Source organism: Nocardioides sp. NPDC058538, assembly GCF_042719275.1.
Lineage (GTDB): Bacteria > Actinomycetota > Actinomycetes > Propionibacteriales > Nocardioidaceae > Nocardioides.
Genome location: NZ_JBHXNY010000005.1, coordinates 112,783 through 169,751 on the forward strand (window position 1 = coordinate 112,783; position 56,969 = coordinate 169,751).

Sequence of the window (56,969 nt, forward strand, 5' to 3'; positions counted from 1 at the left end):
CCCCCATCGCCTTCGTCTTCCGCAAGGGCGACGGGCTCAGGGACCAGGCCGACGACGCGATCGACGAGATGATCGTCAACGGGGACTGGCTGCGGATCAAGACCGACTACTTCAGGGAGTACCCGCTCTCGGAGCTCTTCCGGGAGCAGGGCGTCGAGTAGGAAGTTCTACCCGCTAAAGTTCCGGTCATGAGCGCCGGACTGTTCGCACTCCTCGACGACGTAGCCGCCATCGCCAAGCTGGCGGCTGCGTCCGTCGACGACGTCGGCGCTGCCGCAGGCAAGGCCTCGGCCAAGGCCGCCGGTGTCGTCATCGACGACACCGCGGTGACGCCCCAGTACGTCCACGGCATCGCCGCAGAGCGCGAGGTGCCGATCATCAAGAAGATCGCCTTCGGCTCGCTGCGCAACAAGCTGCTGATCATCTTGCCGGTGGCGCTGATCCTGGCGCAGTGGGCGCCGTGGGCGATCACCCCGATCCTGATGCTCGGTGGCGCCTTCCTCGCCTATGAGGGCGCCGAGAAGGTGCTGGAGTGGGTCCGGCCGCACGAGCACGTCCACGAGAAGCCGGTCGTCGAGGAAGGGCCCGAGGCCGAGAAGACGATGATCGCGGGTGCCGTACGCACCGACCTGATCCTCTCCACCGAGATCATGGTGATCGCGCTCAACGAGGTCATCGACCAGGGCTTCTGGATGCGTCTCGGCGCCCTGGTGGCGGTCGCCTTCCTGATCACGATCGTGGTCTACGGCGTGGTCGCCCTGATCGTGAAGATGGACGACGCCGGCCTGTCGCTCTCCCAGCGCCCGGGCGCCTTCGCCCAGCGGCTCGGCCTGGGCATGGTCTCGGCGATGCCGAAGGTGCTCGCCGTGATCTCGGTCGTCGGCACCGTCGCGATGCTCTGGGTCGGTGGCCACCTGATCCTGGTCGGTGTCCACGACGTCAACGGCCTCGCCGCCGGCCACCCCGGTTGGGCATGGCCCTACGACACCGTGCACCACCTCGAGGAGGAGGTCCACCACGCCCTCGGTGCCGTCGGCGCAGCGGCGGCCTGGCTGGTCAACACCTTCTTCTCCGCGCTCGTCGGGCTCATCGTCGGCGCGATCGTGGTCGGCGTACTCCACCTGCTGCCGTTCAAGAAGAAGCACTGACGCATCTGCGCCTACCCGGCCCCGGCTGCTCGTGCCTCCCCGGCCTCGATCTCGGCCATCAGGTCGATGACGTAGCGGGCGAAGTCGATCTGGATGGTGTGGCGTGGGGCGGCGTAGTACTGCTCCAGGTGAGCCTGCTCGTCGGCCTTCAGGATGCGCTCCTGCTCCTCGACAGGTGGAAGCGCATAGCTCCCGGTGAGCAGGCGGGCCAGGAGCTTGGACTGCTGCTCGGCGAGGTTGACGATGGTGGGGGAGGACTGGGCGAGCCCCATGAAGTAGAGGTGGTCGGCGCCCGGCTTGATCATCCGCTTGAACAGCGGATAGCGGTGGTCGGCGTCGGGATGCAGCGAGACCTCGGCGGGATCGAAGAACGGGAACGACATGTCGTAGCCGGTCGCCGCGATCACCAGGTCCGCCTCGACCGACGAGCCGTCGACGAGGTGCACCGTCGATCCCTCGAACCGAGCGATCTCGGGAAGCATGTGGATGTCGCCCGAGCCGGCTCTGGTCAGGAAGTCGGCACTGACGGACGGATGCGCGGAGAGCGGCTCGTGGTCAGGCTCCGGGAGCCCGTACGTCGACATCGACCCGACCAGCCCGCGGATCAGCTCGCGAGAGGCTGCCAGCGCCTGTTCCTTGGGGATGTCGGGCGGTGCCATCACCTTGTCGGCCGGCTGCCCGTCGCGATACTTCGGCAGCACCCACACGCCCCGTCGCGCGGAGACGTACAGCTTCGACGCCATCCAGGGCGAGGACAGCTCTGAGGCGATGTCCATCGCCGAGTTGCCCATCCCGACCACGATCACCCGCTGGCCGCGGATCTCGACGGGCTCGAACGGGGAGACGTAGGAGTGGCTGTGGACGATCTCGCCGGCGAACTCGCCTTCCCAGGCAGGCAGCCGCGGTGACCAGTGGTGGCCGTTGGCTACCACCAGATCGGTGTAGGTGCGGGTCTCCCCGGTCGACAGGCTGACCTCCCAGGAGCCGTCCTCGCGCTGCGTGGCTCGTTCGATGCCGGTGTTGAATGTGATCTGCTCCCGCAGCCCGAAGTGGTCGGTGTAGTCGCAGAAGTACTGGTGGATCAGGGTGTGGTGCGGGAAGTGCGGGAACGACTCCGGCGCGGGGAAGTCCTCGAACTCCAGCCGGCTGGTCGAGGTGTCGATGTGCAACGACTCGTAGACCGAGGAGAGGCCGTTGGGGTTGCGGAAGTACCAGTTCCCGCCGACGTCGTCGGAGAGCTCGAACTGGTCATAGGCGACCCCGAACTCCTTGAGCCGCTTGGCCGTCGTGATCCCCGAGCAGCCGGCGCCGATGATGCAGACCTTGACCTCGCTCATCGGGCCACCTCCATGCCGGCCGCCTCCACGCACTCGAAGGCGGTGCGCACATAGGCGTCGGTGCGCTGCGAGGAGGTCATGTGCTGGGTCATCCGGTTCATCGCGTACGCCACCGTGACCCGACGTTCCAGGTCGTTGGCCACGATCGCGCCGCCGTACCCGGTCCACCAGCAGACGCGTCCCTCGGGCACCGCCGGCGCGGCGACCGGCTGCGGCAGGCCATAGCCGATTCCCCATCGCATCGGCGTCAGCAGTACCTGGTCGACACCGTCGGCCTGCACCTCGAAGATCCGCTCGATGGTGGTCGGTGACAGCAGACGTACGCCGTCGACCTCCCCGCCGTGGGAGACGACCGACTGGATCCGGGCGATCGAGCGGGCGTTGCCGTGCCCGTTGATCCCGGCCAACGAGACCGTTCGCATCGGGGCCGTGTTGAACTCGGCCGGATCCAGCTTCGGGTTGACCAGGGTCGGGATCATCAGGTTGCCCTCGGGCAGCGCGGCGACGTCGATCCCTCCGGGCGGGGGCGCCTCGAGGTCGGCGCAGCGGCCGAGCTCGCTCTCCGGGACACCCAGGTGGAAGTCTGCCCTCAGCGGCCCCGCGACCAGCTCGGCGAACACCTCCGAGAGCGGTTTCCCGGTGGCGGCACGGACCAGGCCGTCGACCAGATGTCCGTAGGAGACCATGTGGTACCCCGACCCGGAGCCCGGCTCGAACCAGGGTTCCTGTCGGGCGAGCATCTCGTTGGCGAGCGGCAGGTCCAGGAGCGTCTCGGTGGAGAGCCGCTCGGTCCAGCCGGACATGCCGGAGGTGTGAGAGAGCAGCTGGCGGACGAGAACCCGCTCGTCGGCGAACGAGGGCCAGTGGTCCGCGACCGGAGCGTCCAAGTCCAGGTGGCCACGGTCGGCGAGCACGAGCGCGGTCAGAGAAGCCATCGTCTTGGTCACCGACCAGACCCGGACGATGGTGTCCTCCTGCCACGCCTCGCCCGGCCGGGCCTCACCACCCCACAGATCAGCCACGACCTCGCCGTCACGGATCACCGCGACGGAGGCACCGAGGTCGGCTCCGGAGGAGAGGTTGCGCGCGAGCAGGTCGCGCAGGGGCGCGTACGCAGGGGCGCAGTCGCCCTGGACCGTGTGCGGGTCGGGTGTGGTTGCCGTCATGCCCGCCAATAATAGGAACTCGTTCTAGTTTTCGACAGGGCTACGGGCGAACTGTTGGTTGCGGATTACCGCTCCCGTCGACCAGCGCTTGTAGTCTGGAAGCAACCTGCGTGGGAGATCCCGCTGATGCGCAGATGCGCGACGCAGGCCCGCATTAACTTCGGTAAGGAATAACCATGGACTACAAGGTTGCCGACCTGAGCCTGGCCGAGTTCGGCCGCAAGGAGCTCTCCCTCGCCGAGCACGAGATGCCGGGCCTGATGGCCATGCGCGAGCGCTATGGCAAGGACCAGCCGCTCAAGGGCGCCCGCGTCGCCGGCTCGCTGCACATGACGATCCAGACCGGCGTCCTGATCGAGACGCTGACCGCGCTCGGCGCCGACGTGCGCTGGGCCACCTGCAACATCTTCTCCACCCAGGACCACGCCGCCGCTGCCGTCGTCGTCGGCAACGGCACCGCCGAGGACCCCCAGGGCACCCCCGTCTTCGCCTGGAAGGGCGAGACCCTGGCGGAGTACTGGGACGAGGCCGAGAAGGTCTTCGACTTCACCGACGCCGACGGCAACAAGGTCGGCCCCAACATGCTCCTCGACGACGGCGGCGACATCACGCTGCTCGTCCACAAGGGTGTCGAGTTCGAGAAGGCCGGCGCCGTTCCGGGCCAGGACTCCACCGACAACGAGGAGTTCAAGGAGGTCCTCCGGGTCCTCGACCGTTCGCTGACGAACGACCCGCAGCGCTGGACCAACATCGCCAACGGCATCAAGGGCGTCACCGAGGAGACCACCACCGGTGTCCTGCGCCTCTACGACCGGTTCAAGGAGGGCTCGCTCCTCTTCCCGGCGATCAACGTCAACGACTCGGTCACCAAGTCCAAGTTCGACAACAAGTACGGCTGCCGCCACTCGCTCATCGACGGCATCAACCGCGCCACCGACGTGATGATCGGCGGCAAGGTCGCGGTCGTGTGCGGCTACGGCGACGTCGGCAAGGGCTCCGCGGAGTCGCTGCGCGGCCAGGGTGCTCGCGTCATCGTCACCGAGATCGACCCGATCTGCGCGCTGCAGGCGGCGATGGACGGCTACGAGGTCCGCCGCCTGGAGTCGGTCGTCGAGACCGCCGACATCTTCATCACCACGACCGGAAACTTCGACATCATCCGGGTCGAGCACTTCGAGAAGATGAAGAACCAGGCCATCGTCGGCAACATCGGCCACTTCGACAACGAGATCGACATGGCCGGCCTCGCGAAGATCCCGGGCATCGTCAAGGACGAGATCAAGCCGCAGGTCCACCAGTGGATCTTCCCTGATGGGAAGAAGATCATCGTGCTCTCCGAGGGCCGCCTGCTCAACCTGGGCAACGCCACCGGTCACCCGAGCTTCGTGATGTCGAACTCCTTCACCAACCAGACGCTGGCCCAGATCGAGCTGTACACCAAGACGGACGAGTACCCGATCGGCGTCTACGTCCTGCCCAAGGCGCTCGACGAGGAGGTCGCCCGCCTCCACCTCGGCGCCCTCGGCGTCGAGCTCACCGAGCTCAACAAGGAGCAGGCCGACTACCTCGGCGTCCCGGTCGAGGGTCCCTACAAGTCGGACCACTACCGCTACTGATTCAAGCGACTCGGGCTCCGCGACGAAGGAGCGGAGGCCGAACGGAGACGAGGTTGAGCAAGCGTCGTCGCTGAGCTTGCGAAGTGACGTTCGCGCGTCGAAACCCACCGCCTGAGTCGGCGCATCTGTCCCACGAGGTTGGGGCAGATGCGCCGACTCGCGCGTTGTGGGGTGGCTCATGTGACGCGTCGCACGCACTGGGTGACAGAATCGGACACATGGCCGATCGCAGCGCTCCCGACCAACCCGCCAAGGGAAAGGTCCTCGTCGTCGATGATGATGCCTCGCTGAGCGAGATGCTCGCGATCGTGCTGAGACAAGAGGGGTTCGACTCACAGCTCGTCGCCCGTGGCGACATGGCGCTGCCGGCGTTCCACGACTACAAGCCCGACGTGGTGCTGCTCGACCTGATGCTTCCCGGGATGGACGGCATCGAGGTGTGCAAGCAGATCCGCAAGGAGTCGGGCGTGCCGATCGTCATGCTCACCGCGAAGGGCGACACGGTCGACGTCGTGGTCGGGCTCGAGTCCGGGGCCGACGACTACGTGGTCAAGCCGTTCAAGCCCAAGGAGCTGATCGCGAGGATCCGGGCGCGGGTCCGCAGGCACGGCGACGCCGTGCCCGAGGTGCTCGAGATCGGCGACCTCACCATCGACGTCGCCGGCCACCAGGTCACCCGTGGCGAAGAGCAGATCCAGCTCACGCCGCTGGAGTTCGACCTGCTGGAGTGCCTGGCCCGCAAGCCCCACCAGGTCTTCTCCCGCGAGGTGCTGCTGGAGCAGGTGTGGGGCTACCGTCACGCCGCCGACACGCGCCTGGTCAACGTGCACGTCCAGCGGCTGCGCTCTAAGGTCGAGCACGACCCGGAGAACCCCGAGATCGTCGTCACCGTCCGCGGCGTCGGCTACAAGGCAGGGCCCGTGTGACGCTCCAGCAGGTCGTCCGCACCACAGCCCGGACGCCCAAGAAGCTCCTGACCACCTGGCGCCGGTCGATCCAGACCCGCGTCGTGGTCTACACCGTGCTCCTCACCGCGGCCGCCGTCAGCCTGGTCGGGCTGATCCTGCTCGAGCAGATCGGAGACGAACTGGTCCAGGACCGGGTCGCCGCGGCGAAGGCGGAGGCATCCGAGGAGCTCTCCGCGGCCCGCTCGAGCATCGCGGAGACCTCGGGCGCCAACGGCGGCACGCCGCTGCAGCGCAACGATCTGGGCGACCCGATCATCCAGCGCAGCGTCTCGCGCGGCTACGGCGTCGTCATGGCCGGTCCGGTGACCTCGACCTCCGGCCGGATCAGCGACGACGGTGTCGAGTGGACACCCGGTGTGGACGTACGCAGCGTCCCGCGCACCCTCGAGGACCGCTTCCAGACGATCCGCGCCGAGCCGGCCTGGACCTACACCCGGATCTCCTACGACGACGGCGAGCGGTCCACGACGCCCGGCATCGTGATCGGGTCGCAGCTGGAGCTGCACGACGACACGTACAACATCTACTTCCTCTTCCCGATGGACCAGGAGCAGGAGACGCTCGGCGTCATCACCCGCGGGCTGCTGGCCGCCGGCGCGATCCTGATCCTGCTGATCGGCGTCGGCAGCTGGATCGTGACCCGCCACGTCGTCACACCCATCCGGATCGCCCGCAGGACCGCCGAGCGGCTCGCCGCCGGTCGCCTCGAGGAGCGGATGGTCGTCCACGGCGAGGACGACCTCACCGGCCTGGCTCTCTCGTTCAACCAGATGGCCAGCGGGCTGCAGAACCAGATCCGGCAGCTCGAGCACCTCTCTCGCGTCCAGCGACGGTTCAGCTCCGACGTCTCCCACGAGCTGCGTACGCCGCTCACCACCGTCCGCATGGCCAGCGACGTCCTCTACGAGGCCAGGGACACCTTCGACGCCCCGACGGCTCGGGCGGCCGAGCTGCTGCAGACCGAGCTGGACAGGTTCGAGACGCTCCTGAGCGACCTGCTCGAGATCAGTCGCTTCGACGCCGGCGCGGCCGTGCTCGACCTCTACGACACGGACCTGACCGCGCTGGCCCACGCCGTCGTCGACGCCTACACGCCGCTCGCCGACAAGCGCGACATCGAGCTGAAGGTCGTCGCTCCGAGCCATCCGTGCATTGCCCAGGTCGACCATCGCCGGGTCGAGCGGATCGTACGCAATCTGGTGGCCAACGCCACCGACCATGCTCTGGTGGGGCAGACCGTCACCATCCGGATCGACAGCGACGAGCACGCGGCGGCGCTGACCGTGCGCGACCACGGTGTCGGGCTGGCCCCGGGGGAGACCGCCCTCGTCTTCAACCGGTTCTGGCGTGCCGATCCCGCCCGGGACCGTTCCAGCGGCGGCACCGGCCTGGGCCTGTCGATCTCGCTCGAGGACGCCCACCTCCACGGAGGCTGGCTGCAGGCCTGGGGCCGCCCGGACCAGGGTGCGCAGTTCCGGCTCACGCTTCCGCGCTATGCCGGCGCGGCGCTGCGCCACAGCCCGCTCCCACTCGTCCCGGCGGATGCCCGTGACACCCTGGAGGCATCGTGAGACCCGTCTTCGCCGTCTTCCTGGCCGCGCTCGCACTCCTCGTCTCGGCGTGCACGGGCGTGCCCGACTCCGGCCCCGTCCAGAGCGTCGACCTGGCGGCGCCGGACGTGCAGGAGGAGGTCATCCCCTACAACCCCGGCGCCCCGCGCGCTGGGGCGTCCTCGGGCGAGATCGTCGACGGGTTCCTCGATGCCATGAAGGCCACCCCGATGAGCACCGCCTATGCCCGCCGCTACCTCACCAAGGACGCGGCGATGAACTGGGCGCCGGCCGGCCGCACCCTGGTCTACGGCGAGCTCGGCAGCCACGTCAGCTCCTCACCGCGGGTGTCGGTGGAGCTGGAGGACGCCGGCTGGCTCGACGAGCGGGGCGTGTGGCGCGGCAAGCTGGCCGCCTCGCAGGCGATCCTCGACTTCGAGCTGACCCGCGCCGAGGGCGAGTGGCGGATCAGCTCGGCGCCCAACGCTCTGGTGGTCGAGGAGGACTGGTTCCTGACCCACTTCGCCCGCAGCAACCTCTACTACGTCGAACCGACCGGGCACACCCTGGTGCCGGAGCCGATCTTCGCCCCCAAGGGCGCCTCCTACGCCACCACCCTGGTCTCCAGTCTGCTGAGCGGCCCGGGGGACGAGGCGCAGGGCGTGATCCGTAGCGCGCTCCCGCCCGAGGCGGACGAGCCCCGCTCGGTGGACGTACGCGACGGGGTGGCCGAGGTCGACCTCGCCGGTGACCTCGATGACCACAGCTCCGAGGACCTCCAGCTCATGGGCGCCCAGCTGGCCTGGACCTTGCGGCAGGACGTCAGCGTGGAACGTATCCGGCTCACGATCGACGGCGAACCGGTGGTGCTGCCGGGCTACGGGGACACGTTCGACGTCGACAGCGGCGGCGGCTACGACCCCAACGGCAACACCGCCAGGGTCGACCTCTACGCGCTCCGTGGCGGAGCGCTGGTGACCAGCACCGGCGAGAACGGCGACCCGTGGGTGCCGGTGCTCGGCGCCTGGGCGAAGTCCCACGGCGTCACCGATGTCGCCGTAGACGCCGACGGGTCTACCGCTGCCGCGATCACCGCCGACCGCACCGGCGTCGTCGTCGGCCAGCTGACCAGCGACGGCGAGCTCGCCAGGGCTCCGGTGAAGGGCACCCGGCTGCTGAGGCCCTCCTGGGACCTCGCCGGCCGGCTGTGGCTGGTCGACAAGGACTCGACCGGCGCCAGGGTGATGTACGTCGACGGCGACCGCCGCGTCCGCGTCGCGGTGCCCGGCGTGACGGGGGAGAACGTGACCCGGTTCCTGGTCTCCCGTGACGGCACCCGGTTCGTGGCGGTGATCGACGGCGAGTCCTCGGACCGGATCGTGGTCAGCCGACTGCGGGCCAGCTCGAAGGGCGAGATCACGACCGCGACGTCGGCCGTCCTGCTGCCGCACCCGGACTCCGGGGCGATGCGGGTCACCGACATCGCCTGGACCTCGCCGACCACGATCGTCGCGGTCCAGCAGATCAGCTCGACCGCGCTCTTCCAGTCGGTCTCGCTCGACGGTGCCCCCAGCGGCGAGCGCTACACCCTCAGCGACCGGGTCACCGGTGTCGTCGGCTCCCCGGTGGCCTCGGCCCGCCTCTATGCCGTCTCCAGCTGGACTCTCCTGGATCCCCTCGACCGGTTCGACCTGGAGCTGCCCTCCGACCTTTCCGACATCACCTATCAGGGCTGACTCTCCACAGCTTTATCCACAGGTACGCGGCCCCTGGTTGCCTCCGTGGCACGCACTTGGTCCACTCCATCCATGGACCTTGCAGACGCTTGGCACGACCTGGTCGTCGGCGGCCGCTGCGTCGGCTGCCGACGGCCCGGCAGGCTGCTCTGCCACGACTGCCGGGTCGACCTCCCGGACACGGCCCGGCCGAGCCCGCCGACCCCGGCGCCGCCGGGCATCGCCCCGGTCTTCGCTGCAGGGCCCTACGACGGCATCCTCAAGCAGCTCGTCATCGGTCTGAAGGAACACCAGCTCCTCGGCCTCCGCAGGCCTCTGGCCGGCCTGCTCGCGCTCTCCGTCCTCGAGGCGATGGCGACGACCGGCACCGGCCCGACCGTCCTCGTCCCGGTCCCGTCGCGCCCGGCCTCCGTACGCGAGCGCGGCCTCGACAGCACCGAGGCGATCACGCGCAGGGCTGCCGCGATGCTGAGGCGGCACGGGCTCGGCGTACGCCATCACCAGCTGCTCCGCACCAGACCCGGTGTCGCGGACCAGGCCGGTCTCGACTCGCGGCAGCGACAGGCCAACCTCGACGGTTCGATCACCTGTCCCGCGTCCGGCATCCGGACACTTGCCAGGAAGATCCCGCGAGCGACGCTCATCGTCTGCGACGACGTGATCACTACCGGCGCGACCGCGCGGGAGGCTCAACGAGCGCTCGAATCGGTCGGTCTCGGCGTGAAAGCGATCGCGACCGTAGCGGCCACCCAGCGTCGGTCTCGCGTTCAAATGTAGGAAACCGTCATGTAATTCTGTTGAAGGGCTTTCGTGGGGCAGATCGGCGAACTACCGTCACTACATGGAGTCCGCCTGGGTCCGTGGTTGCGTCGCAGAGAGGTCCGCATTGCGGGCATCCGAGCGGCAAGCCGATGCCAGTCGCAGGCGAAACGGTCCACGTAACCCTGCGCACCCAGATTCTGGGGCAAGGGGATCACGGTGCGGCTTAGAGATAAGTCCTGCCTTTGCCCTCCCGTCAGATACGGGAACCAGCAAGGAGAAGGTGGAGTGGCACCAAGCTGCTAAGCCTCTGCAGGCGATTGTGGGGTCGAAGACCAGGTCGGCCGGGCGGACTCCGTACCCCGGAGGTCGCATGCGCTGACCATCCGGGAATCCGCCAACCCCGAAACACCGGGAGGTACCGATGGAAGTTGTCGTCACGGCTCGCAACGCCGAGGTCTCAGACCGCTATCGCGCTCACGTAGCAGAGAAGCTCGCGAAGCTCGAGAAGCACGACCACCGCATCATCAGGATCAACGTGGAGGTCGACAACGAGCCCAACCCGCGCCAGAACAAGGGCGCCGTGCACGTCGAGCTCACCGCATACTCGAAGGGTCCGGTCATCCGGGCCGAGGCGTGTGCCGAGGACAAGATGGGGGCGCTGGACCTGGCTGTCGACAAGATGGCTTCTCAGATGCGCCGTGCCGCCGACCGCCGCAGAGTCCACCGCGGCCGTCGTACGCCGGTATCCGTCGGACAGGCACTGGCGGGCATCGAGCCTGACGGCCTGGCCAGGACGTCCGAGTCGGAGCAGCTCGAGGACGAGACCGTACGGGAGCACCAGGTCGGTCCGATCACGGTGACGGGGGAGGGGCCCTTGGTGGTCCGGGAGAAGACGCACACCGCGGAGCCGATGACGCTCGACCAGGCCCTCTACGAGATGGAGCTGGTCGGACACGACTTCTACCTCTACATCGACAAGGACTCGATGCGGCCGGCGGTCGTCTACCGCCGGCGGGGATACGACTACGGGGTGATCGCGCTCAACCGCGCAGACCTCGTCTGACGGCTGTGACGAGCAACCGCTCGTAAGCACGTCGGCCGGGACTTATCCATCCCTCAGGTGGATGAGTCCCGGCCATTCTCTTTGTCATCATCAGTTACGTGCCATGATGCATTCGTGTCATCTACATCTGGTGCCGATCGTGAGCCGGTCCGCGTCTTGGTTGTCGACGACCAGGAGCTCTTCCGAAGGGGCCTGGTCGCGCTGCTGGCGAGCGAGCCCGGCATCGAGGTCATCGGAGAGGCGACCAACGGCATCGAAGGCACCGAGCGCGCCGCGGCTTCCGCTCCGGACGTCGTGCTGCTGGACGTACGCATGCCGAAGCAGACCGGACTGGAGGCCTGCGTCGCCATCAAGGAGGCCGTCCCTTCGGCCAACATCATCATGCTGACCGTCTCCGACGAGGAGGCCGACCTCTACGACGCGGTCAAGGCCGGCGCGATGGGCTACCTCCTCAAGGACTCCTCGATCGACCAGGTCGCCCAGGCGATCCGGGTCGTCGCCGACGGCCAGTCCCTGATCAGCCCCTCCATGGCGGTCAAGCTGATGGAGGAGTTCAAGCAGATGTCCCGGCCGGACCGCTCCCCGGTCCCCGGCCCCAAGCTCACCGACCGCGAGCTCGAGGTCCTCGGCCTGGTCGCCAAGGGCCTCAACAACCGCGAGATCGCCAAGCGGTTGTTCATCTCGGAGAACACGGTCAAGAACCACGTACGCAACATCCTGGAGAAGCTCCAGGCTCACTCGCGCATGGAGGCGGTCATGTACGCCGTGCGCCAGAAGCTCCTCAACGTCGACTAGGTCGACTAGGCTGACGCCAGCGTCGCGTGCCGGTGACAGACCGTGTCAGGCATGGAGGCGCCGGACACGAAGGAGCACGACTGATGTTGTCGTCCCCTTCGCCCTCACGTGACTGAGGGCGAGAAGACCAGGCTGATCGCCTGGAGCAACGAGATGCGCGAGGTGCACGAGCGCCTGCGCAAGGCCCTGCAGGTGACGCAGGAGGCCATCGCCGCGGGAGATCCCGCCGAGCCCGCGGCTCGTGACCTGCTGCTGTTCTGTCATGGGTTCTGCGCGGCCCTGACCGGCCATCACGAGGGCGAGGACCGGGAGCTCTTCCCGGCGATCGCCCGGTCACACCCGGAGCTGCGCGAGACGATCCGCTATCTCGAGCAGGACCACTCCATGATCGGCCACCTCCTCGGCGGCCTCCAGGCCGCCGTCGACCGGGCCGCCACTCCCGAGACTCTCGGGAAGCACCTCGAAGGCATCGCCGCGATCATGGAGTCCCACTTCCGCTTCGAGGAGCGCAAGCTGCTCGGGGTGCTGGAGACCGTGGAGCTCGAGATCGACCCAGGTAGGGTCTTCGGGCCGCTCTGAGAAGCCGGTTCCGGACGGGACTTGTCCGGAACCGGCTCTAGAGTCGGACTCGTGCCTCGCTCTCAGACACTCAGCCGCTCCCAGGCCCGCCGGATCGCGCTGGCCGCGCAGGGGTTCGCCGACAAGCCCCACACGACTCCGACGATGCGTACGTTCCAGCGCACGCTGGAGCGCACCGGCGTCCTCCAGGTCGACTCGGTCAACGTCCTGCAGCGCGCGCACTACATGCCGCTCTACAGCCGGATGGGGGCGTACGACACCGGGCTCCTGCACCGTGCCAGCAAGGGCCTCGAGAACCGCAGGATGGTCGAGTACTGGGCCCACGTGCAGGCGTTCATGCCGGTCGAGCTGTGGCCGCACATGCAGTGGCGGATGGACCACTACCGCGCCCAGAAGGGCTCGAAGTGGTGGGGGAGCGTGCCGGACGGGATGAAGGAGAAGGTGCTGGCGCTGGTGGCCGAGCAGGGAGCGCTGACCGCGCGCGAGGCGGCCAAGGTGCTCGAGGACGCCGGTCCGCAGACCAAGGACCACTGGGGCTGGAACTGGTCCGACTCCCGCAAGACCCTCGACATCCTCTACATGTTCGGCGAGCTGGCGATCTCGCACCGCAACGACCAGTTCGAGGTCGCCTACGACCTGCCCGAGCGCGTCATCCCGCGGATCCACCTCGACACGCCGACGCCGTCGAAGGAGGAGACCCACCTCGAGCTCGTCCGCCGTGCCACCCGGTCCCACGGGGTCGGCACCGCCAAGGACATCGCCGACTACTTCCGGATGCGCGTCGACGACACGACCCGCGCACTGAACCAGCTCATCGACGCAGGTGAGGTGGAGCCGGTCGCGGTCGAGGGCATCCGCAAGCAGGCGTACCTCTTCACGGGGTCCCGCCTCCCGCGGCGCATCGAGGCCCGTGCGCTGCTGAGCCCGTTCGACCCGCTGGTCTGGGAGCGGGAGCGCACCGAGGCGCTCTTCGACTTCTTCTACCGGATCGAGATCTACACGCCGGCGCCCAAGCGGATCCACGGCTACTACGTGCTGCCGTTCCTCCTCGGCGAGCACATCGTCGGCCGCGTCGACCTGAAGGCCGACCGCAAGAGCGGAACGCTCCAGGTCAAGGGTGCTTATACGGAGGAGGGCGCGCCCGTGGAGACGGCCATCGAGCTGGCAGCAGAGCTCGAACGGCTCGCCGGCTGGCTCGGCCTGAGCGCCATTGAGGTCGATCCCAAGGGCGACCTGGCACCCCTGCTTGCGCCGTTGGTGTGAGTGGGCGACCGGGAGGTGGGTAGAGTGAGCGTGCTATCTGTCTGCCGCTAGTAGGAGCCCGCCACCGTGGCAATTCTCGACAAGATCCTTCGCCTCGGCGAAGGCAAGATCCTTCGCGAGCTCGAGGCCATCTCGAAGGCCGTCAACGCGATCGAGGACGAGTTCGTCGCGATGAGCGATGACGAGCTGCGCGGGATGACCGACGAGTTCAAGCAACGCCTGGAGAACGGCGAGGACCTCGACGACATCATGGCCGAGGCGTTCGCCACGGTCCGCGAGGTCACCAAGCGCGTCCTGGGCCAGCGTCACTACGACGTGCAGATCCAGGGCGGCGCGGCGCTCCACCTCGGCAACATCGCCGAGATGAAGACCGGTGAGGGCAAGACCCAGACCGCGGTTCTCCCGGCCTACCTCAACGCGCTGGCCGGCAAGGGCGTCCACGTCGTCACGGTCAACGACTACCTCGCCAAGTTCCAGGCCGAGATGATGGGCCGCATCTACGGCTTCCTCGGCCTCACCGTCGGCGTGATCCTGCCGCAGATGACCCCGGCGCAGCGCCGCGAGGCCTACAACTGCGACATCACCTACGGCACCAACAACGAGCTCGGCTTCGACTACCTGCGCGACAACATGGCCTCCTCCATGGCCGACCTGGTTCAGCGCAGCCACTTCTTCGCGATCGTCGACGAGGTCGACTCGATCCTCATCGACGAGGCCCGCACCCCGCTGATCATCTCGGGCCCGACCGAGGACGACGTGAAGTGGTACGACGAGTTCGCCACGATCGCCAAGACGCTGACCAAGGACGTCGACTACGAGGTCGATGAGAAGAAGCGCACCATCGCCGTTCTCGAGCGAGGCATCACCCGGGTCGAGGACCACCTCGGCATCGAGAACCTCTACGAGGCGGTCAACACCCCGCTGATCTCGTTCATGAACAACTCGATCAAGGCCAAGGAGCTCTTCCGCCGCGACAAGGAGTACGTCGTCGCCAACGACGAGGTCCTGATCGTCGACGAGCACACCGGCCGCATGCTCGCCGGTCGCCGCTACAACGACGGCCTGCACCAGGCGATCGAGGCCAAGGAGGGTGTGAAGGTCCGCGAGGAGTACCAGACCCTGGCGAGCATCACCCTGCAGAACTACTTCCGCCTCTACGAGAAGCTCTCCGGCATGACCGGTACGGCCATGACCGAGGAGTCGGAGTTCGACAAGATCTACAAGCTCGGCGTGGTCCCGATCCCGACCAACAAGCCGATGATCCGCAAGGACCAGCCCGACCTCGTCTACCGGACCGAGGAGGCGAAGTACGAGGCGGTCGCCGACGACCTGGTCGAGCGCCACAAGAAGGGCCAGCCGGTGCTGGTCGGCACCGTGTCGGTGGAGAAGTCCGAATACCTCGGCAACATCCTCAAGAAGCGCGGTGTCCCGCACACCGTCCTCAACGCGAAGTACCACGCCGACGAGGCCAAGATCGTCGCGCTGGCCGGCCACAAGGGCGCGGTCACCGTCGCCACCAACATGGCCGGTCGAGGCACCGACATCATGCTCGGTGGCTCCGTCGACTTCCTGGCCGACCAAGAGCTCCGCAAGCAGGGCTTGGAGCCCACCGGCGAGACCGCCGAAGCGTACGAGCAGGCCTGGGCGCCGACCGTCGAGCGGATCAAGGAGCAGGTCGCCGCAGAGCACGAGGAGGTCACCGAGCTGGGTGGTCTCTACGTCCTCGGCACCGAGCGCCACGAGTCCCGCCGCATCGACAACCAGCTGCGTGGTCGTTCCGGCCGTCAGGGCGACCCGGGCGAGTCCCGCTTCTACCTCTCGCTGGAGGACGACCTGATGCGCCTGTTCAAGGGCGAGTGGGTCGACCGCATCCTGACCACGCTGAAGATCCCCGACGACGTGCCGATCGAGGCCAAGTCGGTGACCAAGTCGATCGCCAACGCGCAGACCCAGGTCGAGGGCCAGAACTTCGAGTCCCGCAAGAACGTCCTCAAGTACGACGACGTCATGGACCGCCAGCGCAAGGTGATCTACGCCGAGCGCCGCGAGGTGCTCGAGGGCGCCGACCTCGAGGAGCAGATCCGCACCTTCATCGACGACGTCGTCGCCGGCGTCGTCACCGGCGCGACCCAGGAGTACGCCGAGGAGTGGGACCTCGACCAGCTGTGGACCGACCTCAAGCAGATGTGGCCGGTCTCGGTCGAGCCCGAGAAGCTGATCGCGGATGCCGGCGGCAGCAAGGACGACCTCGACCGCAACGAGCTGATCGAGATCCTGAAGAAGGACGCCCAGGAGGCGTACGACCGCCGCGAGGAGGAGATCGGCTCCGAGGGCATGCGCGAGGTCGAGCGCCAGGTCGTCCTCTCTGTGCTGGACCGCAAGTGGCGCGAGCACCTCTACGAGATGGACTACCTGCGCGAGGGCATCGGGCTGCGCGCGTACTCGCAGCGTGACCCGCTGGTGGAATACCAGCGCGAGGGCTACGACATGTTCACCGCGATGATGGACGGCATCAAGGAGGCCGCGGTCGGCTACCTGTTCAACCTGGAGGTCCAGGTCGAGCAGGCGGAGCCGGAGTTCCACTACCACCCCGACGGCACCCGTCACGCTGGTCCGATGCACGAGGGCGCGCTCACCGAGCCGCCGGTCGGCGTCGGTCAGGCCGGCGGTCTCCAGGACATCTCCGCCGCCCTGAAGTCGCAGCCCGCCGCCCCCGCGTCCAGCCCCGGCACGCCCCAGATCCACGCCAAGGGCCTGCAGAAGCCTGCCACCCCCAAGCACCTGGCTTTCTCCGGCCCGGACGAGCAGGGTCAGGCCGAGGCGCAGGGCACCGTCAGCAACGCCGACGACCCCTACGCCAAGATCGGCCGCAACGAGCAGTGCCCCTGCGGCTCGGGCAAGAAGTTCAAGCAGTGTCACGGCCGCCCCGGCGGCCCGACCGGCCTCACCACCCGCGTCAACGGCTGAGGACTCTCAGCGCCTGACCGTGGAGCGCTGTACGTACCAGGTACGTACAGCGCTCCATGGGCCTATTCGTACGGTCCGAAGTTGAGGACCGTGCAGATCCAGCTCTCGCCGCTCTGCTCGAAGCGGAGGGCCATCGCGCGGTGGCCCTGGCCGAACTTGATGTTGACGGTGGCCTCGACGATGGTCTCGGTGACCATGTGGAGATGCCAGCGATAGACGCGAGGGCGGACCGGCTGGTTACGGCCCAGGCCGGGCTCGTACGCCCCGCTGCGGGCCGTGAGGGCGGCGCGGTAGCGCAGGTCGGAGACGACCTCCTTGGTCGTCCAGCGGACCAGCTGGCTCGCCGGACGGTCCCCGCCGACGACCTCCGCGATCTTCTGGGCGAACTGCGGGATCCACGCCTTCAGATGACCGCGGGCCGGGACGATGGGAATCGGCTCGGCCAGCCGGCCCTCCTCCTGCCCGTTCCGGTCCGGCTGGGGCGGGTCCAGGCGTGGCTGAAGCTCGAAGGCGAGCGTGCCCTGGACATCGGCCAGGGGCACCTCGGCAGGGCGTTGCGGATCCGGCTCCGCAGGATCAGGGTCCCGAGATGGTAGAGCGCTCATGGGCGCAAACTCCTTTCTACGCAGGCAACCTTCTCTTACCCGTTATTCGTCGTTCTAAACCGGCGAGTAACAGAAGGTTCTGCTGTGACAAAAGGAGACTGGTGGGACGGGCTATGTTGCCTGGTCGTCGTAGGGCGGCTTCTCGCCGGCCAGAAGAGGTCTGGGCGCCTTGGCGCGCGCCTCTTCCTCCTCGATGTCGGCGAGAGCTTCCTGGATCTGTCTGCTGACGATGCGACGCGGGTCGAGGTCGCGCAGCTCGAGGTCCTGGTAGGCGGGCCCGAGCTCTCCGCGCAGATCGTCTCGCGCGTTGTTGGCCAGGTTGCGCACCTGGTGGAGGAGGCGGGCGATCTGCCGTGCCATGTCGGGGATCTTGTCCGGCCCGAAGACCAGGATGGCGATCACGACGATGACGGCAAGCTCCGCGAAGCCGATGCCGAACACGGAGGTGAACCTACAGGCTCAGAGCTTGGAGGTGGGAGTGAGGCCCAGTTGCATGCCCGCGAGCCCGCGGCCGCGGCCCGAGATCGTACGCGCCACCTCGGCCAGCACCTTGGCCGACTCGGCGGTCGGGTCGGACTCGACGATCGGCTTCCCGGCGTCGCCGGCCTCGCGCAGGGTCTGCTCCAGCGGGATCTGGGCGAGCAGCGGGACCTTCGAGCCGAAGCGCTGGGAGAGGGTGTCGGCGACCCGCTGGCCACCGCCGGAGCCGAAGACCTCCATCTTGGAGCCGTCGGGCAGGACGAGCCAGGACATGTTCTCCACGACACCGACGACGCGCTGGTGCATCATCTCGGCCATCGTGCCGGCCCGCTCGGCCACCTCGGCGGCGGCCTCCTGCGGGGTGGTGACTACGACGATCTCGGCGTTGGGCAGGTGCTGGCCCAGTGAGATCGCCACGTCGCCGGTGCCCGGGGGCAGGTCGAGCAGCAGAGCGTCGAGGTCGCCCCAGTAGACGTCGGAGAGCATCTGGACCAGGGCCCGGTCGAGCATCGGTCCGCGCCAGGCGACGACCTGGTCGCGGCGCGGCTTGAGCATCCCGATCGAGATCACCGAGACGCCCGAGGCGGTCGGGACAGGCATGATCAGGTCGTCGACCTGGGTCGGCCGGGAGTCGGCCACGCCCAGCATCGCGGGCACCGAGTGGCCGTAGATGTCGGCGTCGACGATGCCGACCTTGAGACCCTGCTGGGCGAGAGCGACGGCCAGGTTGACCGTGACCGACGACTTGCCGACACCGCCCTTGCCCGAGGCGATGGCGAAGACCTTGGTGAGCGAACCCGGCTGCGCGAAGGGGATCTCCCGCTGCGCCTGACCGCCGGTGAGCCCGTTGCGCATCTCGGTGCGCTGCTCGTTGGTCATCACGCCCAGCTCGAGGTCGACGCCGGTGACGCCGTCGACCTTCTCGAGCGCCGCGGTGGTGTCGCGGTTGATGGTGTCCTTGAGCGGGCAGCCGGCGACGGTCAGCAGCACCTTGACGCTGACGAGACCTGCGTCGTCGATCGAGACGGAGTCGACCATCCCCAGCTCGGTGATGGGACGTTTGATCTCCGGGTCCTGAACGGTCGCCAGGGCTGCGTTGACACGGTCGAGAAGCGGGCTACTCACGGTATGCAAGCCTACGTCGTGCGTGGGGAGTCTCCAGCATCGCCCGAGGGCTGGTCGATCGGACCGCGGTGACGGTCACGCTCGTCGAGCTCCTCGAGGAGCAGCCGCAGCTCGGAGCGGAGGTAGTCGCGGGTGGCGACCTCGCCGAGGGCCATCCGCAGCGACGCGGTCTCGCGGGCGAGGAACTCCATGTCGGCCTTGGACTGCGAGGCGACGCGACGGTCCTGCTCGGCGATGGCCCGGTCGCGGTCCTCCTGGCGGTTCTGTGCGAGCAGGATCAGCGGTGCGGCGTACGACGCCTGCAGGCTCAGCGCCAGGGTCAGGAAGATGAACGGGAACTCGTCGAAGCGCCACTCCTTCGGAACGAGAAGGTTCCAGACGACCCAGATGACCACGACCATCGTCATCCAGGCGATGAACCGGGCGGTGCCCATGTAGCGCGCGAAGGCCTCGGCGAAGGAGCCGAAGGCGTCAGCGCGGAAGGTGGGCCGCCGGACCAGCGGGCGGCGCAGCTCCCGCGGGGTGTCGAGGCGGCCGCGGGCGGCGCGGGTGTCAGCCACGGCGAACCATCTCCGGCGTGATCACCTTGTTGGGACGGGTGTCGGGCCTGGTGTCGGGCCGCGGCTCGGTGGGCGACTCCTGGCGGGCGAGGTTCTCGCGCCAGTTCTCCGGGAGCAGGTGGTCGAGCAGGTCGTCGACCGTGACCGCGCCGGCCAGATGGCCGTTCTCGTCGACGACGGGAGCGGCGACCAGGTTGTACGTCGCCAGGTGCGCAGCGACCTGCTCGGTGCTGTCCTCGGGGCGCAGCGGCTCCAGGGACTCGTCGAGCGCGCCCGCGACCAGCGTGGACGGTGGCTCGCGCAGCAGCCGCTGGATATGGGCGATGCCGAGGAACTTGCCGGTCGGCGTCTCCAGCGGAGGGCGGCAGACGTAGACCAGGGCGGCCTGGGCCGGGGTGAGGTCGGGGTTGCGTACGAGAGCGAGCGCGTCGGCGATGGTCGCGTCGGGGCCGACGATGACCGGCTCGGGCGTCATCATCGAGCCGGCGGTGTCCTCCTCGTAGGACATGAGCCGGAGTACGTCCTTGGCGTCTTCGGGCTGCATCAGCTCGAGCAGCAGGGTGGCGGTCTCCTCGGGCAGTTCGGCGATGAGGTCGGCGGCGTCGTCGGGGGACATCTCCTCGAGCACGTCGGCGGCACGCTCGGAGTCCAGGGCCCGCACGATGGCGACCTGGTCGTCCTCGGGCAGCTCCTCGAGGACCTCGGCGAGGCGCTCGTCGTCGAGGGCGGCGACGACCTGTCGCTGGCGCTCGGGCGGGAGCTCGTGGATCATCGTCGCGGCGTCGGCCGGGCGCATGTCGTGGATCGCCTGGACGAGATGGGTCGCGGCCTGCGTGGGGGAGCGGCTGGCCAGGCCCTCGGTGTCGCTCCACTCGACCACGTGGGTCTGGCCGCGGCGGCGCAGGGCCTTGGAAGGCTCCTGGACCGCGACCCGGGAGAGCAGCCAGTCGCGGTTGCGGGCCTGCTCCATGCCGACGTCGTAGACGGTCCCGACGACGCCGGTGGGGCGGATGGTGACCTGACGGTCGAACATCTGGCCGATCACCAGGGTCTCGGTCGAACGCTGCTGGAAGCGGCGCATGTTGAGCAGTCCGGTCGTGTAGATCTGACCAGCGTCGATGCTGGTCACCCGGGTCATCGGCACGAAGATGCGCCGGCGACCGAAGACCTCGACGACCAGGCCCAGCACGCGGGGCTGCCGGGCGTCGGATCTGACCGTGACCACGAGATCTCGCACCTTGCCGACCTGCTCACCGAGCGGGTCGAAGATCGGAAGGCCGACCAGGCGTGCCGCGTAGACGCGGTTGGGCGAGGTGCTCACGGCCCAACGTTATGACATGTGTCCCAGCAGGACGGTTCGGCGCTCAGGCAGTGGCACGGAACGCAGATTCGATGAGGTATCCGAACCGTGTCGGAGCGGAAACCGGGATCTGGGTGATGCTTGTGTTACAAAAGTGGTCAATGTGACCAGCGTGATCGGTCGCTGTTGCTGCGAAAGGGGCCAGAACGGATGCGTACGCAAATCTATGCCAGGTCTCTCGGGGGGCGGATGGCCGGCGCCCTGCTCTCTGCGGGCCTCGTCCTCGCCCTCGCCGGCGGCACTCTCGTCGCCGTGCGCGACTCATCCGCTCCGGCCACCACGGACCTGGAGACCGTCGCCTACTCGCCACCGCGCTACCGGATGGTCCAGGCCAACATCAGGGCCAGCATGGGCACGGCGAGGTTCAAGAAGGACGTACGCGAGGTGGTCGGCACCTCGCCCGACTTCATCACCTACAACGAGGTGAACGGCCGCCGGAGCGCGAGTCTCGAGCCGGGGCGCTATCGCGTCTGGCGCAAGGGTGGCGACGCGTACAGGTCGGCCACGGCGGTGGCGTGGGACAACGACGAGTGGGCAGCGACCTCGAAGGGCATCCACCAGATCAGCAACAAGCGCGGCAAGCCGGCCGACCAGAAGCTGCACTGGGGCATCAGGTTCGCCAACTGGGTCACCCTCGAGAATCGGGCGACCGGCCGGAACGTCTCGGTGGTCGCGGTGCACTTCGCGCCGAAGTCCAAGTACTACGGCGACCTGGTCCGTCCCTCCGCCCGCGCGCTCAACGTTCTCGTCAAGGCGCTGGCCAGACGTGGCCCGGTGATGGTCGGCGGCGACCTGAACGTGCAGTACGAGGGCTCTCGCTACCCGAGCGACATCTTCGCCGCGCAGCACCTGACCCCGAGCTACGACGTCACCCAGCAGGCACCGGTCACGCACGGCCGGGCCTCGACCATCGACTACGTGCTGGCCCGCGGGATCGCGCGGTTCGCCACCGGCAACCAGCGCGCCTTCGGGCTCGAGTCCGACCATCACGCGGTCCGTGTCGACTTCTCACCGCTGCCCGTGACCTCCACCGAGGGCTCCGCCCGGGTCAGGTTCGGGCCGGGTGTCGTGGTCACCGACCCGGGGCTGAGTGCCGCCGATGAGCAGAGCGTGCTGCGTACGGTCCTGAAGTCGATCAACAGCACCAAGCGGGGTCAGGTCGTCCGCCTGGCCACCCGTGCGCTGAGCAACGGCAAGGTGCTCCGGGCGCTGAAGCGGGCCAAGTCGCGTGGTGCGCACGTCCAGGTCGTCACCGCGGAGCGGACCACGACCGCCGAGATGCGGTCGCTGCAGCGGGTCCTCGGCAAGGACGTCGACAAGAAGAGCTGGGCGGTGCCGCGCCCGGACGGCTACGACGGCGCCGGCCTGCGGGCGACCGTCCTGCTGATCAGCAGGACAGGTGTCACCCCGACGTTCGCCTTCGGCTCCAGCACCCAGATGTCCAACTCGGCCGGCACCGGGAAGCGATCGGGCTACGTGAGCGTCACCCAGGCGTCGTACGACAAGCTCCTCAAGCCGTTCTTCTCGGCAGTCGGACGCCGGGTCTGAGGGACGTAGGATCGCGATGTGGTGGGAGTCACCCTGTCACTGATGGTTACTGATTGGTAACCTGCCGCAGTGACACGTCGTGGTGGTCTCGACAGGCTCGACCACCGAGTTAGGAGTACAGCATGGGTCGCCTTGCCGAGACCGAAGGTCTCACCGACATCCAGGAAGAGATCCTGAAGACCGTCCGTCAGTTCGTGGACGAGAAGGTCATCCCGGTGGCCCAGGAGCTGGAGCACGCCGATGAGTACCCGACCGAGATCGTCGAGGGCCTCAAGGAGCTCGGCATCTTCGGCCTGATGATCCCGGAGGAGTACGGCGGGCTGGGTGAGTCGCTGCTGACCTACGCGCTGTGTGTCGAGGAGATCGCGCGCGGCTGGATGAGTGTGAGCGGTGTGATCAACACCCACTTCATCGTGGCCTACATGCTGATGCAGCACGGCACCGAGGAGCAGAAACAGAAGTACCTGCCGAAGATGGCCACCGGCGAGGTACGCGGTGCGTTCTCGATGTCCGAGCCGGGTCTCGGCTCCGACGTCTCCGCGGTCTCGACCAAGGCGACCAAGCAGGCTGATGGGTCCTACGAGATCACCGGCCAGAAGATGTGGCTGACCAACGGTGGCTCCTCCACCCTGGTCGCGGTGCTGACCAAGACCGACGAGGGCGCCGAGAGCGTCTACAAGAACATGACCACCTTCCTGGTGGAGAAGACCCCCGGCTTCGGCGAGACCGCCCAGGGCGTGACCGTGCCCGGCAAGATCGACAAGATGGGCTACAAGGGCATCGACACGACCGAGATGATCTTCGAGCGTCACAAGATCTCGGCCGACCAGATCCTCGGTGGGGCCCCGGGCAAGGGCTTCTTCCAGATGATGGACGGCGTCGAGGTCGGCCGGGTCAACGTCGCCGCCCGCGCCTGCGGCCTGGCGATCCGTGGCTTCGAGCTCGGCATCGCCTACTCCCAGCAGCGCCAGACCTTCGGCAAGAAGATCGCCGAGCACCAGGCCATCCTGTTCCGTCTGGCGGAGATGGGCACCAAGGTCGAGGTCTCCCACAACATGATGGTCCGCGCCGCGCGTCTGAAGGACACCGGCAAGCGGATGGACGTGGAGGCCGGGATGGCCAAGATGGTCGCCTCCGAGTACGCCAACGAGGTCGTGGAGGACTCCTTCCGCATCCACGGTGGCTACGGCTACTCCAAGGAGTACGAGATCGAGCGGATCATGCGTGAGGTCAAGTTCATGCTGATCGGTGAGGGCACCAGCGACATCCAGAAGATGATCATCGGCCGATCGCTGCTCAAGGACTACAAGTCCTGATCCTTCGGCCGGACCTTCCGCCGAATCTGTAGAAGTGGGCGACGAGACAGTGGTTTCGTCGCCCACTTCTACGGTCTCGTCCGGAAAACCTGAGGTTTCGTCGTTGTCGTTGTCGTAGGTTGGGGTCTGCCCGACCAACGATCCAGCAACGCCGATGCAGGGAGAGCTATGACCAACGACGATCTCAAAGCCAAGATGCGCGAGGCGCTGGACAAGAAGAACAACCAGGACCACGCACACGCAGAGAGTGCCGGGGCCAAGGAGAAGGCGCACGGGTCCGAGGTAGTCGGCGGCGCACCGAAGATGCACCGCCGGAAGGCGGGTGGCGGCGGCTCCTGACGCTACGATGCCCCTTCGGGGGTGTCGGGTCGGTCTGGTCGAGAGGTAACGAGAAGTTGGCGCGCCGCGTAGTGCTCCATGTCGGGGCGATGAAGTCGGGGACGACATATCTGCAGGGTGCCCTGTACAAGAACAAGGCTCTCCTCGCGGAGCGTGGGTTCCTGGTTCCCGGCGCGCGCTGGCGCAACCAGATCGAGGCCGTTCTCGACGTGAAGGGCCGCCGGAAGCACCCGCAGGGGAACTCGGTCGCCGGGGCCTGGGACCGTCTGGTCGCCGAGGTCGACGAGTGGGACGGCACGGCGCTGATCTCTGTCGAGCTGCTCGCGCCGGTCGGGCCGGAGACGGTCGAGCGGGTGGCGACGAGCTTCGCGGGTGTGACTCCGGAGATCGTGCTCTCGCTGCGTGACATCAACCGGCAGATCCCGTCGATGTGGCAGGAGCTCGTCCAGAACGGTGTGGACTGGACCTGGGCGGACTTCCTCACCGCTGTCAACAGGAGCCGTCCGGGCGCTCCCGAGCGCCGTCGCTCCGGGCCCGGCAAGCGGTTCTGGGGCGAGCAGGACATGGTCTCCATCGCCCGGCGGTGGGGCCAGGCCGGGCCTCTGCACCTGGTCACCGTGCCGCCTCCCGGCAGTCCGGCGACCCTGCTGCTGGAGCGTTTCGGCGTGGCGATGGGCTTCGATCCCGAGGGGATGAAGAGCCCGCCGCCGAAGAACACCTCCCTCGGCTCGGCGACCGTCGAGGTGCTGCGCGGCCTCAACGCCGAGCTGGACCGGCGTGGCCTGGCCTACCCGGCGGCGATGGGGCTGCGCAAGCACGTCCTCGGCAAGCGGCTGATGCCGGAGCTGTCGGTCGACGACCCGCGTATCGGGCTCCAGGCACCGCGCTGGACGGCATCGTTCACCCGCGACCAGGCAGCCGAGCTGAGCGGTCTGGACGCGACCATCCACGGGGATCTCGATGACCTGGCTCCTGTGGACGTACGCGGGATCGACCCGCGCAAGGTCACCGACAAGCAGGTTCGAGACGCCGCGGTGGCTTCCTATGCTGCGCTGCGTACGGACCTCAACAAGAAGCTCGCCGACCCGACCATCCCAGGTGAGGCCATCGACCCGGGGGAGGGCCGCAAGGCCCCGGCGCGCGCCGTCTCCGCCCTGGCCGACCTCGTGGAGTGGTCCGTTCGGCGAGAGGAGCTGGTCCGCACGTAGGACCTCAACACACACATATTCGGGGGACCCTTTGTCAAGCAGCTGGAGCCTGCGCCGTCGTCGCAGACTCGTCGAGGAGGCGGGCGGCACGTCGGCCGCGCCGCCACGGATCGCGGTGCTCACGATCGCCCGCGACGAGGGCGAGATGCTCGCCCGCTGGGTCGACCACTACGGCCGAGCGGCGGGTCACGAGAACCTGATCGTCTTCGACGACGGTTCGACCGACGGTTCCACCGACGGCCTCTCATGCACGGTCCAGCGCCTGCCGGGCTTCCGGAAGGGCAACTTCGAGGCCGGCCGGATGGGCCTGGCCAGTGGGGTCGCCCACGGTCTCCTGGGGATCTACGACGTGGTCATCTTCACCGACGTGGACGAGTTCCTGGTCCCGGACCCGGCGAGGTACGCCAACCTGTCCGACTACCTGGGCCGGCGGCCCGAGCAGGTGATCGCCCCGTTCGCCCTCAACGTCGTCCACCACACCGCGGTCGAGGGACCGCTGGTCAGCGGCAAGCCGATCGTCGGCCAGCGGGCGTACGCCCAGTTCGCGCCGTTGATGTGCAAGCCGTCGGTCAAGCGGGTGCCGGCCGCGTGGACGCTCGCCTCCCACGGGGTCAAGGCGCCGTACGTGCCCGATCCCGGGCTGTTCATGCTCCACATGAAGTTCGCCGACCTGGATCTGCTGCGCCGGCAGGCCGACCGCCGCAACGAGCTCGCCAAGGCGGTGGGTCGCGGCAAGGGCAGCTCGTGGGGACGCTCCGGTGACGATCTGGCCGACCTGCTGACCACCGCGACCGCCTCGGTGAGCGCCGACGTCGAGGAGTTCGACCCGGCCTCGGTCCTGCCGGCCAGGCTCGTCCGCGAGGAGGACGGAGTGCACCGCGCCGTCGGCCCGGGCCACATCGACAACCTCCGCAACCAGCCGCTGTTACGCATCCCGGAACGCCTCCACGGGATCGTCTGAACTAGGTTACCGTCCGGTAATCCACGCACTCACCGACGAGAGGCCGCAGATGAGCAAGACGAACCCCGGCAACTTCTTCGAGGACTTCCAGGTCGGCCAGGTCATCGAGCACGCCACGCCGCGCACGGTGACCGAGGGCGACCGGGCTGCGTACGGGTCGCTCTACCCGACCCGCTTCGCGGTGCCCTCGAGCGCTGCGTTCGCGGCCTCCGTCGGGCTCGAGCAGCACCCTGTCGAGGAGCTGATCGGCTTCCACATCGCCTTCGGCAAGACCGTCCCGGACGTGTCGCTGAACGCGGTCGCCAACCTCGGCTACGCCGAGTGCCGCTTCCACCGGCCGGTGGTGCCGGGCGACACGCTCTCGACGAAGTCCGAGGTCATCGGCCTCAAGCAGAACTCCAACGGCAAGTCCGGCGTCGTCTACGTACGCTCGACCGCCACCAACCAGCGCGGCGAGGTCGCCATCGACTGGGCGCGCTGGGTGATGGTGCACAAGCGGAACCAGGCGGCCGCCGCGCCCGAGACCGTGATCCCGGAGCTGGCCAAGGCGGTCGACGCCAAGAACCTGATCGTGCCCAAGGGCCTGGACTTCTCCGCGTACGACTTCACCGCCGCCGGTGAGCCGCACCGGCTGGCCGACTACGAGGTCGGCGAGAAGATCGACCATGTCGACGGGGTCACCCTCACCGAGTCCGAGCACCAGCAGGCGACTCGGCTGTGGCAGAACACCGCGAAGGTGCACTTCAACGTCGAGGCCCGGCCCGACGGCCGTAACCTCGTCTACGGCGGCCACATCATCTCGCTGGCCCGTGCGCTCTCGTTCAACGGCCTCGCCAACGCCCAACTCGTCGCCGCGATCAACGCCGGCGCCCACACCTCTCCGGCCTTCGCCGGCGACACCGTCTACGCCTGGTCCGAGGTGCTCGACCGAGTCGAGACCGACGCTCCCGGTGTCGGCGCCCTCCGCCTGCGTCTGGTCGCCACCAAGGGACGCGACGAGTCGATGACCCTGCGCGGCGAGGACCCTTCGACAGGCTCAGGACAAGCGGCGAAGTACGCCCCCGGGGTGCTGCTCGACCTCGACTACTGGGCGCTCATTCCTGCGTAAGGACACGTCATGGCAGTGAAGAAGGCACTCTTCGTCTCCGGCTCGGCCCAGGGGATCGGCAAGGCGATCGTCGAGAAGTTCGCGGCGCAGGGCTGGTTCGTCGGGATCTACGACATCGACGCCGACCTGGCCCGCGACGTCGCGGCTCTCCTCGGCTCCGAATCGGCCATCGGCGGCACGCTCGACGTCACCGACCCGGCGTCCTGGAACGCGGCGCTGGAGGAGTTCGCCACCGCCGCCGGCGGTCGCCTCGACCTGCTGGTCAACAACGCCGGCATCCTGCGTGCCGGCCGCCTGGCCGAGGTCGACCTGGCCCAGCACCACCAGACCATCGAGATCAACGTCAACGGCGTGATCAACGGCTGCCACACCGCCTACCCCTATCTCCGGGCCACGCCCGGGTCCGGCGTCATCAACGTCTGCAGCGCGAGCGCGATCTACGGGCAGCCGGAGATCGCCTCCTACAGCGCATCGAAGTACGCCGTCCGCGGACTCACCGAGGCGCTGGAGCTGGAGTGGCGCAAGGAGGGCATCCGGGTGCAGGCGGTCTGGCCGCTGTGGGTGAAGACCGCCCTGCTCGACGGCAACGCCGCCTCCTCCCACGAGACCCTGGGCATCCGGCTCACCGTCGAGGACGTCGCCGACCAGGTCTGGGAGATGGCACAGCCCCGCAAGGGCCTGTTCCGGCTGCCGAAGGTGCACACCACGGTCGGCTTCCCGGCCAGGGCCCTCTCGACCGCCGCCGACCTCGCGCCCAACCTCTTCGTCCGCGAGGTCAACCGGTTCATCACTCGGGCGTGAGACAGCGGCAGGGCGGACGGCTGGTTGGATGGGGGCATGGCCCTCTACCTCGTCAGGCACGGCACCACCGAGTGGTCCCTCAACGGCCGGCACACCTCCCACACCGACCTTCCCCTCCTGCCCGAGGGGGAGGAGGCCGCCAAGGTGCTCGCCTCACGCCTCCAGGACCAGGAGTACGCCGCGGTGCTGACCTCCCCGCGGCAGCGGGCGCTGCGTACGGCTGAGCTCGCGGGCTTCCCCGACGCAGTCGTCACCGACGACCTGGTCGAGTGGGACTACGGCGACTACGAGGGCATCACCACCGACGAGATCCACCGCACCGACCCCGGCTGGAGCCTGTGGACCGGAAAGACCCCCGGCGGAGAGCCCGCGGCCGCCGTCCAGGAGAGGCTGGGCCGGGTCGTCTCCGCCGCGCGCGAGCGCGACGGCGACACCCTGGTCTTCTCCCACGGACACGCGCTGTGCGCCCTGGCCGCGGTGTGGCTGGGACTCCCGGTCACCGAGGGCCGGCTCTTCCGGCTCGACACCGCGACCGTCTCGATGCTGGACGCCCATCACGGGCAGCCGGTCGTCAAGCTCTGGAACACATAGTCACCTCCGACGCTTGACCAGACGGATGCCACGGGTCACCGTAGTGGGGTGGCTCTTGCGGTGGGCTGTCCACGCTGCGCGACGCCGGTGGCGAGCATCGGTGCCGGCGGCAGCAAGTCGTGTCCCGAGCATGGTGTCGTGACGCCGGTGTGGCGATCCGATGCGGCCTCCTACGAGGACCTGGTGCAGGTCCTCTCGCTGGCCGGTGAGGTGCCCACCTACGTTCCCTGGCCGGTCGAGTCGGGCTGGTCGATCGCCGACCTCGCCGTGGTCGGCGACGAGAACAAGGGGGCGGCGACGCTGCTCACGCTGACGGGTGTGACCCCCGACGACGGACCGGTCGAGATGACCGTCGTCACCGAGGAGGCCGGCGTCGGGCTGGGCGCGCGGTGCGCGCGTACGGAAGGACCGGACCCGGGCATCGACGCCTGTGCCGGCCCGCCCACGACGAGGGTCCGGGTCGCCGGGCAGCGGCAGCTGGTGCCGCTGTGGCCGATCACCCAGTGGACCAACGGCGCCGAGGAGTGGGAACGGTCCGTGGTCGTCGGCGAGGCCGCCGGTCGCTGGCTGTGGCTGGTCTTCCGCCCGGCCACGGCGATGCTGATGCTCCAGGACGGCTGGCACCTGCGCCAGGTCGGGGACCTGGGGGTACAGATGGTCGAGCTGCCCTTCGGTGGGCCCGGTGGATCTTGGTGGAAGTCGCCCTAGGATGGGCGGGTGCGCATCGACCTCCATACTCACTCGCGAGTGAGCGACGGGACCGATTCGCCCACCGAGCTGGTCCAGCAGGCGTTGGCCGCGGAGCTCGACGTCGTCGCCATCACCGACCACGACACCGCTGACAGCTGGGACGAGGCGACCGCTGCTGCCGCCGAGGCCGGGATCGAGCTGGTGCGCGGCATGGAGATCAGCACCGACTACGTCGGCCAAAGCGTGCACCTGCTGGCCTACCTGCCCGACCGGACCCATCCGCTGCTGGTTGCCGAGCTCGACCGAATCCTGGCCGGCCGGGACGGACGGTTGCCGCTGATGCTGGCCCGGCTGGCACGGCTCGGCATCGAGGTGTCGCTCGAGGACGTCGCGGCCGTCTCCGGTGATGCCGCCGCCTCCGGGCGCCCGCACCTGGCCGACGCGCTCGTCGCGAAGGGGTACGTGCGCAGCCGCGACGAGGCGTTCAACCGCTACCTCGGGGCCGGCAAACCGGCGAACGTCAGCCGTTACGCGGCCCCGCTCGAGCCGATGATCCGCACCGTCGCCGCTGCCGGAGGAGTCACCGTGATCGCCCACCCATGGGGCCGGTCCGGACGCGAGCAGCCCGACGAGGCAGCCCTCTCCGCATTGGTCGACGCGGGCCTGTCCGGGCTCGAGGTCGACCACCAGGATCACAGCCCGGAAGTGCGCGAGAAGCTGCGGGTGATCGCCCGCAATCTCGACCTCGTGGTGACCGGATCCAGCGATTACCACGGCACCGGGAAGGTGGGTCACCATCTGGGAGTGAACACCACTGCACCCGCTGAGTACGAGCGGCTCCTGGAGCGCGCCGCCGCGGCCGCGGCCGCCTCCGGACGGGCCACCCCCGAGGTCGTACGTTGACCGAGATCTTCGTCTCCACGTTCGTGACGCTCTTCGTGATCATGGACCCGGTCGGCACGATCCCGATCTTCCTCTCGCTGACCGCGGGACAGTCCCCGGGCAAGCAGCGCCGGGCGGCGCTCCTCGCGGTCGCGGTCTCGTTCCTGGTGATCACGATCTTCGCGCTCTTCGGGCAGGCGATTCTGCACTTCCTGCACATCTCGCTCGAGGCGCTGCAGTGCGCCGGCGGCCTGCTCCTGCTGCTGGTCGCTCTCGAGCTGCTCACCGACAACTTCGACGACCCCGTCGCCGCCGCCGGAGCCAACGTTGCCATGGTGCCGCTCGGCACCCCGCTCCTGGCCGGTCCCGGCGCGATCGTCGCCACGATGGTCTTCACCCAGGAGGTCGACTCCGTCGCGGACGGCTTCGGGCTGGGCCTTGGGCTCGTCGTCGTCCACCTCGCCCTCCTGATCGCGATGATCTTCTCCATCCCGATCCTCAAGGTCCTCAAGGAGTCCGGCGTCCTGCTCATCACCAGGATCGCCGGCCTGCTCCTCTCCGCGATCGCCGTTCAGATGGTCGCCGACGCGGTCACGACCTTCATCGCGAACGCCTGACTCTGCCGGGCTACTTGCGGCCCAGCGACTGGAACTTCTGGAGTACGCCGGACGGGACGACCCGCGCCATGGTGGCCAGGGCTTTGTAGCGCTTGCTCGGGATCGAGAAGGTCTTGTCGGCGTCGTAGTCCTCGAGCGCCTCGCGGACCAGATCGTTGACGTCGAGCCACATCCAGGAGGGGGCCGAGTCGTAGCCGGAGCCGAGGCGCTCGTGGAACTCGGTCTTGGTGAACCCCGGCAGCAGGGCCATCACCTTGATGCCCTGGCCGGCGTACTCGTTGTGGGCCCACTCCGTGAAGGAGTTGATCCACGCCTTGGCGGCCGAATAGGTGCCGCGGGGGAGGTACGAGGCGACCGAGCCGACGTTGATGATGCCGCCGTGGCCGCGGGCCGCCTGGGCGCCCAGCGCGGCGTGGGAGAGGCGCAGCGGGGCAATGACGAGCACCTCCGCCATCGCGGTCTCCTCGTCGGCGGTGTTGTCGAGGAAACGGTGCTTGAGGCCGTGACCGGCATTGTTGACCAGCAGGTCGACCGGGTGGTCGGCGTCGGCCAGGCGGGCCTCGACCTTGGCCAGATCGGCGCTGTCGGTCAGATCGGCGCGGAGCACCTCGACCCCGATGCCGTGAGCGTCCGTCAGGTTCTTGGCGACGCCGTCGAGGCGCTCCTCGTCACGGGCGACGAGGACGAGGTCGTGTCCGCGGGCGGCGAGCTGCTGGGCGAAGGCGAGTCCGATGCCGGCGGTTGCGCCGGTGACCAGGGAGGTGGGGTTCGACATGAGGCAATCCTGCCACCATCGCTCGCGCGAGGGATCCAGGCGCCGGGCCGTCGGTTCGTGCGCGGAATCACGGTTTCTGTCTGTCGTGTGACAGTTGACTTGCGGTGATACGTGTTTGGATGATGTTCGACGTGGATTTCGTAGGGGGACTCGGGCGCGTGATGAAGAAGTGAGCCGCACTGCGCGCCACATGAGATCTAGGCCTCTCCGGCGCACCAAGATGCTCTTCGCAGCCTCCTTGCTGACGTCGGCCGGTCTGTACGTCGGGATCGAGGTCATCGCCGAGCCGGTGGCCAACGGCCGGCCCAGCGTGGCAGACAGCGGGATGAAGCTGGGCGCGGACGCCGGGGCACGCACCCCGGTCTGGCCGCACGACAGCCAGCGTGAGGCCGCGATCGACCGTCACATCGATGCGCGGACCGCCGCCGCTGAGAAGGTGCTTCCAGACGACTCCGGCACCGGTCGCCGGGCCGTCTTCTCGATCAGCCGTCAGCGGGTCTGGATCGTGTCCGCGGCCGACCGGACGCGGCGTACGTATCCGGTCTCGGGCAGCATCTACGACAACCTCGAGCCCGGCACCTACAAGGTCTTCTCCCGCTCCGAGCACGCGAGGGGGATCGACGACTCGGGCCGGATGAAGTGGTTCGTACGCTTCACCAAGGGCCCCCGCGCCGCGATCGGCTTCCACAACATCCCGGTGGACAAGGGCAAGCGCGTGCAGACCCGCGACCAGCTCGGCACCCCGCTGTCGCACGGGTGCATCCGCCAGGCCGAGCCGGACGCGAAGGCGATGTGGCGCTTCGCGCGGCTCGGCACCAAGGTGGTCGTGATTCCCTAGCGGGATCAGGCAGGCTCAGGCGTCGGCCTTGGGGGCGGAACCGCCCGAAGAACGACGGCGACGGCGACGACGGGGCGCGGAGCCCTCGGAGCCGGTCTCGCCCTCGACGGGCCTGGTGGACTCGGCGGCCGCCGGAGCAGCGGACTTGTCGACGACCTGGCCACTGCGGGAACGGGTGCGCTGACGGTCGCGGTTGCGGGGAGCGCGCTCGCGCTTCTCACCGTCCTTGTCGGAGTCCTTGTCCTTGGGCTTCGCGGGCGCAGCGGCCTTGATCCGGCCCTTGGTGCCCTTCGGGATGCCCATGTCGTGGAGGAAGTGCTCCGAAGAGGAGTAGGTCTCCTGCGGCTCGTCGAAGGGAAGGTCGAGAGCCTTGTTGATCATCTTCCACTTGTGGAGGTCGGCCCAGTCGACGAACGTGACCGCGACACCGGAGGCGCCGGCCCGGCCGGTGCGGCCGATGCGGTGGACGTAGGTCTTCTCGTCGTCAGGAGTCGTGTAGTTGACCACGTGGGAGACGCCGGTGACGTCGATGCCGCGGGCGGCGACGTCGGTGGCGACCAGGACCTCGACCTTGCCGTCACGGAACTTCTGCATCACCCGCTCGCGGGCGGCCTGCTGCATGTCGCCGTGCAGCGGAGAGGCCGGGAAACCACGGTCGGCGAGGTCGTCGGCCACACGCTGCGCCTGCCGCTTGGTCCGGGCGAAGACGACGACCTTGTCGTGGTCCTCGCACTGCAGCAGGCGGCCGATCATCTCGGGCTTGTCGAGGTCGTGGGCCTGGTAGACGAACTGTGCCGTGGCGGGCACCGTCTCGCGCTCGCTCGCGGACTCGGCGCGGATGTTCATCGGGTGGCGCATGTAGGAGCGCGCCAGCGCCACGATCGCACCCGGCATGGTGGCCGAGAAGAGCAGCGTCTGGCGGGTCTCCGGGGTGAGGGTGACGAGCTTCTCCACGTCGGGCAGGAACCCGAGGTCGAGCATCTCGTCGGCCTCGTCGAGGACGAGGGCGTGCACGTGGGAGAGGTCGAGGACCTTCCGGTTGGCCAGGTCGATCAGGCGGCCGGGGGTGCCGACCACGATGTCGACGCCCTTCTCCAGCGCGTCGATCTGGGGGTCGTAGCCCGCGCCGCCGTAGACGGTCAGCACGCGGAGGCCGCGGTCCACGGAGATCATCGAGATCTCGGCGGAGACCTGCATGGCCAGCTCGCGGGTCGGAGCCACGATCAGAGCCTGCGGCTTGCCCTGCGGAAGGTCGATGTAGTCGCGGTCCTTGGGGGACACGCTGCGCTGCACCACCGGGATGCCGAAGGCCAGCGTCTTGCCGGAGCCGGTGCGGGCCTGGCCGATCAGGTCGGTGCCCTGCAGGGCGACCGAGAGGGTCATCTCCTGGATGGCGAAGGGGGTGGTGATGCCTTTGCGCTCGAGGGGAGCGCAGATCTCGGGATGAACCCCGAGCTCCTTGAACGTTGTCATGATTCGTCGCTACTCGCTTGTCTCATCGAATGCGGCGAGCGACTCACGGGTGTCTCGAGCTTGCCAAGCGAGTGCCACGCCGCGCACATACGGGAACCAGACCACCGCGATATGAAGTGCATTACAGCGGCGCTGGGTCGGTCAAAAGGCATTCTATCGGTAGGGTTCTCCTGTGGTTGCATCGTCAGAGTTCACGGGTCCTCAGGATCCGTTCGGTGATCCTGTTTACAAGGCCGCCGTCATCGACCTTCTCGGAGCAGTCGCCTATGGCGAGGTCTCGGCTGTCGAGCGGCTGACCGACGACGCCAAGATGGCGCCCTCGCTGGAGGACAAGACGGCTCTGCTCGCGATGGCGGCTGCCCAGCACGCCAAGATCCAGCCGGTCCTCGACCGGCTGGTGGAGCTCGGCACCGACCCGTACGCGGCCATGGAGCCGCTGCGCGAGGGGTTCGACGAGTTCCACATCCACACCAAGCCCGCGGACTGGTGGGAGTCGCTGGTCAAGGCGTACGTCGGTGACGGACTCGCCAACGACTTCTACCGCGAGGTCGCCGGCTTCCTCGACGAGGACACCCACAAGCTCGTGGTCACCACCCTCGAGGACGCCGGGCGGGCCGACTTCATCGTCGACCGGGTGCGGGCCGGCATCGAGGCAGATCACCTCATCGGCGGACGCCTGGCGCTGTGGGGCCGCCGCCTCATGGGCGAGGCGATCACCCAGGCGCAGCAGGTCGCCGCCACCCGCGAGGGGCTCAGCGAGCTGATCGCCGGTGACCACCTCCCCGGTCTCGACCTCGGCGCCATCGGCGAGATGCTCACCCGGCTCACCCAGCGTCACGTCGAGCGAATGGGCAAGCTCGGGCTTGAGCACTGACATCCGCTGGACCGGCTGGGCAGGGACGCAGATCGTCCCCGAAGCCGGTGTGTGGACGTCTTCCGAGGTCAGCCCTGGGTTCTGCTTCGACGAGCTGGTCGCCTCCTGGAACGTTGTGACCCCACCCGGGACCTGGGTGGAGGTCGCGGCTCAAGTGGTCGCCGAGTCGGGGGAGCGGAGCGGCTGGCTGGTGCTCGCTCGCTGGTCCTCGGACCCGGCCTTCACCTCCACCTCCGTCGCCGGTCAGGACGACCCGGTCGCAGTCGCTTCGGACGACACCATCCTGGGGCGGGACGGGCGCAGGTTCACGCAGTTCTCGTTGCGGATGAGCCTGCACGGCCCCGCCGGGAGCCAGCCGCGGGCGAGCCTGCTCGGGGCGATCGTCTCGGCCGACGCCCGGGACTCGGCGCCGGCCCCGGGGGCCGTGCCTCGCGGGACGGTGGTGGGTGGCGTACCCGCCTATTCGCAGCAGCTTCACCGTGACCGCTATCCGCACTGGGACGGTGGCGGACAGTCCTGGTGCAGCGCCGCCTCGACCGCGATGATCGCCGACTTCTGGGGCGCCGGGCCGACGGCCGCCGAGACGGCCTGGGTGGACTACGAGACCCCCGACCCGCAGGTGCCGTTCACCGTCCGGGAGGTCTACGACGAGTCCTTCGGTGGCGCCGGCAACTGGGCCTTCAACACCGCCTATGCGGGCGCCCGGGGGCTGGTCGCGTACGTCACCAGGCTCCGCTCCTTCGCCGAGGCAGCCCGGTTCCTCGAGGCCGGGATCCCGCTCGTGCTGGCCGTCTCGCACCAGGCCGGCGAGCTGACCGGCGCTGGTTACGTCACCAACGGTCATCTGCTCGTGCTGACCGGCTTCGACGAGGGTGGCGACCCAGTCGTCCACGACCCCGCCTCCCACAGGATCGTCAGCGATGCCGAGGTGCGGGCGACGTACGACCTCGGCGAGCTCGACCGTGCCTGGGCCCGCTCCGGCCGGATCGTCTACGTCATCCGGCCGCCGGACGTGGTCCCGCCGGAGCCGCCGGCGCAGCCCAACTGGTGAGGCGCCGGTGCCACCGCACAACAGAAGCGGCCCCGCCCACAAGGGGCGGGACCGCTTCGAGGTGACCTGGACGAGGCTCAGGCCTTGGACTTTCCGGTGACACCGGAGGCGACGACCACCAGAACGGCGGCGATCACGACCTGCCAGATGTGACGCCACCAGTCGATGCCGTTGGTTGCGTTGTCCCACGTAGCCGCATGGCCGTCGAACGGCCCGTTGTTCTGGCCGAAGACGAACCAGTAGATGAAGCTGCCGATCAGCATGCCGCCGATACCGCAGACAATCGTCAGCCAGAACGGAATGTTGTCCTTATCGCCCGGCGCGAAGAACTTGCCGAGGGCACCAATGATGACGCCGCCGATGAGGGTGACGAGGATCGTTGAGATCATGCCTTTTCCCTTCAGGTTGTGAGTGGCGCCATGAATGCGCCCATCGTTTGATATTGCACCTGTTGGGACTGGAATGCACGGACAACATGGCTCAAAACCGGAAGTTCGTCACCGGAATCAGGGCCATCCCTGAGTGGTAGTGCAGCCCGGAGTGGTTCAGCCGGCGAAGCCGACCTTGCCGACCTTGGCCGGGCCGATCTCGATGTAGGCGAGCTTCTCGGTCGGGACGATGACCTTGCGGCCCTTGCTGTCGGTCAAAGCGAGCACAGCGCCGCCGCCGAGGGCGTCGGCGATGAGCTTCTCCACCGATTCGCTGGACTCCTCGGTCTCTACGACAAGCTCACGGGCGGCCTGCTGGACGCCGATCTTGACCTCCACGGGTCCTCCTTGCGATGGGTCGATCAATGCTCCGGAATCCTCTCACACGGACCGTGAGGAACCCCGCCGTTGCGCTACGAGCGGAATCAATCAGTCTTGGGGTAGCCGCCGATGCCGCGCCAAGCGAGCCCGGCGACGAGACGAGCCGCGTCGGCCTGGGAGAGCTCGCCGTTGTTGTGGAGCCAGTAGCGAGCGCTGACCTGGATCTGGCCGACCAGACCCACGGCGAGCAGGTGGGAGGCGGTGGGAGCGAAGCCGGTGTCCTCGGCGATCACCTCAGCGATCACCTCGGCGCACTCGTTGGTGACCCGGTCGACCTGCTCGCGTACGGCGGGGTCGTTGGTGAGGTCGGACTCGAAGACGAGCCGGAAGGCGCCGGACTCGGAGGCCACGTAGTCGTAGAAGACCTCGACCGTGCGGGCCACACGTTCCTTGTTCTCATCGGTCGACGCCAAGGCCTCCCGGCAGCGATCGATGATCTCGTTCGCGGACTTCTCCAGCAGGGCCAGGTAGAGGTCGAGCTTGCCGGGGAAGTGCTGGTAGAGAACGGGCTTCGAGACCCCTGCCCTCTCGGCGATGTCATCCATCGCGGCGGCGTGGAAGCCGTAGGCGACGAAGACCTCGAGGGCGGAATCGAGAAGCTGGGCTCGTCGTTCCGTCCGGGGCAGTCTCGCCCCTCGCGGTCGAGTGGGGTCGAGCTCGGATTGGTGCGTGGTCACCCCAGCAGCCTACCCGCTGGTACTCGGATCGCGGGACGCGTCGTCGTCTCGTCCACGGATGAGGGAACATGGAGGAGTGCCTGCGGTGTTCAAGTAGGCATACGTACGCCCGAACTGAGGAGCAGTTGTGTCCCTAGCCCCGCTCGTGGAGCCCGCTGACGAGCTGACGATCGACGAGGTGCGCCGTTACAGCCGCCACCTCATCATCCCCGACGTCGGCATGGCCGGGCAGAAGCGCCTGAAGAACGCCAAGGTGCTGGTCATCGGCGCCGGCGGTCTCGGCTCGCCCGCCCTGCTCTACCTGGCCGCGGCAGGCGTCGGCACCCTCGGCATCGTCGAGTTCGACGAGGTCGACGAGTCCAACCTGCAGCGCCAGATCATCCACAAGCAGTCGACGGTGGGCCAGCCGAAGGCCGAATCCGCCGCGGCGGCGATCAAGGAGGTCAACCCGTACGTCAACATCGTGCTGCACGACGTGCGGCTCGACAACGACAACGTGCGCGAGATCTTCACCGGCTACGACCTGATCGTCGACGGCACCGACAACTTCGCGACCCGCTACATGGTCAACGACGCGGCGTACTTCCTGGGCATCCCGTACGTCTGGGGCTCGATCTACCGGTTCGACGGACAGGCGTCGGTGTTCGCGCCGACCCTGACCGACGACGCCCCGTGCTACCGCTGCCTCTACCCGGAGCCCCCGCCCCCGGGCATGGTCCCCTCCTGCGCCGAGGGCGGCGTGCTGGGCGTGCTCTGCGCCTCGATCGGCTCGATCCAGGTCAACGAGGCCATCAAGATGCTGACCGGCATCGGCGAGCCGCTGGTCGGCAAGCTGATGATCTACGACGCACTCGAGATGGAGTACCGCAAGCTGAAGGTCCGCAAGGACCCCAACTGCGCGCTGTGCGGCGAGAACCCGACGGTCACCGACCTGATCGACTACGACGCCTTCTGCGGTGCGATCTCCACCGAGGCGGCCGACGCCGCGGCCGGCTCGACCATCTCGGTCAACCAGCTCTCCGAGATGATCAAGGAGCGCGAGGAGGGCAGCCGTGACTTCGTCCTCGTCGACGTGCGCGAGCCGAACGAGTACGAGATCAACCAGATCCCTGGCGCCGTCCTGATCCCCAAGGGCGAGTTCCTCAACGGCAACGCGATCCCGCAGGTCGCCGAGCTCACCGGCGACGGTGCCAAGCCGCTCGTGTTCCACTGCAAGAGCGGCGTACGCAGCGCCGAGGTGCTCGCGATCGCCAAGGGCGCCGGCTACGCGGACGCGGTCCACGTCGGTGGTGGCGTGGTGGCATGGGTCAACCAGATCGACCCGTCGCAGCCCTCGTACTGAATCGGTACAGCTGAGCATTACTGAACTGTTGGCCAGCGGTGGCTCCTCTGGGGCCGCCGCTGGCTTTATCTGTACGTGGCGATACCGATAGTTTTGCGATCGCAGCTGCGGGGGGCGGAGTTGCATCAATGCCCGAACCTCGGAGGATTCGACGTTGTCCACACGCGCTCGTCTCAGCGCGACGCTCGCCGGTGCCACCCTGGCCGGCGGACTGTTTCTCGGTGCCCCTGCCAACGCGAGCGACCAGGCCCCGGAGCCGGCCTCCGGCGCGGCCGTAGGCTCTGCGATCGACCCGGAGAGGCTGGAGTCGAACGTCGCGGACCCGACCCCTGGCGTACCTCCGTCCTATGTCTTCGCCGGGGTCGGTGCTCTGCTGATGGGGGCGGGGGCCGGACTGGCCGTACGTCGCAAACGGGCTGAGGCTGTGGCACGCTCGGCCGAGTGAGCAACGGTCAACCCAGCCTGAGGACCTTCCTCGGCGAGATCTTCGTCGTCGTCCTCGTGGTCGCGGTCGCTGTGCTCGGCTATGCCGCCTACGACTACTACACCAAGCTCGACGACGCGAAGAAGACCAACGCGACCCCGCCTGGGACGACCTCCTCGATCCCGGCCGAGGCGCTGGCCGAGGTGCCGAAGAAGAAGGGCAAGGTACGCGGCGTCTCGATCGAGTCGCTCAACGTGCATGCCGACGTGGTGCCGCTGGCCATGGAGGGCGGCACGCTCACCCCGCCCGCCGATGCCTCGCTCATGGGCTGGTGGAAGGGCGGCGCGAAGCCCGGGGCCGATGACGGCTCGGTGCTGATCGTCGGCCACACCCTGCACAACGGCGGCGGCATCCTCGACCGGCTGGGCGAGGTGAACGAGGGCGACGAGATCGTCGTGCGGACCAAGGCCGAGGAGTTCAGCTACACCGTCCGGTCGGTGCGCGACCTCTCCAAGGAGCAGGTCGCCAAGCGCAGCGAGAGGCTCTTCGACACCGACGGCGAGCCGAGGCTGGTCGTGGTGACGTGCGACGACTGGGACGGCACCTCGTTCCAGGGCAACACCGTGGTGGTCGCCGTCCCGTAACCCAGACCAGTCGAGCCTCGTTACTTGTGAGTCACATCACCTACAGACCGAGGCCCCCACATGCTCCGCACTCGCCGTTCCGTACGCCGCGCCGCAGCCGTCGCCGCCGGCACCCTGACCGCCGCGCTCGTCCCGGCCCTGATCCCGTCCGCGGCCCACGCCTGGGCCCCGGCCGACACGGCCACCATCACCCCGGGCGTGCAGATGTACACCGGTGGTGCCCAGTGCACCGCCAACTTCGTCTTCGCCGACTCCGCCGCGAACGTCTACGTCGGCTACGCCGCCCACTGCGCGGGTCTCGGTGAGGCCACGGACACCAACGGGTGTGCCGCCAAGTCGCTTCCGCTGGGCACCGAGGTCACCTTCAACGAGGGCGGCTCCCTGCTGAGCGAGGGCACCGTGCTGGGCAAGGGCAAGCTGGCGTACTCGTCCTGGCTGACCATGCAGAAGTCGGGCACGAAGGACGAGAACACCTGCGCCTACAACGACTTCGCCCTGGTCAAGGTGAACGCCGCCGACGCCGGCAAGGTCAACCCGAGCGTGCCGATCTGGGGCGGTCCGACGGGCATCGACACCGACGGCACCGTCGCCGGCGACAAGGTCTACTCCTACGGCAACTCCTCGGTGCGCGCCGACCTGGACCTGCTCTCGCCGAAGATCGGCCTCTCCCTCGGTGACAGCGTCAACGGCACCCGCTGGTCGCACCCGCTCTACAACCTCACCCCCGGCATCCCCGGTGACTCCGGCTCCGGCTTCTTGAACGCCGACGGTAAGGCGGTCGGGACGCTGTCGACCCTGGGTCTGCTTCCGCTCGCCGGGTCCAACAACATCGGTGACATGGACCTCGAGCTGAAGTACGCCCAGGCGAACTCGGGCATCTCCGGTCTGCGTCTGGTCCAGGGCACGGAGCCGTTCAGCCCCATCCTGTAGCACCGCGCTAATGTGCCCGGCATGACGGACCGGGAGGCGTACGTAGAAGCCGTTCTGCGTCTTGTCGAGCAGATCCCACGCGGGCAGGTGACGACGTACGGCGCGATCGCCGATGCCCTCTTCGACGAGTTCGGAGGCGGGCCTCGGCAGGTCGGCTCGGTGATGGCGCGCGAGGGCGCGGGAATGCCGTGGTGGCGGGTGGTGCGGGCCGATGGCTCGCTCCCCGCCTCCCACGGCGAGGAGGCGCGGCAGGCGTATCTCGAGGAGGGCACCCCGCGCCGCGTCTCGGGGGCGGTGGACCTGCGCGCGGCGCTGTGGCTGCCGCCTACGATGAGCACGTGATGTATCGCGTCCTCCACGCCGTCGTGCCACCCCTTCTACGGGCCGTCTGGCGTCCCACGGTGACGGGGGCGGAGAACGTCCCGCGCACCGGTGGCGTGCTCCTGGCCAGCAATCACCTCAGCTTCGCCGACTCGATCGTGATCCCGTCGGTCTCGCCCCGGCCGGTGCACTTCCTGGCCAAGTCCGACTACTTCACCGGCACCGGCCTCAAGGGTGCTGCCCAGCGGGCGTGGTTCGAGGGCCTGGGCATGCTGCCCGTGGACCGCGACGACCCGCAGGCCGCGCTCGGCTCGCTGGAGGTGGCTCTGGAGGTCCTCAACAAGGGTGAGGCGTTCGGGATCTACCCGGAGGGCACCCGGTCGCGCGACGGCCGGCTCTACCGCGGACGCACGGGGGTGGCCCACCTGGCGCTGACCGCCGGCGTGCCCGTGGTGCCGGTGGGTCTGCGGGGGACCGCGGAGCTCCAGCCGGTCGGGTCGAGCCTGCCGCGGCTGGCGAAGGTCACCGTCGAGTTCGGGCAGCCGATCCAGGTGGCCGGGCGCTTCGACGGCGTACCTCTCGGCAAGGCCCGCCGGGCGCTCACCGACGAGGTCATGCAGGCGATCGCGGCGCTGAGCGGCCAGGATGTGGCCGGGGTCTACAACGAGCGACCCGCCGACGTCTGATTGCCTGTTGCGTCCGGCCGCGAAGGGGCGCACTCTGGAGGGTGACCCAGCAAAATTGATGGGCTAGCAGCCGAGGTGAGGCAGATGGCCACCACGACCGTGTTGCAGGACGAGCTGCGACGCAAGCACGACGAGCTCGCTGGGCGCCTGGCCCACGCTCGGAGCATCATCGCCAGGCCGGAGCAGACCCGCCGGGGCTGCCCGCCGATCGACCAGTTCAACGCCGGTACGTCCCGCCACCTGCACGCGGTGGACGAGGCACTGCTCCCGGCGGTCTCCGCTCACTGCGAGGGCGGAGCCGGTCTGGTCCATGACTACCTTCCCATGGCGCGGCACCTGGAGGTGCTGCTCTTCCACGTGAAGGCGCACGAGTACGGCTCCACCTGGGAGACCACCCATCGGTGGCCGACGCTGTGGGGCGAGGTCGAGGAGGCGCTCATCGACCAGGAGGAGAGGGAGGGCGAGCTGGTCTCGCGCCTCGCCGAGGAAGCCTCCGACGACGAGCTTCTCCTGATCGCGGAGCGGATGGCCGCGGCCGAGCGGAGGGCACCTTCGCGTCCACATCCCCATCTCCCGCACACGGGTCTTCCCGGAAAGGTCGTACGCCGCGTGGCCCGTCCCGTCGACGCCGTCTGGGACGCGGTCGAGAACCGCTCCGTCGGTGGTCCCAAGCCGTTGCCGCACAAGAAGCCGGGGCTGATCTGGCAGTACCTGCTCGGCGACCCGCGCTTCCCCGACGACCCGGCCAACGAGACCCGGCACAATGAGCCGGGTGACCGCTGACTCCATCACCTCCGCTCTTGACCTCGCGCCGCACCCCGAAGGCGGGGCGTTCCGGCAGACCTGGGCTGCCGCCGAGACCGTCACCCTGCCCGACGGGCGGGTGCGTCCGACCGCGACCTTGATCTACTTCCGGCTCCTGGCCGGGGAGTCGTCCGCGTGGCACCGCGTCACCTCGGACGAGATCTGGCTGGCGCACACCGGCGTCGTGTCGCTCCAGCTCGGCGGCGCCGGTTCGGCGCCGGTCGAGGGTGAGACCGTGCGCGTCGGGGTCGACATCGCCGCCGGCCAGGTGCCGCAGGCCGTCGTGCCGGCGGGGGTGTGGCAGCGTACGGTCCCCTCGGCCGAGGACGCGCTCGTCTCCTGCGTGGTCTCACCAGGGTTCGACTTCGACGACTTCGAGCTGGCCCCAGAATCAGGCACTGCGGAGTAGGAGATGGAGTACGCGTTCGAAGGAGCCGTCATCGAGTGGCGCGGACCGGCGCCGTTCTACTACGTGCCGATGCCCGTCCAAGACGCCGAGGACCTCAAGGAGGACGCCCGGGGTCTGGAGTACTGGGGCCAGGTCGCCGTCACCGCCACCATCGGCGCGACCACCTTCACCACCGCGCTGTTTCCCAAGGACGGCACCTATCTGCTGCCGTTGAAGGTGGTCGTCCGGAAGGCGGAGGGGATCGACCTCGACGATGTCGTCGCGGTGCGGATGCGCCTGGGGCATGCGGTCTGAGGGGACCTCTGAAAACTGTCGGTGTCGTCTGGTTGGGTGGGACTCGTGAGTGTCGCGTACCGCCTTGCCCCGCCGCCGAGCGCTGCTGCCGTGCCGGTTCTCGACGAGCATCAGCGGTCGGTCGTGGAGCATCCCGACGGGCCGCTGCTCGTGCTGGCCGGACCAGGAACCGGCAAGACGACCACACTGGTGGAGGCAGTGGTCGACCGGATCGAGAACCGTGGCGTACGTCCTGACCAGCTGCTGGCGCTGACCTTCTCGCGCAAGGCTGCCGAGCAGCTGCGCGACCGGGTGACGGCGCGGCTGGGACGCACGCTGTCCGGGGCGGTCTCCTCGACCTTCCACTCCTTCGCCTACGGGCTGGTGCGGCGCTACGCGCCCGCCGAGCTCTACGCCGCCCCGCTGACCCTGCTCTCCGCGCCGGAGGCCGATGTGGTGCTGCAGGAGCTGCTGGCCGACCACCCGGAGTCGGTGAGGTGGCCGGAGCGGTTCCGGATGGCGATCGGCACCCGCGGGTTCGCGCGTGAGGTGCAGACCGTGATCGCGCGGGCGCGCGAGCGCGGGCTCGACCCCGACCAGCTGGTGGCGCTCGGCAGGGAGGAGCGCATCGAGGAGTTCGTTGCCGCCGGGTGGTTCCTGGAGCAGTATCTCGACGTGCTCGGTGCGCAGTCGGCGATCGACTACCCCGACCTGATCATGCGCGGGGTGATCGAGGCCGAGCGGCATGCGGCCGAGCTCCGGGCCGAGTTCGCCTGCGTGTTCGTGGATGAGTACCAGGACACCGACCCGAGCCAGGTCGCGCTGCTGCAGGCGCTGGCCGGGAACGGGCGCGACCTGATCGTGGTGGGTGACCCCGACCAGTCGATCTACGGGTTCCGGGGCGCGGACGTCAACGGGATCCTCGACTTCCCTTCGCAGTTCCTGACCAGGGAGCGCCGGTACGCGCCGGTGGTGGCGCTCGGGACGACCCGCCGGTTCGGGTCGCGGCTGCTGCGGGCGTCGCGGTCGATCGCGGCGGGCATCTCGGTGCGCGGCTCGATCCCGGCCGCGGCCTACGACACCTTCCGCAACCCGCATCCGCTGGCTCAGGACCCCGGCCGGGCCGAGGTGCTCACCTTCGACACCGACCGCGCCGAGACCGAGCACATCGCCGACCTGCTCCGCCGCGCGCATCTCGAGGACGGCATCGACTGGTCCGACATGGCCGTCCTGGTGCGCTCGGGCCGCACCTCGATCCCGCAGCTGCGCCGGTCGCTGACCGCCGCCGGCGTGCCGGTCGAGGTCGCCGCCGACGAGACCCCGCTGGTTCGCGAGCCCGCCGCCGCGGTGCTCCTCGACGCGCTCGGAGTCGTCGTCGACGCCGACGTCGAGTCGGATCTCGACGAGCGCTACGTACGCCCCGACCGCTGCGAGGACCTGCTCACCGGTCCTCTCGGCGGCCTCGACGCCACCGACGTCCGCGCGCTCACTCGCACCCTGCGGGCGAGGTTCCCCGACGTCGCCGCGCACGATCTCGTACGTCGCGCCGTGCTCGATCCGTCGCTGCTGGTCTCCGCCGTCGGTCGAGTCGCGAGCGTCAGCGAGCGTGTCGAGACCAACACAGTCGATGCGCGCGCCGAAGCGGACCGTGTTGGTCTCGACACGCCTCCGCCTAGCGGCTCCGGCGGCTCGACCAGCGGGGGCGAGGAGCGGGTGCTGGGGCGGGTACGCCGGCTCGCGGCCCTTCTCGCCGAGGCCCGGGCTGCGCTCAAGGGGGGCGCCGGGGCGGAGCAGGTGCTGTGGACGCTGTGGGACGGCGCCGAGTGGGGGCAGCGGCTGCGGGCGCAGGTGGAGTCGGGTGGCGCGGCGGCGCGGCTGGCCCACCGTGACCTGGATGCCGTCGTGGCGCTCTTCGACACCGCCGCCAAGATCGAGGGCCGTCAGGAGTTCACCTCGGTGGAGACCTTCCTGGCCACGCTTCGTGCCCAGGAGATTCCGGCGGACACTCTGGCAGACAAGGGCGTACGCGGCTCGGCGGTGCGGCTGCTCACCGCCCACCGCTCCAAGGGGCTGGAGTGGGGTATGGTGGTCGTCGCCCACGTTCAGGAGGGCGCCTGGCCCGACCTGCGCCGGCGCGACTCGCTCCTCGGCCCCGACCGGATCGCCCCGGCGCTGCCGGACGGCCGTCACGGCGGGCTGTTGCCGCCACTGACCCGTTCGGCGATGCTCGCCGAGGAGCGCCGGCTCTTCTACGTCGCCGCCACCCGCGCCCGGTCCCGGCTGGTCGTGACCGCGGTGAAGTCGCCCGACGACGACGGTGACCAGCCGTCGCGGTTCATCAACGAGCTCGGCCTGCGCGAGGACCAGATCCGTCACCGGGTCGGCCGGCCGACGCGGCCGTTGTCGCTGGCCGGTCTGATCGCCGAGCTGCGCCGCACCGCCGCCGATCCGGCCCAGCCCGACGCGCTGCGCGAGGCGGCCGCGAGAAGGCTGCAGAAGCTGGCCGCCACCGAGGTGCGCGGCAAGCGGATCGCGGTCGCTGCCGACCCGTCGACCTGGTGGGGGCTGCGGGCCCCGACGTACGCCTCGGCCGCGGTGCGTCCCGAGGGCCGTCCGATCACGCTGAGCGCGTCGGCGCTGGAGGCGATCCTGACCTGCCCCGCGCAGTGGTTCCTGGCCCGCGAGGCGGGCGGGGCCGTCACCGACTCCTCGAGCCAGGGGTTCGGCAAGGTCGTGCACGCGATCGCCGAACAGCTCGCCCGCGGCGACCTCGACGCCGCCACCGTCGAGGACCTGATGCCGTTCGTGGACGAGGTCTGGGGCCGCCTCGAGTTCCGTACGCCGTGGTCCGCTGCCCGCGAGCGCGAGGCGGTCCAGGACGTACTGGCCAGGTTCCTGACCTGGCACCGGCGCCCCGGCGCACGGACCGTGATCGGCTTCGAGGAACAGCTGACCGCGAAGGTCTCGCTGCCCAGTGGTGAGACAGTGCGGCTGAACGGCTATGCCGACCGCCTGGAGCTCGATGAGAGCGGCCGGATCGTCGTCGTCGACCTGAAGACCGGGAAGTATCCGCCCACCGCGCAGGAGGTCAAGGAGCACGGTCAGCTCGGCCTCTACCAGCTGGCCGTCGAGCACGGCGCCGCGTCCGAGCTCGCGCCCGGGGCAACGTCCGGGGGAGCGGAGCTGATCCAGCTGCGCCATCCCGCGGGTTCGGGGAGCGAGCTGCCGAAGGTGCAGGTGCAGGCCCCCGAGCCGCCCGAGATCATCACCCAGCTGGAGAAGGCGGTGGCGACGGTCCGGGCCGAGGAGTTCGTGGCCCGGCCCGGCAAGCAGTGCGACCGGTGCCAGTTCGTCGCGCTCTGCCCGGCGCAGACCTCGGGATCGGTGCTGTCATGAACCCTGGAACGAGCACAGCGATGAAGGTCGAGACCCCCGAAGAGCTCGCCAAGCTGATGGGCCACGACTGGCTCTACAGCGAGGAGCAGTTCCGCGCGATCACGGCTCCGCTGGAGCCGGCCGTGGTGATCGCCGGTGCCGGATCCGGCAAGACCGCGGTGATGGCCGCTCGAGTCGTCTGGCTGGTCGCCACCGGCCGCGTACTCCCCGGGGAGGTGCTCGGTCTGACCTTCACCACGAAGGCGACCGCCGAGCTGGCCACCAGGATCCGGGAGTCGCTCCAGAAGGCGGGGCTGTGGCCCGAGCGGCGCGAGGGTCCGCCGCGGCCCGGTGATGAGGAAGACGAGCCCACCGAGCCGACCGTTTCGACCTACCACTCCTACGCCTCCGGCCTGCTCTCCGAGCACGGGCTGCGGATCGGTCACGAGCCCGACACCCGGCTGATCGCCGACGCGACCCGTTATCAGCTCGCCGCTCGGGCCGTAGCCCGGCACACCCACCCGGTGGAGAAGCTGACCGACTACCCGAAGCTGGCCGTCCAGCAGCTGCTCGCGCTCGACTCCGAGCTCTCCGAGCACCTCGTCGACCCCGCCACGCTGCGGGCCTACGACCGCAACGAGCGGTCGCTGTTCGCGCTGGAGGTGGCCGACCTCAACGCCCAGCTGGCCGACGGGAAACGGGTCAAGACCAAGCTGACCAAGGTCGAGAAGGCGATCGACGCGATCGACAAGCGCTACGAGCTGCTCGACCTGGTCGACGGCTACCGGCGGCTCAAGGACCGGCTCGGGCTGATGGACTTCTCCGACCAGATCGCGCTGGCCGCTCGGCTGGCGGTGGAGACGCCCGAGGTCGGTGAGATCGAGCGCGGGAAGTTCAAGGTCGTGCTGCTCGACGAATACCAGGACACCTCGGTGGCCCAGGCCCAGATGCTCGCCCGCCTCTTCGGCGACGGACACCCCGTCACCGCCGTCGGCGACCCCAACCAGGCGATCTACGGCTGGCGCGGCGCCTCGGTGAGCAACATCCTCGAGTTCGGCCGTGACTTCCCGACGAAGGACGGAAGCCGCCCCGCCTACTCCCTGACCGTCAACCGCCGCTCCGACGCGCGCATCCTCGACACCGCCAACCATCTGGCCGCCCAGCTCTACGAGGGCCGCGAGAAGGAGCGCCTGGTCGCCGCCGAGGGCGCACGGGACGGTGAGGTGCGGGTGCATGTCCACGAGACGTACGACGATGAGCTGCTCTGGCTCGCCGACAAGGTGATCGAGGCCCATGAGGCGGTCGGGGAGTGGAAGGAGATCGGCGTGCTGACCAGGGACAACTCGCAGGCGGCAGCGGTCTTCGACGCGCTCACCGCTCGCGAGATCCCGGTCGAGATCGTCGGCCTGAAGGGGCTGCTACGGCTGCCCGAGGTGGCCGAGGTCGTGGCCACGATGGAGCTGCTCCACGATGTCACCGCCAACGCCGCGCTGCTCACGCTGCTCGCCGGCCCACGGTGGGCTATCGGGCCGCGCGACCTGGCCATCCTCGGACGCAGGTCACGTGACCTCGCCGGCGTCGTCGGCGGCGCTGAGGAGTTCGCCGACATCGAGCGGCAGCTGGAGGCGGCGGTCGAGGGCACCGACCCCACCGAGATCCCCTCTCTCAACGACGCGCTGGAGGATCCCGGCGACACCTCCGACTACGACTACTCCCCACAGGCCAGGGAGCGGTTCAAGCTCCTCGCCGACGAGCTCCGTGGGCTGCGCCGGGCGGTCAACGAGCCGCTCCTCGACCTGGTCCGGCGGATCATCGACGTCACCGGCATCGATGTCGAGCTGGCTGCCTCGGTCTCCCCGGCCGCCTCGGCCAGGCGAGACAACCTCGACCTCTTCGTCCAGGCGGTCGCCGACTTCGAGGGTCTCGACGGTCAGGTCACCCTCGCCGCGCTGCTGGCCTACCTCGAGGCGGAGGACGAATACGGCCAGGGCCTCGACGTCGCCACGCCCTCGGAGGCCGACTCGGTCAAGCTGCTGACCGTCCACCGCGCCAAGGGCCTGGAGTGGGACGTCGTCTTCCTGGTCGGGGTGACCCACAAGAAGTTCCCGACCGGCCAGACACGCTCGTCGTGGCTGACCGTACCGTCGGTCATGCCCGCTGCCCTCCGCGGCGACCGCGCCGACCTGCCCCAGCTCCACGGCCACGACGCCGACTCGATCGACGAGCTCCTCGCCGAGCGCAAGGAGCACGAGCGCGTCGAGGAGCTCCGGCTGGCGTACGTCGCCTGGACCCGGGCCCGCCACATCCAGTTCGTCTCGTGCTGGCGCTGGTCACCCTCGCTCAAGGAGGGGCGTGGGCCGTCGGTCTACGTGGAGAAGACCCGCGAGGCGCTGCTCCAGTGGGGCGCCAAGCCCGACCGCTGGGCCGACGTGGTTGTGAAGGGAGAGGAGGAGAGCCCGTACGCCGCGCAGGAGGTCGACCTGCCCTGGCCGATCAACCACCACACCCCCGAGGTGGAGCGCCGTCTGGAGGCGGCCAGGCTGGTCCGCGAGGTGGGCCCGGGGCCGGATGACCTCGAAGACCTCACCCTGCTCGAGACGGTGAACCAGTGGGACGAGGAGATCGAGCGGCTGCTCACCGAGGCGGAGCGCGAGCGCGCTCCGGAGGTGGTCGTACCGCTGCCCTCGTCGCTGTCGGCTACCGCCATGTCGAAGCTGCGCGACGACCCGCTCGGCTTCGCCGCCGACCTGGTCCGCCCGATGCCCCGCAAGCCGTCCTCCCAGGCCCGCTTCGGCACCCGGTTCCACGCCTGGGTCGAGGCCCGCTTCGGCCAGCAGGACCTCTTCGACCCCGACGACCTGCCCGGTCGCGCCGACCACGGCATCGAGGACGAGTCCGGTCTCGAGGAGGTCATCGCCGCCTTCGAACAGGGCCCGTTCGCCGACCGCCCCCCGTACCGGGTCGAGGCGGCCTTCGCGATCGTCCTGGCAGGTCAGGTGGTGCGTGGGCGGATCGATGCGGTCTACCAGGAGCCCGACGGGAGCTTCCTGATCATCGACTGGAAGACCAACCAGACCCAGAACGCCGACCCGCTCCAGCTGGCTCTCTATCGGCTTGGGTGGGCTGAGTTGATGGGGGTGCCGTTGTCTCGGGTTCGGGCGGCGTTCTACTACGTACGCTCTGGGAAGCTCGTCGAGCCTGCTGCGCTTCCTGAGCGGGAGGGGTTGGAGCGGATCTTGGGCGGGGATCGGTAGCGCCTTCTTTTCGGCGCACGTTTGGGTACCGCCATTTGTGGCTGGGGTTTGCCGCCGACCCTTTCGGGGAGGGTGTTCTCGCCGTCGTCCGGAGTAAAGGACGGCCTTCGGCCGCCGGCTTACGCCGGTCGCCTGCGGCGATCCTTGACACCGGTCGTAGCCGAGAATTTTGGCTGGTTATCGGGTCGGCGGCAGGGGTTTGGTGCGGGGGTTTGGGTTGGGCGGGGGCTTGGGATCTTGGGTGGTCGGGCCGAGCGGTGGAAGGAATTTTCTTTCCGTCCGTGATCAGCTCGGCAGGCGCGTCGGGGAGGCGAACGAATTTTCGTTCGGCGCGGTGCGGCCTCTGGGAGGGGGCTTGGGGGAAGGAATTTTCTTTCCGCTCAGAGCCCGTTCTCCGCGGGAGGGTTGGTGGGGTGGAAGGAATTTTTCTTCCACGCGGGGACCCCTTGTCTGTCTGGCGTGGATCGGTTACCTGCCGTGGGTGAGTGTGCCGTGGCCACACCCGGGCCGCCGCCCCGATAGCCAGCCAAATCTTTCTCGACGTGGTCCGGTGTCAAGGATCGCCGCAGGCGACCGGCGTAGCCGGCGGCCGCAGGCGTCCTTTACTCCGGTCCAGGTCGAGAAGACCGTGAAGAACGGGTCGGCGGCCCAGCCCAGCCAGAGAAATCGGTCCCATCCAAGCGCCAGACCGAGACCAACCGAACCGCGACGAACAGCCGAGAGCTACTTCACCGTCCGCGCAACCTCCGGCAACTCACCCGACTCCCGCAACGAGTCGAGCAGATCGCCGGGCATGATCCAGACGGTGGCAAGTGGGAACGGACGTTCGCGCAGCATCACCGCACCGGTGACGAACGCCGGCTCGCCGGAGGGGCAGGAGAAGACGATGTCGTCGCCCCACTCCCACTCGCGCTCGACGATGGTGGGCAGCATCCACCACATCAGCCAGTTGCGCTCGGAGTTCATCGCCGAGGGGCGGCGGGGGCAGTTGTCGTCGTAGGCGACGACCGCATCGGGGTGCTCGGCGAGGATCGAGCGCAGGTCGTCGACGACGGGGGTGGCGTGGTTGAAGTGGTCGTGGAACTTGTCGGAGGCCACGTCGGCGACGGCAGATCCGGCGGTGCCCACGACCAGGACGAGCGCGGTGACGACGACCGAGCGCACCCGGTGAGCCCCCTGTGAGCTCAGCCGCGGGCTGAACCGGGAGATGACGGCGAGGAGCGTCCAGACCGCCAGCGGCACCAGAGAGCACAGGGTCGCGATCAGCCAGAAGCGGTTGTCGTTGGTGAACGACGGGATCGGCCCAGGCTGTGGGAACTCTCCGTCCGGAAGCGCCCACCACCACGGGATCGCGCCGGGGATGTGCGCCGGGGTGGTGTAGGCCCAGGTGGGTGCGTCCGGGGCGACGACGAGGATGGTCACCAGCGAGATTCCGGCGACGATCACCCAGGTCCAGACGAGGACCGCCCGGGAACGTACGGCCTGGATCGCCGCACAGACCCCGGCCAGCACCAGGACCGCGAAGACCGGGTCTATGTAGCGGCCGTAGATCCAGTAGTCGAAGCGCCGCCACTCCATGGTGAACAGCGAATACTCGTTGCCCCAGTTCAGGCAGCTGAGGACGTACATCGACCCGGCCGCGATCAGCACGAACCCGGCCGGCCCCACCTGTCGCGAGCGGAGCTCCTTCCAGAACAGAGTGGTCACCACGACCAGGCCGACGACCACGACGCCGAAGCTGCCGATCATCTGGGTCCAGGCCTCGCCGGCGAAGGTGTCGGCCCAGTACCGGGGGTTGGCCTGGGTGACCTTCTCGAAGAAGCCCTGCGCCTGGATGAACTTCCACGGCACGAGTTGCGCGTGGAACCAGAGCGCGGCCTTGTTGGCGATCACGGCGAGCACGCCGGTGGCGACCAGTCCGACGAGTGCGATACGGGCGACCTGCCACTTGCGCACCAGCAAGCTGTGCACGATGAAGCAGATCAGCCACAGCGCTACCGCAGCGACGAAGACCTGCATCCGGGCATGGGAGAAGAGCGCGAGCCCGGTGAGCAGGCTGAGCAGGAGTACGCCGCGGTAGGTGGGCTTCGAGTACAGCCGGAACGCCGCCAGGGTCGCCAGGACGACGAGCAGCGTGACCAGCCGCTCGGAGAGGATGTAGTCGGCCTGGATCGCGCGCGCCGGCAGGGCCATCACGATGGCGCCGGCGACCACACCTTGCGCCGGCGTGACCCCGCTGAGCCGCACCGCGACCCGGGCCAGCGGCCAGATCGTGAGCATGCTGATCACCAGACCGACGACGATCGCCAGCTGGTAGAACGTGAAGACGTTGGAGGTGACCAGCCACAACGGCGCCAGCAGCACGCCCCACCCGGGGTAGTAACCGGGGGTGTTCAGCTGCGGCGAGTCGAGCCCGAGGACGGTCCGTCCATGGATGACGGTGCCGATCTCGTCGTACATGAACGAGAGGTTGGAACCCCAGGCGATGTAGACGTTGATCGCCAGAGCGACCACGACGGAGACGACAGCGGCGATACGCCAGAACCGATCCACGCGGCGGAACATATACCCACCTCATAGGCTCTGACGGGTGGACTCCCCGAAGCTGCCCATCCATCTGCGAATCATTCAGGCTGTACATGACCGTTCTGGCCACGACCGCTCCGGCCACCTGCGCGCCGACGACGGCTGGGTCGACAAGGCTTGGTCGGACGAGACCACGAGGGTCCTCGTGGTCGCCGGCAACAGGGTCGAGCCGTCAGGCACGACCGGCGTGAGGTGGCGTACGCCGGCGGATTCGCCGGAGGGGATCCGGCTGCTCCTCGGCGACGCCGCCGAAGGCGCCCGGTTCGCGGTGCTCACCGGTCGCGAGGAGGCCGGCGAGACGTGGCGTGATCTGCGCGGGCTCTTCCCCGCGCTGCTCGCCGACACGACCGAGGCGAGCTTCCTGATGCATGCGATCGGACTGGCCGAGTGGCATCGGGCGACCCGGTTCTGCTCCCGGTGCGGCGGCGCCCTCGAACCGCGCTCAGCCGGCCACGAGCTGGCCTGCGCGGAGGGACACGTGAGCTTCCCGCGCACCGACCCGGCGGTGATCATGCTGGTGACGTCGGGGGAGCCCGGGAGCGACGAGGAGCGTTGCCTGCTCGGCAACCACACCCGCTGGCCCGCGCCCAACTTCTCCACCCTCGCCGGCTTCGTCGAACCGGGGGAGTCGCTCGAGGACGCGGTCCGTCGCGAGGTCGCCGAGGAGGTCGGCGTACGTGTCGGGCAGGTCGACTACTTCGGCAACCAGCCCTGGCCGCTGCCGGCCAGCCTGATGCTCGGCTTCTTCGCGCGCGCGACGTCGACCGAGATCACGGTCGATGAGGACGAGATCCGCGAGGCGCGCTGGTTCACCCGCGCGGATCTCGCCGCGGTCGCGAAGAGCGGTGAGATCAAGCTGCCCAGCGGCATCTCGATCAGCCGCTCGCTGGTCGAGGAGTGGTACGGCGGCGAGCTGCCCGGCTCGTGGTGACCGGCGTCAGACCAGCTCGGCGAGCTTCGCCTTGACCTGAGCGATCGACGGGTTGGTCATCGCGGTGCCGTCGGAGTAGACGAGGGTCGGGACGGTCTGGTTGCCGCCGTTGACCTGCTCGACGATCTGCGCGGCCTCCGGGACCTGCTCGATGTCGACCTCGTCGAAGGTGATGTCTTCACGGCCGAGCTGACCCTTGAGTCGCTGGCAGTATCCACACCAGGGTGTGGTGTACATCGTGAAGCTGCTCATCGGGGGCTCTCCTCATCAGAACTGTCGGTGCGAGCCAATAGTCTTGGCCTGCAAGGCATAACGTTCCCACCCCGAGGAGCCATTCCCAATTGAACCCTGCCCCGCCCATGACCCCCGAGTCCCTCCTCGCCGCCCTCGACCCTGAACAACGCCGGGTGGCGGAGGCGCTGCGGGGTCCGGTCCGGGTTCTGGCGGGTGCGGGGACCGGCAAGACCCGGGCGATCACCCACCGGATCGCCTACGGCGTCGCCACCGGCGTCTACGCGCCCCCGGAGGTCCTCGCGGTCACCTTCACCACCCGGGCGGCGGGGGAGATGCGGCAGCGGCTGAGGGCGATGGGCGCCGGCGCGGTCCAGGCGCGCACCTTCCACTCCGCGGCCCTGCGCCAGCTGCGGTTCTTCTGGCCGAAGGTCTACGGCACCGAGCTGCCCAACCTGACCGAGTCGAAGATCCCGCTCATCCGCGCGGCCGCACAGCGCCAGCGGATCAACGTCGACCAGGCCCAGGCGCGAGACCTGGCCTCGGAGATCGAGTGGTCGAAGGTCTCCAACGTCCACCCCGACGACTACCCGAAGTCGGCCGAGGCCCGGGGCCGGGAGGTCGGCGGGCTGACGCCGGCGATGGTCGGGCACATCTATGCCGCCTACGAGGACGTCAAGCGCACCCAGGCGCGAATGGACATGGAGGACGTGCTGCTCCTGACCGCCGGCCTCCTGGAGCATGACGAGCGCGTCGCGGCGCAGGTCAGGCGACAGTACAAATGGTTCACCGTCGACGAGTTCCAGGACGTCTCGCCGCTCCAGTCGGCGCTGCTCGACCTGTGGCTGGGCGGGCGCAGCGAGCTCTGCGTCGTCGGCGACCCGGCGCAGACGATCTACACCTTCGCCGGCGCCGACGCCGCCTACCTGCGTGACTTCCCGAAGAAGCACCCCGGCGCCACCTCGGTCGAGCTGGTCCGCAACTACCGCTCCTCGCCGCAGGTCGTGAAGGCCGCCAACAAGATCCTGGAAGGTACGCCGAGCGCCGGTGTCCAGCTGCAGGCCCAGCGCGACTCCGGGCCGGCCGTCGAGCACGTCGAGCAGCCGGATGAGGTCGCCGAGGCCGAGGGTGTCGCCGCCGAGATCCTGCGTCTGCACCAGTCCGGCAAGCCCTACAACGAGATGGCGATCCTGTTCCGGATCAACGCCCAGTCGGAGGCCTACGAGGACGCGCTCACCGCGCGCCGGATCCCCTACGTCCTACGCGGGGCCGCCAGGTTCTTCGACCGGCCCGAGGTCCGCGAGGCGGTGACCCGGATCCGCGGCGCGGCGCGAGGCGGCCAGGGTGCCGTGATCGGCGACGAGCTGCTGGAGTCGGTCCACGGGATCCTCGCCGGGATGGGCTGGACCTCCGAGCCGCCCGAGGGTCGGGGGCAGACCCGCGACCGCTGGGAGTCGTGGCAGGCGCTGATCGACCAGGCGCGCACCTTCTCCGCGGCCGGCGGCGACCTGGCCGGGCTCGTCGCGGAGCTCGACCGCCGCGCGGCCGAGCAGCACGCACCGGTCCCGTCGGGAGTGACCCTGGCGACCTTCCACGCCGCCAAGGGCCTGGAGTGGGACTCGGTGTTCCTGGTCGGCCTCCAGGACGGCACGATGCCGTTCATCCTCCGTGGCGAGGAGCCGACCCCGGCCGAGATCGAGGAGGAGCGGCGGCTGCTCTACGTCGGCCTCACCCGGGCGCGGGTGGACCTGACCCTGTCCTGGGCGCTGGCACGCCAGCCGGGCCAGGCCGCGCGGCGCAGGCCGTCGCGGTTCCTCGACCCGCTGCGACCGACTCGGTCCTCCACAGCGCCTTCCCGGCGCCCCGGCTCCGGGAAGGCGCGGATGTGCAAGGCCTGCGGCGGGCCGCTCGGCTCGGCGGCGGAGAAGCGGATGGGCCGCCATGAGGGCTGCGACGCGCCTTACGACGAGGAGCTCTACGGCCGGCTGAAGCAGTGGCGCAAGGAGACAGCCGAGGCGATCCGCAAGCCGGCGTTCGTGGTCTTCACCGACGCGACCCTGGAGCAGATCGCCGAGCAGAAGCCGGGCACCCTCCAGGATCTGCAGCGCATCGCCGGCATCGGCCGCAGCAAGGTGGAGACGTACGGCGTGGAAGTCCTTCAGGTGATCTCCGCGGAGGCCTAAAAGTCCTTCACGGAAATTCGTCGAAATCAACGGGTTTAATCGTTTGCCGCCGACCTGTCCGGCCGGTTACTGTTCTTTCATCAAGTAAAGCCGCGCGCCGTTGAGGCGCGCCCGACAGCCCCGAAGGAGGTGGCCCCAGATGAAGATCACAGTTAACACCAATGGGATCCAGACGCCGATCAATGGCATCGCCATGTCCGCGTGCGGCCACCCGGAGCTGTCCAGCCCGACCTGGGCCACCCCGGCTGCTGGTGCCTTTACGGGCGCCGGTTACGGCATGCGCATCGAGGGACTCGTGTCCCCGCAGGCGGATGCCATCAAGGTCAAGTCCCACGGGATTCGAGCCTGGAGCTGTCCGACTACGTAGAACCACGTAGTCACAGCAGCCTCCAGGCCGCGGAACCCGAAACCCGGGATCCGCGGCCTTTCTGTTTCTCAAAACCCGCGATCAGTCACAAAGGAGGTGTACATATGACCAGCATTCTCGAGCCCGAGGTCACTCTCGGCGTTCTCCACGACCGCGCCAACCGCTACGACGAGGACCAGCTGCCCTGCCGGGTCAACAACCCGGAGCTGTGGTTTGCCGAGTCTCCCGCCGACGTCGAGTTCGCCAAGACGCTCTGCGCGACCTGCCCCGTGCAGCCGCTCTGCCTCGCCAGCGCCCTCGACCGGCGTGAGCCCTGGGGCGTCTGGGGCGGCCAGCTGCTCCTGCAGGGGAAGGTGATCCCCCGCAAGCGGCCCCGTGGCCGGCCCCGCAAGGACGCCGCCTGAGCAACCGAACACCATCGACACCAGCAGCCGTTCAACGACGAAAGGCAACAGCCATGAACACGATCGTGATGACCATGGGCGCCGGAGCCCGCTGACCAGCAGGTCGGCTTTCGCAGAAGGACAACAAACAGACATGAACACCAACCGAGTACGGAGCACTCAGATGA

Annotated in this window: 56 protein-coding genes (2 of these 56 only partly in view); 42 read left to right on the forward strand and 14 right to left on the reverse strand. The window is 68.8% G+C overall.

The annotated features are described in order from the left end of the window. On the forward strand, positions 1-161 hold the end of the coding sequence (locus ACFWQC_RS06545) for a substrate-binding periplasmic protein (RefSeq protein WP_378674775.1). Its footprint begins 658 nt before the window's first position; 161 of the gene's 819 nt are visible here — the last part of the coding sequence; the start codon falls outside the window, past its left edge; its stop codon occupies positions 159-161. Between the two features lie 27 nt (positions 162-188). Beyond that, positions 189-1,148 (forward strand): DUF808 domain-containing protein, encoded by a 960-nt coding sequence (locus ACFWQC_RS06550; protein ID WP_378674778.1) that lies wholly within the window; start codon positions 189-191, stop codon positions 1,146-1,148. Between the two features lie 11 nt (positions 1,149-1,159). Here ACFWQC_RS06550 and ACFWQC_RS06555 read toward each other — a convergent pair whose 3' ends face one another. Together ACFWQC_RS06555 and ACFWQC_RS06560 are read right to left on the reverse strand one after the other, a co-directional pair. After that, positions 1,160-2,485 (reverse strand): flavin-containing monooxygenase, encoded by a 1,326-nt coding sequence (locus ACFWQC_RS06555; protein WP_378674781.1) that lies wholly within the window; start codon positions 2,483-2,485, stop codon positions 1,160-1,162. Beyond that, positions 2,482-3,651, reverse strand: a complete 1,170-nt coding sequence (locus tag ACFWQC_RS06560) for a serine hydrolase domain-containing protein (protein ID WP_378674783.1) — start codon at positions 3,649-3,651, stop codon at positions 2,482-2,484. The genes ACFWQC_RS06555 and ACFWQC_RS06560 overlap by 4 nt, the downstream gene beginning before the upstream one ends. A 176-nt stretch (positions 3,652-3,827) precedes the next feature. Between ACFWQC_RS06560 and ahcY the strand changes: the two genes are divergently transcribed. The 10 genes from ahcY (at position 3,828) to secA (ending at position 16,950) form a co-directional block, all read left to right on the forward strand. Next, positions 3,828-5,267, forward strand: a complete 1,440-nt coding sequence (ahcY, locus tag ACFWQC_RS06565) for an adenosylhomocysteinase (protein ID WP_378674786.1) — start codon at positions 3,828-3,830, stop codon at positions 5,265-5,267. Positions 5,268-5,485: 218 nt separating this feature from the next. Beyond that, complete coding sequence (gene mtrA / locus ACFWQC_RS06570) at positions 5,486-6,193, forward strand: MtrAB system response regulator MtrA (RefSeq protein ID WP_160027305.1); 708 nt, start codon at positions 5,486-5,488, stop codon at positions 6,191-6,193. Then, positions 6,190-7,806, forward strand: a complete 1,617-nt coding sequence (mtrB, locus tag ACFWQC_RS06575) for an MtrAB system histidine kinase MtrB (RefSeq protein WP_378674791.1) — start codon at positions 6,190-6,192, stop codon at positions 7,804-7,806. Before mtrA ends, mtrB begins: the two co-directional genes overlap by 4 nt. Beyond that, positions 7,803-9,521: an LpqB family beta-propeller domain-containing protein gene (locus tag ACFWQC_RS06580; protein ID WP_378674794.1), complete on the forward strand. Its 1,719-nt coding sequence runs from the start codon at positions 7,803-7,805 to the stop codon at positions 9,519-9,521. Before mtrB ends, ACFWQC_RS06580 begins: the two co-directional genes overlap by 4 nt. 72 nt (positions 9,522-9,593) lie before the next feature. Further along, positions 9,594-10,298, forward strand: a complete 705-nt coding sequence (locus ACFWQC_RS06585; RefSeq protein ID WP_378674797.1) for a ComF family protein — start codon at positions 9,594-9,596, stop codon at positions 10,296-10,298. A gap of 406 nt (positions 10,299-10,704) precedes the next feature. Then, positions 10,705-11,346, forward strand: coding sequence for a ribosome hibernation-promoting factor, HPF/YfiA family (gene hpf, locus ACFWQC_RS06590; protein WP_378674799.1), 642 nt, complete (start codon positions 10,705-10,707; stop codon positions 11,344-11,346). 114 nt (positions 11,347-11,460) lie between these two features. After that, positions 11,461-12,141 (forward strand): response regulator transcription factor, encoded by a 681-nt coding sequence (locus ACFWQC_RS06595; protein ID WP_045547972.1) that lies wholly within the window; start codon positions 11,461-11,463, stop codon positions 12,139-12,141. Between the two features lie 108 nt (positions 12,142-12,249). Next, positions 12,250-12,720 (forward strand): hemerythrin domain-containing protein, encoded by a 471-nt coding sequence (locus ACFWQC_RS06600; protein WP_378674802.1) that lies wholly within the window; start codon positions 12,250-12,252, stop codon positions 12,718-12,720. A gap of 51 nt (positions 12,721-12,771) precedes the next feature. After that, complete coding sequence (locus tag ACFWQC_RS06605) at positions 12,772-13,983, forward strand: winged helix-turn-helix domain-containing protein (RefSeq protein WP_378674805.1); 1,212 nt, start codon at positions 12,772-12,774, stop codon at positions 13,981-13,983. A 66-nt stretch (positions 13,984-14,049) separates the two neighbouring features. Next, on the forward strand, positions 14,050-16,950 hold the full coding sequence (gene secA / locus ACFWQC_RS06610) for a preprotein translocase subunit SecA (RefSeq protein ID WP_378674807.1): 2,901 nt from the start codon (positions 14,050-14,052) through the stop codon (positions 16,948-16,950). Positions 16,951-17,012: 62 nt separating this feature from the next. On the opposite strand, the gene ACFWQC_RS06615 is transcribed toward secA, so the two are convergent. From ACFWQC_RS06615 to ACFWQC_RS06635, 5 genes are all read right to left on the reverse strand, one after another. Continuing rightward, positions 17,013-17,555, reverse strand: coding sequence for an Rv3235 family protein (locus ACFWQC_RS06615; RefSeq protein ID WP_378674809.1), 543 nt, complete (start codon positions 17,553-17,555; stop codon positions 17,013-17,015). Positions 17,556-17,666: 111 nt separating this feature from the next. Beyond that, complete coding sequence (locus ACFWQC_RS06620; protein ID WP_355021999.1) at positions 17,667-17,996, reverse strand: sec-independent translocase; 330 nt, start codon at positions 17,994-17,996, stop codon at positions 17,667-17,669. A gap of 18 nt (positions 17,997-18,014) precedes the next feature. Beyond that, positions 18,015-19,160 carry a P-loop NTPase gene (locus ACFWQC_RS06625; protein WP_355022000.1) on the reverse strand — a complete coding sequence of 382 codons (1,146 nt, stop codon included), beginning with the start codon at positions 19,158-19,160 and terminating at the stop codon, positions 18,015-18,017. Between the two features lie 11 nt (positions 19,161-19,171). After that, positions 19,172-19,720 (reverse strand): DUF1003 domain-containing protein, encoded by a 549-nt coding sequence (locus ACFWQC_RS06630; RefSeq protein WP_378674812.1) that lies wholly within the window; start codon positions 19,718-19,720, stop codon positions 19,172-19,174. Continuing rightward, positions 19,713-21,041 carry a magnesium transporter MgtE N-terminal domain-containing protein gene (locus ACFWQC_RS06635; protein WP_355022002.1) on the reverse strand — a complete coding sequence of 443 codons (1,329 nt, stop codon included), beginning with the start codon at positions 21,039-21,041 and terminating at the stop codon, positions 19,713-19,715. The genes ACFWQC_RS06630 and ACFWQC_RS06635 overlap by 8 nt, the downstream gene beginning before the upstream one ends. Before the next feature lie 189 nt (positions 21,042-21,230). Here ACFWQC_RS06635 and ACFWQC_RS06640 point away from each other — a divergent pair, with 189 nt between their 5' ends. From ACFWQC_RS06640 to ACFWQC_RS06690, 11 genes are all read left to right on the forward strand, one after another. Further along, positions 21,231-22,628 (forward strand): endonuclease/exonuclease/phosphatase family protein, encoded by a 1,398-nt coding sequence (locus ACFWQC_RS06640; RefSeq protein ID WP_378674815.1) that lies wholly within the window; start codon positions 21,231-21,233, stop codon positions 22,626-22,628. Positions 22,629-22,750: 122 nt separating this feature from the next. Next, the gene (locus ACFWQC_RS06645; protein WP_378674817.1) at positions 22,751-23,944 is read left to right on the forward strand and encodes an acyl-CoA dehydrogenase family protein; all 1,194 of its coding nucleotides are present in this window, start codon (positions 22,751-22,753) and stop codon (positions 23,942-23,944) included. Positions 23,945-24,112: 168 nt separating this feature from the next. Further along, complete coding sequence (locus tag ACFWQC_RS06650; protein WP_378674820.1) at positions 24,113-24,283, forward strand: DUF5302 domain-containing protein; 171 nt, start codon at positions 24,113-24,115, stop codon at positions 24,281-24,283. A 56-nt stretch (positions 24,284-24,339) separates the two neighbouring features. Continuing rightward, complete coding sequence (locus ACFWQC_RS06655) at positions 24,340-25,491, forward strand: hypothetical protein (RefSeq protein ID WP_378674823.1); 1,152 nt, start codon at positions 24,340-24,342, stop codon at positions 25,489-25,491. 31 nt (positions 25,492-25,522) lie between these two features. Continuing rightward, positions 25,523-26,452 carry a glycosyltransferase family 2 protein gene (locus tag ACFWQC_RS06660; protein ID WP_378674826.1) on the forward strand — a complete coding sequence of 310 codons (930 nt, stop codon included), beginning with the start codon at positions 25,523-25,525 and terminating at the stop codon, positions 26,450-26,452. Between the two features lie 49 nt (positions 26,453-26,501). After that, positions 26,502-27,560 (forward strand): MaoC family dehydratase, encoded by a 1,059-nt coding sequence (locus ACFWQC_RS06665; RefSeq protein ID WP_378674829.1) that lies wholly within the window; start codon positions 26,502-26,504, stop codon positions 27,558-27,560. A gap of 9 nt (positions 27,561-27,569) precedes the next feature. Further along, positions 27,570-28,361 (forward strand): SDR family oxidoreductase, encoded by a 792-nt coding sequence (locus tag ACFWQC_RS06670; protein ID WP_378674832.1) that lies wholly within the window; start codon positions 27,570-27,572, stop codon positions 28,359-28,361. A gap of 36 nt (positions 28,362-28,397) precedes the next feature. After that, positions 28,398-28,952: a histidine phosphatase family protein gene (locus ACFWQC_RS06675; RefSeq protein WP_378674835.1), complete on the forward strand. Its 555-nt coding sequence runs from the start codon at positions 28,398-28,400 to the stop codon at positions 28,950-28,952. Between the two features lie 48 nt (positions 28,953-29,000). After that, on the forward strand, positions 29,001-29,660 hold the full coding sequence (locus ACFWQC_RS06680; RefSeq protein ID WP_378674838.1) for a DUF6758 family protein: 660 nt from the start codon (positions 29,001-29,003) through the stop codon (positions 29,658-29,660). 9 nt (positions 29,661-29,669) lie between these two features. Continuing rightward, positions 29,670-30,545: a PHP domain-containing protein gene (locus tag ACFWQC_RS06685; protein WP_378674841.1), complete on the forward strand. Its 876-nt coding sequence runs from the start codon at positions 29,670-29,672 to the stop codon at positions 30,543-30,545. After that, positions 30,542-31,141 (forward strand): MarC family protein, encoded by a 600-nt coding sequence (locus tag ACFWQC_RS06690; protein ID WP_378674844.1) that lies wholly within the window; start codon positions 30,542-30,544, stop codon positions 31,139-31,141. The genes ACFWQC_RS06685 and ACFWQC_RS06690 overlap by 4 nt, the downstream gene beginning before the upstream one ends. A 10-nt stretch (positions 31,142-31,151) precedes the next feature. Here ACFWQC_RS06690 and ACFWQC_RS06695 read toward each other — a convergent pair whose 3' ends face one another. Beyond that, a complete protein-coding gene (locus ACFWQC_RS06695) occupies positions 31,152-31,916 on the reverse strand; it encodes an SDR family NAD(P)-dependent oxidoreductase (RefSeq protein WP_378674847.1) in 765 nt (254 codons plus the stop codon). A gap of 190 nt (positions 31,917-32,106) precedes the next feature. Between ACFWQC_RS06695 and ACFWQC_RS06700 the strand changes: the two genes are divergently transcribed. After that, entirely contained in the window at positions 32,107-32,754 is a 648-nt protein-coding gene (locus ACFWQC_RS06700) for a L,D-transpeptidase (protein WP_378674849.1), read from the forward strand. Positions 32,755-32,769: 15 nt separating this feature from the next. Here ACFWQC_RS06700 and ACFWQC_RS06705 read toward each other — a convergent pair whose 3' ends face one another. Next, positions 32,770-34,227 carry a DEAD/DEAH box helicase gene (locus tag ACFWQC_RS06705; protein ID WP_378674852.1) on the reverse strand — a complete coding sequence of 486 codons (1,458 nt, stop codon included), beginning with the start codon at positions 34,225-34,227 and terminating at the stop codon, positions 32,770-32,772. Between the two features lie 172 nt (positions 34,228-34,399). Between ACFWQC_RS06705 and ACFWQC_RS06710 the strand changes: the two genes are divergently transcribed. Together ACFWQC_RS06710 and ACFWQC_RS06715 are read left to right on the forward strand one after the other, a co-directional pair. Further along, positions 34,400-35,101 (forward strand): ferritin-like fold-containing protein, encoded by a 702-nt coding sequence (locus ACFWQC_RS06710; protein ID WP_355021581.1) that lies wholly within the window; start codon positions 34,400-34,402, stop codon positions 35,099-35,101. Then, positions 35,091-36,152 carry a C39 family peptidase gene (locus tag ACFWQC_RS06715; protein WP_378674855.1) on the forward strand — a complete coding sequence of 354 codons (1,062 nt, stop codon included), beginning with the start codon at positions 35,091-35,093 and terminating at the stop codon, positions 36,150-36,152. Before ACFWQC_RS06710 ends, ACFWQC_RS06715 begins: the two co-directional genes overlap by 11 nt. Positions 36,153-36,229: 77 nt before the next feature. On the opposite strand, the gene ACFWQC_RS06720 is transcribed toward ACFWQC_RS06715, so the two are convergent. The 3 genes from ACFWQC_RS06720 to ACFWQC_RS06730 all read right to left on the reverse strand — a co-directional run bounded on the left by ACFWQC_RS06720 (position 36,230) and on the right by ACFWQC_RS06730 (position 37,638). Beyond that, the gene (locus ACFWQC_RS06720) at positions 36,230-36,541 is read right to left on the reverse strand and encodes a hypothetical protein (protein ID WP_160027379.1); all 312 of its coding nucleotides are present in this window, start codon (positions 36,539-36,541) and stop codon (positions 36,230-36,232) included. Positions 36,542-36,697: 156 nt separating this feature from the next. Further along, entirely contained in the window at positions 36,698-36,919 is a 222-nt protein-coding gene (locus ACFWQC_RS06725) for a DUF3107 domain-containing protein (RefSeq protein ID WP_091052608.1), read from the reverse strand. An 86-nt stretch (positions 36,920-37,005) separates the two neighbouring features. Beyond that, complete coding sequence (locus tag ACFWQC_RS06730; RefSeq protein WP_328529078.1) at positions 37,006-37,638, reverse strand: TetR/AcrR family transcriptional regulator; 633 nt, start codon at positions 37,636-37,638, stop codon at positions 37,006-37,008. Between the two features lie 127 nt (positions 37,639-37,765). Between ACFWQC_RS06730 and moeZ the strand changes: the two genes are divergently transcribed. The 11 genes from moeZ (at position 37,766) to ACFWQC_RS06785 (ending at position 50,100) form a co-directional block, all read left to right on the forward strand. Continuing rightward, complete coding sequence (moeZ, locus tag ACFWQC_RS06735; RefSeq protein WP_355021583.1) at positions 37,766-38,980, forward strand: adenylyltransferase/sulfurtransferase MoeZ; 1,215 nt, start codon at positions 37,766-37,768, stop codon at positions 38,978-38,980. A gap of 154 nt (positions 38,981-39,134) precedes the next feature. Then, on the forward strand, positions 39,135-39,425 hold the full coding sequence (locus tag ACFWQC_RS06740; RefSeq protein ID WP_355021584.1) for a hypothetical protein: 291 nt from the start codon (positions 39,135-39,137) through the stop codon (positions 39,423-39,425). Continuing rightward, positions 39,422-40,048: a class F sortase gene (locus ACFWQC_RS06745; protein ID WP_378674861.1), complete on the forward strand. Its 627-nt coding sequence runs from the start codon at positions 39,422-39,424 to the stop codon at positions 40,046-40,048. The genes ACFWQC_RS06740 and ACFWQC_RS06745 overlap by 4 nt, the downstream gene beginning before the upstream one ends. 60 nt (positions 40,049-40,108) lie before the next feature. Continuing rightward, positions 40,109-40,978, forward strand: a complete 870-nt coding sequence (locus ACFWQC_RS06750; protein WP_378674863.1) for a hypothetical protein — start codon at positions 40,109-40,111, stop codon at positions 40,976-40,978. Positions 40,979-40,999: 21 nt separating this feature from the next. Beyond that, the gene (locus ACFWQC_RS06755) at positions 41,000-41,320 is read left to right on the forward strand and encodes an MGMT family protein (protein WP_350659408.1); all 321 of its coding nucleotides are present in this window, start codon (positions 41,000-41,002) and stop codon (positions 41,318-41,320) included. Continuing rightward, on the forward strand, positions 41,320-41,985 hold the full coding sequence (locus ACFWQC_RS06760; RefSeq protein WP_378675075.1) for a lysophospholipid acyltransferase family protein: 666 nt from the start codon (positions 41,320-41,322) through the stop codon (positions 41,983-41,985). Before ACFWQC_RS06755 ends, ACFWQC_RS06760 begins: the two co-directional genes overlap by 1 nt. 84 nt (positions 41,986-42,069) lie before the next feature. Next, on the forward strand, positions 42,070-42,768 hold the full coding sequence (locus ACFWQC_RS06765) for a hypothetical protein (RefSeq protein ID WP_378674866.1): 699 nt from the start codon (positions 42,070-42,072) through the stop codon (positions 42,766-42,768). Next, a complete protein-coding gene (locus ACFWQC_RS06770) occupies positions 42,749-43,198 on the forward strand; it encodes a cupin domain-containing protein (RefSeq protein ID WP_378674868.1) in 450 nt (149 codons plus the stop codon). Before ACFWQC_RS06765 ends, ACFWQC_RS06770 begins: the two co-directional genes overlap by 20 nt. A gap of 3 nt (positions 43,199-43,201) precedes the next feature. Continuing rightward, positions 43,202-43,492 (forward strand): DUF1905 domain-containing protein, encoded by a 291-nt coding sequence (locus ACFWQC_RS06775; protein ID WP_378674870.1) that lies wholly within the window; start codon positions 43,202-43,204, stop codon positions 43,490-43,492. A gap of 45 nt (positions 43,493-43,537) precedes the next feature. Further along, a complete protein-coding gene (locus ACFWQC_RS06780; RefSeq protein WP_378674873.1) occupies positions 43,538-46,867 on the forward strand; it encodes an ATP-dependent helicase in 3,330 nt (1,109 codons plus the stop codon). 20 nt (positions 46,868-46,887) lie between these two features. Continuing rightward, positions 46,888-50,100, forward strand: a complete 3,213-nt coding sequence (locus ACFWQC_RS06785) for a UvrD-helicase domain-containing protein (RefSeq protein ID WP_378674876.1) — start codon at positions 46,888-46,890, stop codon at positions 50,098-50,100. Positions 50,101-50,823: 723 nt separating this feature from the next. Here ACFWQC_RS06785 and ACFWQC_RS06790 read toward each other — a convergent pair. Then, positions 50,824-52,653, reverse strand: coding sequence for a hypothetical protein (locus ACFWQC_RS06790; RefSeq protein WP_378674879.1), 1,830 nt, complete (start codon positions 52,651-52,653; stop codon positions 50,824-50,826). 37 nt (positions 52,654-52,690) lie between these two features. Here ACFWQC_RS06790 and nudC point away from each other — a divergent pair, with 37 nt between their 5' ends. Next, a complete protein-coding gene (nudC, locus tag ACFWQC_RS06795) occupies positions 52,691-53,617 on the forward strand; it encodes an NAD(+) diphosphatase (RefSeq protein ID WP_378674882.1) in 927 nt (308 codons plus the stop codon). Between the two features lie 6 nt (positions 53,618-53,623). On the opposite strand, the gene ACFWQC_RS06800 is transcribed toward nudC, so the two are convergent. After that, entirely contained in the window at positions 53,624-53,869 is a 246-nt protein-coding gene (locus ACFWQC_RS06800; protein WP_045551315.1) for a mycoredoxin, read from the reverse strand. Between the two features lie 107 nt (positions 53,870-53,976). Between ACFWQC_RS06800 and ACFWQC_RS06805 the strand changes: the two genes are divergently transcribed. From ACFWQC_RS06805 to ACFWQC_RS06820, 4 genes are all read left to right on the forward strand, one after another. Beyond that, positions 53,977-56,031 carry an ATP-dependent DNA helicase UvrD2 gene (locus ACFWQC_RS06805; RefSeq protein ID WP_378674885.1) on the forward strand — a complete coding sequence of 685 codons (2,055 nt, stop codon included), beginning with the start codon at positions 53,977-53,979 and terminating at the stop codon, positions 56,029-56,031. A gap of 139 nt (positions 56,032-56,170) precedes the next feature. Next, complete coding sequence (locus tag ACFWQC_RS06810) at positions 56,171-56,398, forward strand: hypothetical protein (RefSeq protein WP_378674888.1); 228 nt, start codon at positions 56,171-56,173, stop codon at positions 56,396-56,398. A gap of 104 nt (positions 56,399-56,502) precedes the next feature. Then, positions 56,503-56,802: a WhiB family transcriptional regulator gene (locus ACFWQC_RS06815; protein ID WP_355021597.1), complete on the forward strand. Its 300-nt coding sequence runs from the start codon at positions 56,503-56,505 to the stop codon at positions 56,800-56,802. Between the two features lie 163 nt (positions 56,803-56,965). After that, positions 56,966-56,969: the 5' end (the start) of a hypothetical protein gene (locus ACFWQC_RS06820; protein ID WP_229788002.1), read on the forward strand. It continues 161 nt past the right edge of the window; the window shows 4 of its 165 coding nt (coding positions 1-4); its start codon is at positions 56,966-56,968; its stop codon lies beyond the right edge, outside the window.

Bases quoted from the DNA above. Each gene is read 5' to 3' on its own strand.
- ACFWQC_RS06645 (WP_378674817.1), top strand. From the start codon at position 22,751: ATGGGTCGCCTTGCCGAGACCGAAGGTCTCACCGACATCCAGGAAGAG.
- ACFWQC_RS06815 (WP_355021597.1), top strand. From the start codon at position 56,503: ATGACCAGCATTCTCGAGCCCGAGGTCACTCTCGGCGTTCTCCACGAC.
- ACFWQC_RS06550 (WP_378674778.1), top strand. From the start codon at position 189: ATGAGCGCCGGACTGTTCGCACTCCTCGACGACGTAGCCGCCATCGCC.
- ACFWQC_RS06695 (WP_378674847.1), bottom strand. From the start codon at position 31,916: ATGTCGAACCCCACCTCCCTGGTCACCGGCGCAACCGCCGGCATCGGA.
- ACFWQC_RS06650 (WP_378674820.1), top strand. From the start codon at position 24,113: ATGACCAACGACGATCTCAAAGCCAAGATGCGCGAGGCGCTGGACAAG.
- ACFWQC_RS06720 (WP_160027379.1), bottom strand. From the start codon at position 36,541: ATGATCTCAACGATCCTCGTCACCCTCATCGGCGGCGTCATCATTGGT.
- ACFWQC_RS06760 (WP_378675075.1), top strand. From the start codon at position 41,320: ATGTATCGCGTCCTCCACGCCGTCGTGCCACCCCTTCTACGGGCCGTC.
- ACFWQC_RS06555 (WP_378674781.1), bottom strand. From the start codon at position 2,485: ATGAGCGAGGTCAAGGTCTGCATCATCGGCGCCGGCTGCTCGGGGATC.
- ACFWQC_RS06705 (WP_378674852.1), bottom strand. From the start codon at position 34,227: ATGACAACGTTCAAGGAGCTCGGGGTTCATCCCGAGATCTGCGCTCCC.
- ACFWQC_RS06800 (WP_045551315.1), bottom strand. From the start codon at position 53,869: ATGAGCAGCTTCACGATGTACACCACACCCTGGTGTGGATACTGCCAG.
- ACFWQC_RS06770 (WP_378674868.1), top strand. From the start codon at position 42,749: ATGAGCCGGGTGACCGCTGACTCCATCACCTCCGCTCTTGACCTCGCG.
- ACFWQC_RS06560 (WP_378674783.1), bottom strand. From the start codon at position 3,651: ATGACGGCAACCACACCCGACCCGCACACGGTCCAGGGCGACTGCGCC.
- ACFWQC_RS06810 (WP_378674888.1), top strand. From the start codon at position 56,171: ATGAAGATCACAGTTAACACCAATGGGATCCAGACGCCGATCAATGGC.
- ACFWQC_RS06585 (WP_378674797.1), top strand. From the start codon at position 9,594: ATGGACCTTGCAGACGCTTGGCACGACCTGGTCGTCGGCGGCCGCTGC.
- ACFWQC_RS06775 (WP_378674870.1), top strand. From the start codon at position 43,202: ATGGAGTACGCGTTCGAAGGAGCCGTCATCGAGTGGCGCGGACCGGCG.
- ahcY (WP_378674786.1), top strand. From the start codon at position 3,828: ATGGACTACAAGGTTGCCGACCTGAGCCTGGCCGAGTTCGGCCGCAAG.
- mtrA (WP_160027305.1), top strand. From the start codon at position 5,486: ATGGCCGATCGCAGCGCTCCCGACCAACCCGCCAAGGGAAAGGTCCTC.
- ACFWQC_RS06755 (WP_350659408.1), top strand. From the start codon at position 41,000: ATGACGGACCGGGAGGCGTACGTAGAAGCCGTTCTGCGTCTTGTCGAG.
- ACFWQC_RS06665 (WP_378674829.1), top strand. From the start codon at position 26,502: ATGAGCAAGACGAACCCCGGCAACTTCTTCGAGGACTTCCAGGTCGGC.
- hpf (WP_378674799.1), top strand. From the start codon at position 10,705: ATGGAAGTTGTCGTCACGGCTCGCAACGCCGAGGTCTCAGACCGCTAT.
- ACFWQC_RS06675 (WP_378674835.1), top strand. From the start codon at position 28,398: ATGGCCCTCTACCTCGTCAGGCACGGCACCACCGAGTGGTCCCTCAAC.
- ACFWQC_RS06700 (WP_378674849.1), top strand. From the start codon at position 32,107: ATGAGATCTAGGCCTCTCCGGCGCACCAAGATGCTCTTCGCAGCCTCC.
- ACFWQC_RS06750 (WP_378674863.1), top strand. From the start codon at position 40,109: ATGCTCCGCACTCGCCGTTCCGTACGCCGCGCCGCAGCCGTCGCCGCC.
- ACFWQC_RS06805 (WP_378674885.1), top strand. From the start codon at position 53,977: ATGACCCCCGAGTCCCTCCTCGCCGCCCTCGACCCTGAACAACGCCGG.
- ACFWQC_RS06785 (WP_378674876.1), top strand. From the start codon at position 46,888: ATGAAGGTCGAGACCCCCGAAGAGCTCGCCAAGCTGATGGGCCACGAC.
- ACFWQC_RS06615 (WP_378674809.1), bottom strand. From the start codon at position 17,555: ATGAGCGCTCTACCATCTCGGGACCCTGATCCTGCGGAGCCGGATCCG.
- ACFWQC_RS06670 (WP_378674832.1), top strand. From the start codon at position 27,570: ATGGCAGTGAAGAAGGCACTCTTCGTCTCCGGCTCGGCCCAGGGGATC.
- ACFWQC_RS06640 (WP_378674815.1), top strand. From the start codon at position 21,231: ATGCGTACGCAAATCTATGCCAGGTCTCTCGGGGGGCGGATGGCCGGC.
- ACFWQC_RS06765 (WP_378674866.1), top strand. From the start codon at position 42,070: ATGGCCACCACGACCGTGTTGCAGGACGAGCTGCGACGCAAGCACGAC.